Genomic DNA, 57,354 nt, shown 5'->3' on the forward strand with positions numbered 1-57,354 from the left:
GGAAAACCCGGCGCGGTTCAGTAATTGAGTGCGACAGGCTCTAGTGGGCAGCCACAGGAGTTGGCGGGTACGCCCGGCCGACTTGGCTTAGTCCCCAACGCAATATTCCCGAAAGCTCTTGAAGACCATTGCGCGAGCGAGGATGGTAGGTAGCGTGCTAGAAAAGTCCTGCGCTCATGCTCTTCTGAAATCTGATTTCGACCTACGGCGCGTCGCTGGCGAACAAGTCCGCGCCGCACAATGACCTACGTGTCACATCCCGCGTGATTGTAGACGCGTTTTCTGAACGGCTCTGGCGTTTGGCGCTGCCAGTCCTTGAGGGCATCGACAGGTGTTCGGCCCTTGAGGACTGATTGCGGGAGCTGGCTGTTGTAGAGGTGGACGTAGCGCAGGATGGTGTGTTTGAGGTCCTCGCCGCTTCGGAAGCGGTGGCCCTGCAGGACATACTCGATCCGGCCGTTGGAGCGTTCGACCGTGCCGTTCGTCTGCGGCCGCATCGGGGGTGCGAGGTGGTGCTCGATGCCGAGGTCGGCGCAGAGCAGGTCGAACTCGTGCTGTCCTGTGGGGCTGCGCTTGCGCAGGCCGAACAGTCGGTCGGTGAAGGCCTTGCCATTGTCGGTCAGAACCCGGGTGATCTTCATCGGGGCGGCACGTTCGAGATCGCGCAGGAACCGCCGCGCGTTGGCCGCAGTCTGCGCCGGATAGATGCGGACGAAGACCCACCGTGTGGCGCGGTCGATGGCCACGAAGAGGTAGCGCCGCCGCTCCTCGTCCGCCATCTGCGGCAGGTACTTCACGTCGACATGCAGGTAGCCGGGCTCGTAGGCCTTGAAGGTGCCGTGCGTCGGCTTCGGCTCTTTCGGCTTCAGCGCCCGCAGGTTGCCCAGGCCATGGCGCCGCAGGCAACGGTCGAGGCCGGACCGAGAGACCTGCGGGTTGAGGAACTCGCGCACCACGGCCAGCAGGTCGTCGAGCGGCAGCAGAAGCGCCTTGCGCAACGCCACCGCAACGGCCTCCTGAGGCGGCGTCAGCGTCGTCTGCAACCGGTGCGGCGTGTGGCTCCGGTCGTGAACGTCCTCGCGGTTGCGCCACTTCCACACCGTCTGCTCCGAGATGCCGTAGCGCTCGGCCACCATCCATGCCGGTTCGCTGCTCGCCTGGATTGCGGCCCGGATCTTCGGTGTCGTCGTCGCCTGCTTGTGCAGAGAGATCAGCATACTCTCACCCCGTCCAGAATCTCGCGCAGGACCGACCTTGCCATGAACAGGGCGGATCGGCGAGGGACCATGTGATCATCCGGGATGGAACAGCTAGTCTGGCATCTCGGGAAAACCGACGAACTGCTGAACTTTCGGGGGGTAGCTCACTGAAGAGCAAATTACGCGGCCAACACGCGGGACGTGAGCCAATCCTCGATCTCCTGATCAAGAAGAATTGGCTCGTGTCGCGGGTTGACAGCCCCGACACATGGACGACCTCAGGGTGGCTGAAAGAGATTACCGACTTGCGCAATGAAATCGTCCACCGGCGGCCATATGGGTCAGTTTACTGCCTGCAATCCGTGCCGGGGCGGCACGGGTCTCGCCAGCAACCGGTCAGCCGAGCATGTCAAAGGACCAAAGGTTGGACAAATAAAAAAATCAGGAGGTCCGCAGGCATCTTTCACCCCAGTTCCGGATCAGTATGGTACATGGCGGCGCCGCCCTTTTTCTAACGGGGATCAAGGCGTTCAGGTCGATTGGTTTCGCCGGCGGTCGAGGACGACGCGAACGGCAGGCAATCTGGCGGCACGTCTAACAAAAGGGATGCGGTGCAGGGTTCAATGTGCCCAGCGGCAGGTGGCGGAGCCGCGCCGAGCCCAGATGCAGCATCCCGAAGCCGCAGGATAGTGGCAGCAGGTCGGTCACCAGGGCACGCACGACACGAATCGACGCAGCCGCCACATCGCGAGGTGTGAGGTCGGCGAGCAGAACCGTCAGCCCCTGTTCGTCGAGCCGTTCAACCAGATCATCCAGCCCCGTGATCGGCAGCGAGGGATCGACAACCGACGGGTGGTACGCGGCATGACGCAAGAAGGCGACGTGCTGCGATGGCGGCCCAAGATAGTAGCAGGCGTGATCGATGAATTGCCCCCGCCGCACCTCCTGGGGCAGGCATGGGCGTGGACCGCTTTCCTCGTGCAGCATTCTCGCAAGTCCAAGCCCGGATGAGGCCTGTTCCAGCACCGCTTTCGCCGCCGCGCGCCGGATATCGGGATCGGCTGCAGAGGTTGCCGTCAGCCCGGGCCAGCGGATGCCATCACCCGTCGCCATGCACATGATCACCGGCACGCCGCCCGCGCCATCCAGCAGATGCAGCGCGACAGAGGCACCGGCCTGTCGCAGCCGCGCGATGATGCCCCGCGTTTCGGTGTTGCACAGATCCTGCGGCAGCAGGCGCCCGGCGTCGCGTCGCAGCCAGGCGGTCAGGACCGCGTCGCGCTCGATCACTTCGAGGATCGCGCGCATTGCCGCGCTTTGCTGATCCGCGCCCGCCGCCAGGCCGTTCGAGGTCATCTGCTGAAGATGGTTCGAATATCCGGCCGGAAGCCGGTAATAGACCTGCTCGGCCAGCACCCAGGTCCGCGCCCCGCTGCACGGATTGACGGCGGTGGTCCAGAAAGCCTGCGCCTCGGGGTCGAAGGGCCGGAAGGGAAAATCCGGTTCGGCATATTGACTGCGGCCGTAAAGACCGATCTGGCGGGGGTCCAGAACCGGGCCGTCCAGATCGCGCATCCGTGCCCGGACCAGCGTCCGCGGGTCGCAGCGGGATGCGGCATAACGCTCGAAGGCTTCCCCGATCGCGCTGATCATCGCCTCGTCTTCCGTCAGGCCCTTGCCGCAGGCGGGTTCGGCCGCGATGGGATCGTCGCGGAAGCCGCAAAAAGGCGCCACCTCGGCCACGGCGATGAAAGTTCCCGGCAAAGGGCGCGGTCGATCGCGCAAAACCGGCCCGACGAACACCCCGGTCTCGAGGTCCAGCCAGTCGCGGAACCTTTGCCGCGGACCCGTGCACGGCCCGGCGGATCTGCACTGGGTCGCAACCGGATCCTTCCCGCAGGTGCTGCAAAACGGCATGGGGATGAAGCCATGCAGGCTTGATGTCTGGGCTGCGAGATCGAGGATCCGGATTTTCCCTTCCAGAGCCCCCGCCGCATCCGCAGCCAGATGCCGGCAGATCTCGGCAGAAAGCGATCGGGCGAAGGATCGCGACACTTCCGGACCGGGTCGGGAATGATGCACCCGGGCCAGCCCGTCGGCACGCGCCCAGGCTGTGGGGTCGGGCGCGTGCGCACGGCGACGCTGCCGGGCACAGAGCCAGCATCCGGCCAGACCGGCCCGCGAGACGGGGCCGGCGAAGCCCTTCGCGCCAATGATCTCGGCGCCCAGAAACGGGATTCCCGCACGGCGGCATGATTGCTCCAGCTCGACTTGCAGGACCGGCCTTCGCGGAGCAAACGCGCCGACAACCAGATCCAGATCCGGCGAAAGCGGCGGGTCGCCGCGGTTCGGGGCGTCCCGGCCGGCGTCACGTCCCGCAACGGGAGCCCACACCGACAGGTGCGCAATGCCGCAGGAGACGAGTTCCTCAGCCAGCGGGGAAACCCAATCGGCGTCGCCCGCCAGCAGGACATGCCCTGATCGCGCCGGTGCCGGGGCCAGCGTTTCGTCTGCCAGCCCGGTCAGACCCGCAGTCTCGAGAAAGTCGATCAGCTCGCGGAACGAGGCCGTTGAGTCGCCCCTCGCGGCATCGATTCCGTCCGACAGCAGCGTTTCGACCATTTCCCGGATCGCCCCGCCGTGCAGCATGACGGGGCCGGCGCCGGTCAGGGTCAACACACCGTCCGGCTGAAGGTGAATCCGGTCCCGCAGCAGGCGCATGATCGCCGCGCCCCGGTCTCAGGCCACAGCGGGCAGGGACGGATCACCGGCGGCCCTGTCCATTCGCTCGAAGGCAGCGGCCAGAAGCAATCTCTGGGCGATGTTCCGTTTCGAGCTGGGGCAGGGCGCCCGGCCCTCGATCCATTCCTTCGGGCAGGCGCCGCCGCAGACGGGCAGCAGGGGACAGCGGCTGCATCCGAAGGCGCCGGCCTCGACCTGATCGTTGAAACTGCCGAGAATGTCGCGCACCTCGGCCTGCCGCTCGCCCGTGGTCAGATCGCCGATGGCAAAGCGGTTCGGCGTGCCATAGCTGGGCACGTAAGAGACCTCGGTGCAGTTGAACAGCGTGCCATGCGCATCGACCAGCGCCGCGTCGGGCTGCACCGCAAGACAGACCACGGGCTGCCGTTTGGGAACCAGTGGCACGGAAAAGCCCATCCGCTTCATCTCGACAAACCAGGATAATTCCCGTTCGGCGTAGTCTGCGGGCTCCAGGCTGCGGCGCTGTGCGTCATTGCCCCAGGAATGGATGGGGGCGGTGTAGAACTGAACCGCGCGCTCCAGTCCCTCGTCGCGCAGTCGTCGCAGCAGCGGCACCACGTCCGAGGCGTTTTCCCGATCGACATTGCAGCGCACCTTGATCTCGATCGGCGCATCCTGGGTCGTCGCCACAAGCTGAACCAGATTGGCGAGGATCCGATCGAAGGTCGGCTTGCCGGATTTCGTGTGGCGCCGCCGGTCGTGATGCGGGGCTGTCCCGTCCAGCGAGACAGTGACCGAGACGACCCCGAGCGGCCCGACCAGATCGGCACCGATCTTCCGCGACATGGCCAGCCCGTTCGTGATGATGCTGGCGCGATATTCGACGCCACGTTCCTGACACAGGCTGCGCAACTGCGGCGTCAGCGAACGCATCTGCTGAATGCCCGACAAGGGCTCTGCGCCGAACCAGCACAGGTTGAGCTCGGCGAAAGGACCGCGGTCCAGCCGCGCCTCGACATCGCGCAGGATATCGGCCTCGTTCGCGCGGCTCAGATTTGTGCGCTCGTGGGTCTGACCGCAATAACCGCAGCCCAACTGACAATGTGCCGTCGGCTGAATGACATAATTCAGATGCGGATTGACCCGGATCCCGTCCCGGTTCCGGTCCAGAATGGTGGATAATTCTGCCTCGGCCTCGGGCACCAGGATTTCGGCCTCGGAAAGCTGGGTCAGGACATCGCTGTTCAGCTTGTCGAATCCGCCTTCGCGCAAGACCGTCCATATGGCCTGCGGCACTTCGAAGATCTGCCCCGTCCGGGTCGAGAAGAGGACATGACGATTTTCCTCTCCTTCCGCGAAAACCGGCGACGCAATGACATATCTGGAGAGTTTCTGCATGATCCCATGCCTCTGGAAAATGAGTTTCGGGGCAGCCAGCGCGTGATGACATCGGATGGCCGGCGGATCGCAAGCGTATCCGCCGACGCAAGACCGCAATGGTCTTATTTCGCGATGCCCGACTTGTCGCGAAGGGCCGCTTCGGCACCGCCGCAGCCGCTGTTCTGGCAGCCGGTGTTCTGGTCGGACAGCGCCTTCAGCCGGCTGAGCTGCGAATCGGACAGTTTCGAGGCAGCCGCGCCACTGGTCATGCCTTCTACAGCGGTATTCAGATTGAGCCTTGCCTGGGCAAGGGCTTCGACGATGGAATCGAGTTCTTGAGCCATTCTACGCACCTTTGATACGAGTGAAGAACCGCGCCCAGCATCCTTTGAATATCCGTGGCGCGAGACTTTTTCTTTTGCTTTCCAGCCTGATTTTTAAGCAGGCTTCAATGATTATCTATATTATTATCTGTTCGTCAATACATATTAAATTAGCCAGGAATTTATATATTGACAGGACGCAAATAATAAATTGCATTGGATAATTGAATAATTTTCGGAATGCCAATGGTGTTCACTATCTGCTTGCCAGGAATCACGCAATCGCCGAAGCCACGGGTCACCTTCGGTCGGGTTGATTCCGCAGCGCGACAGGATAAACCGCCCCGATCGCAAGGTTGCTTCCGGTGGTGGCAGCAGCCGCGCCGCCGTGACAGGGGCCGGAATTTCCAGCTTGCGGCGATCCGGGAATCGGCAGGCAGGGCGGTGGGCGTGGATTTCCCGCAAATCCGGAGGGTGTCGGGGCTCTGGCCAAGACCGAGATCGACGCCGCCCTCATACCGGCACATCGGCCGCCGGGCGGGCTGGTGAGCCGCCCCTCAAAAACCAGGGAAAGCTATCCTACCCAGGTTCGTGTAGGAACCTCACGAGACCATCGGAAGCCAAGGAACTTGTAAACATCCCAGGCCTTTTCTATCTGATCGTAACCGAATTTCCGGCAAAGCCGCCATGACGGTTCGTTCCGGGAAGAAATAGTGGTAATTGCCGCCGACAATCCTTTATTCTCGAAGTAATCGTACATTCCTTGTAATATGAAAAGTGAAACAATAGACCCGCGGCTGCCGGGCGAAACATATCCCGCGAAGTGAAAAAACTCTCCGGGCTTGACGTGAACCGTATTTTTCCAAAGATGTCGATCGTAGAAATCATCTTCGGTGGCAAATATGTAACCAAGAACTGAATTATCTTTCGTGGCGAAGAAGGCTATTATATCTTTCTCGATATATTCTCGAAAAAAATCAGCCCTTTTAGGAAAGGTCTTGATCATCGGAGCTATTTCGGGTTGCGTTTTCGCAATATGAAGTTTGATGCCTTTCGGGTTCATTTTCTTGTACTTGTTATCACGTTCGACCGGCTTTCTGAACGTCAGGATGTGGTCGATGTCGAAGATCTTGTCCTTGAAGACTTTCTTCATCCGGTACTTTGAAAGGTTTTTAACTGGAGATTTGGGCATATTACGCGCTCCCTTGTAGAATCCGCAAAACTTCTACGCTACACTCTGCCTCGGTCGGCAGCGTAAAATTTTACACACGGGGGATCTTCGTGAAGGTTCATTTTTCTCAGGACGTTGCGGCTCCGATCGTTCAGAGTGCCAACACTCTTGTCCAGACATGGCCTTCCGCGTCCATCATGCAGAACGCTGTCTGGCCCAAGATCGCCGCACCCTCGCAGATTCAATCCTATCGTTATTTCGTTTGCTCCGACAAGGTTGGGGATGTCGTTTCCGCAGGATGGGTTCGCCTGACCAGGCTTTATCGCGGACGATTCTCCGCATCGCTCAAGAGGGGGCCGTGCACCCGGACGCCGGAGGATCTGGCACGGATCATGCCGGCGCTTGAAGATGCTCTTTATCGCATGGGCGCCATTTCGGTGGCGGTGAATCCGCATTGGCAGGATGAGGATGCCGAGACCTGCGAAGACGTCTTGATGCGCGGCGGCTATGCCAGGGTGCCATCGGACGAGCAGACGTTGCCGAGCGCGACGGCATTGATCGACCTGGATGGATCCGAGGACGCGCTTTTGGGCAGCTTTTCGCAGCGACGGCGGCGGGACCTGCGCAGTTCCGGAGGCACGGAGGTCGAGGTGCGCCCCGTGGCGTCGTTGGCCGAATCGTCACGGCTGAGCGAGATCATGCGGGAAATGGCCCGGACGACCGGGTTGGAGATCGATGGGCAGCATGATTTTTCTGCCCATTTCCGCGTGCTTCAAGCCCATCCGGGCTTGGGAACGATGAATGCTGCGCTGGTCGATGGAAAGATTATCGGCGGTTCGGTCAGCTATCGCGAGGCGCAGCGCAGCTATGCGCTGCTTGTTGCCACGTCACCGGGTATGCGCGGCGGCCGCAGCACGTCGCTGTACTGGCAGAATATCCTGGATGCCAAGCGGCAGGGCAGCAATGTGCTTGATCTGGTGGGCTATCCTGACCCGCGTCTGTCGGGATCCGGCGAGGCTGCGGGACGTCAGGAATTCAAAGACAGCTTCCGTCCCCGGATCGTGACGCTGCCGCCGATCATGAAGAAGGTGCTGCGCCCCGTCGAGGCAAGGGCCTATCGCGAGTTGAGGCGTCTCTATCGCCGCTCTCGCTGGAAGACGCAGATAAAGGCGATCATCCACCGATCAGCATGACGGCCCCAGAAGGTCCGAGAATGCGGATTCGTAGGCTTCCACCGCGGCCGTGACGGTGAAGTCGCCGGCGACTTGCCGGCCGGCCGCCACATAGGACCGACGAAGCTCTGCATCCGCCGTCACCTCGATCAGTGCTCGGCCGAAATCTGCCGCCGTGTGACGTCGCACCAGCCTTCCGGCCTTGCCGTCACGCAAAAGCACCTTCGGCCCGACCGGGCAATCGACGCTGATCACCGGCACCCCCGCCGCCATGGCTTCGACGATCGCGTTTCCGAAGCCTTCCCGGCGCGAGGTGCACAAGAAGAGATGGGCGTTTCCGAGCCGCTGGGGAACATCGCTCGCAAAGCCCGGCAGCGAGACGGAATTTCTCAGGTCATGACTGTCGACGACGCTTTCCAGGCGGGCGCGATCGGGCCCTTCACCGATGATCTCCAGGGTTGCCCCCGGCCTCTGCTTGCGCAGCACGGCAAAGGCCTCGATCATCAGGTCAAAGCGCTTCACTTCGGCCAGTCGCCCGACGCTGACAAGTTTCGTGGCATTTTCCGGAATATTGCCGGGCGGCTGGATTTCCTCGACAACCGGATTGCGCAGACATCGGAATGGCGGGCATCGATTGCCCAGAATATCTTTCAGCTCATCCCCGATTTCGGCCAGCGGCGCCACGGCGAGATCGGCCAGCGGATAGGTTCCGCGCAGACCCAGAAGCCGCAACTGCCGCCATTTGGATTCAGCCAGATTTCCGGAAAGGGGCGTATGTTCGCTGATTACCGATCTGCATCTGGCGAGTTTTGCCGCGGCAGCGGCATAAATGTTGGTGGCGGTCGTGGCGGTATAAACTGCGTGCACCCGCTGGCGCCGCAGATGCCATGCAATTTCCGCTATACACGACGGCGCACGCCGATTGCGAAGCACAATGACAGGCGTGTCCTTCAGCAGATCCAGAAACTCGCCTTCCTGGCGCTGCAGGATGACCAACGGTTCGAAGACGTCGCGGCGCAGGCTGCGAATCAGGGTGACGCAAAGCCGTTCGACGCCACCGTGCCGGAGGTGCGGCAGGAAGAACGCCACCCGTTTGGGATCAACGCCCTTCATGAGCACAAATACGCGATCTGGACCAGGAAATTCGTCGCCGCGGGTCCGATGTGCATGTTCCTCAACCACAATTCATCCACACAAGGTCCACTTTCCGCTTCGTTCAGGCAAGCGAAATCGTGCCGCCATCTTGCTGCATCTGGCAAGAATCGGCCTTTTCAGCCAGCATCCGCCGGCGCCCGGTTGCACCGCGACCGCAGTTTTGTCAGGCGCTAACTCGGTTTCCGAGTGCTGTGGTTGATCGAAAGCCAGACTGTGCTGCCGACGACCGTGTCACCGGCGCCGCAGGCGAGAAAGGATCGCTCGTCGTTTCCGACCTCGTGCAGTCGACTATGGCGAGAGCGTGCCTGGGCGCATCTCGTCCGTAAAGCTGTCTTGCGCCTGCGCAGCCAGAATTTTGTTTCCCACAGTTTCAGGTTTGTTTTTGGACGACACCAAGAGAATGGCAGATGCCATATCACGAAATGACAAGGAACTACAATGCCGCAATACGACAATATTATCGAGAACGTCACCTACAACAGCACCCTGCGCCTGACCGGCAGTGAATGGGATAACACGCTGGTGCGCAACGTCGTGATCGAGAATGTCAATGGAAACGGTGCGCTGCTTCGGGACGTCGATAATGTCACCTTCGAAAACGTCACCATCAGAAATGTCAGCGGAGATGGAATCAAACTGAGCACCCAGGGTTCGACATCGAACGTCGTCATCTCGAACAGTGACATATCCCGGGTTGGAGAAGACGGGATCAACGCCGGACAGCGATACGAGCAGGGGGTATCGCATCCGGGACTTCAGATCATCGGCAACACCATCGACCAGACCGGCCTGAACGGTGGCAATGACGGCCTGCGGCACGGTATCTATGTCCAGAGTCGCGATGTCCTGATCCAAGACAATCGCGTGACCAATTCAGAGGATGGAAACGGCATCTCTGTGCGCAGTTCCGGCATCGTCAAGGACAATTATGTCGAAGGCTCGAATGACAGCGGGATTGCGTATTTCGCGGATCACATGGGCAGCGACGGCACCCTTCGGATCGAAGGCAACACGGTGGTCGACAGCGGCTATGGCAACGGCCGTTCGGATATCGACCTTCTGTCGGTTCCGAACCAGAACTATCGCGTCGATTCCTTCATCATCAACTCCAACAATCTGGAGAGGGGCGCCGCGGGCGTGCGCATCGGAAATGGCTATAACGACGCCGTTGTCGACATCAACGGAAACGTTACCGGAACCGGAACCATCAGCAGTGACAGCGGCAGCGAAAGGCCCGTTTCGGCGCCGGCCGTCGATGACGGCCTGTCGTCCTCGACGATCCAGGGAGATAACGGCAGCAATATCCTTCGCGGAACCTCGAACGACGACAGCTTCTACGGACTGGCCGGTGCCGATGTCTTTGTCATGGCAAAAGGCGGCGGGACCGATACGATCGAGGATTTCCAGCCGGGCGTTGACCGGGTTTTCGTCTACGGGTTCAACAACGCAAACTCGGTCGGCGATCTGCTTTCGCTCGTAAGCGAACGGGACGGCGACACGGTGCTCTCCTTCGGAAATGGCGACAATCTCGTCTTCGCCGACACCAACCTGAACGAATTTTCGTCGGGCGATTTCCTTTTTGGCTAAGTCCTGACCCCGCGTCCCGTCGGTTTCCCGGCGGGGCGCATCCCCCCTGCGACGCTGATCGCCATATGGTCATCCCGCCCTGTTCTGCGCGTGCGGACGAGTGAAGGCTTGACTTGCAGCATGGCTGCACGTCACGCTCTGTTACGGTTTGTGCGGTAGCTTGGTGGGTGGAAAACCTGATGTTCAGAGTCTCGCGTTGGGCCATTCTGCCTGTCGTCGCACTGGGTCCGATCCTTCTGACGCCGCCCGCCCTGGCCGACGAATATCTCATCAGTCCCGGCGATGAGCTTGATCTGTCGGTCTTTGCCCGCCCCGATCTGTCGCGCATCTATCGGGTTCGATCGGACGGGACGATCTCGATGCATATTGTCGGCACGATTCCCGCCGCCGGACGCACGCCGGCGAAGCTCGAGCAGGAAGTCGAGGCACTTCTGGCGACCGCGTTCTCGGATTCGGAATCGGTGACGCTGGAAGTGGCGTCCTACGTGCCGATCATCGTATCGGGCGACGTTGAAAACCCGGGCAATGTCCCGTTTCAAGCCGGGATCGACGTGCGCTCTGCCGTGGCGATCAGTGGCGGAATGGCCGATCCGGCAAATCTTGACAATACCAGCAGCCGGATGCGCGTATCTGACGAGTTGGCCAATGCCGAGGTTCTGTCCAAGCGGCTGGCCGCGCTGCAGGTGACGCGTGCGCGCCTGATCGCCGCGCGCGACGGCGATACGACGATGGAAATCAGCGACGAGGTCCAGAAGCAGCTGGATGAAAACCAGGCCGAGCCACTGGTGACTGCGGCAGCCACGCTGCTTGCCGCGCTTGGCGAGGTTCAGGACGCGCGCCGCCAGGCACAGGGCGACCAGCTCCGGCTGGCGCGGGAAGAGGCCGAGGCCTTCGCCGAGCGTCGCACATTGTTGAACAACCAGCTCGACACGCTTCTCAAGGCTCTGGCCGATCAGCAAAATCTGCGCGACCGCGGCCTTGCGCGGTCGGATCGCGTGGTCCAGTTGACCCTGGACACGTCCCGCCTGCGCGTTGACATCCTCGAATCGATCGGCCTGGAAGCGGCCGCGCGACAGAAACTTGAACGCGCGGCTTCGGCGCCGGCCACGGATGAGACACAGTTGCGGGCAGACCTCTCGGGGCTTCTTGCCGAGACCGAGGCCGCGATCCTGGAAACGTCCACCCGGCTTGAGCGATCCCGTGCCTTCGTGCGCGAATTCGCAAGCAGCGCCGACATCGCCGAAGAGTTCGATGTAAGCGTGACCTATCGCATCTATCGCCGGAACGGCGAGGCCACCGAGGTGGTCGAGGCAGGGCCCGATACCCGGCTTCACCCCGGCGACGGTCTGGAGGTGGTGCGCATGGTCGATATCCCTGGGGCGCCGTGATGTGGGGCGGGGTTTTCGCGGGTTGCGCCGCTTTCTTGGCGATCGTGGCTTCACCGGTCATGGCCGATGTTGATCTGGCGAAACTGAGTGTCACACCAAACCCACGGCTGGGTCTGGCCTTTCCCGGTTCGCAAACCCGCTATTACAGAGCCATCGCCGAGGCCGGGATCGGCGTGACCCGTCTGTCGGCTTCCTGGAGCCGGATCGAGCCGCGCCAGGGTCGTTTCGACTTCGTCGGCCTGGACCAACGTGTAAAGGCGCTTCAGGATCTTGGCATTCAGCCGTTCCTCACCTTTGAATCCGACGCCGATTGGGCAACCGACAAGGCCACGCAAAAGGTCAAGAACGCAATGCCCACCGACCTGGGATTGTGGCAAAGGTTTATCCGGACCGTCGTGGACCGCTATGATGGTGACGGGACGGGCGACATGCCGGGTCTGCGGTTTCCGGTCCGCTATTATCAGGCCGCGAACGAATGGATCAGCGACAGCAACCGCTCGGGTGGCTGGGCCGCCTCGCCGGACGATCTGATCTCTTACGTCAATGTCGCGCAGGCGGCGGTCAAAGCCGAAGACCCGGACGCGATCTTCGTGATGGGCGGCATCGCCTCGTTCAATTCCGATGTGCTGGTGGTGCAGCAGGAGCGCAAGAATATCGAGGTTCGCCAAAGCTGGAGCAAGACGTCCGAGACCGTTCTTTCGCAAGCGCAGATGCTTGGCCCCGAGATCCGCGCCATCATCGTCGACAAGGTTCTGCCCGTTCTGAAACGCAGCAGGTACGATATCGCGTCGGTGCATCTCTACGGTCCCGAATCGCGTGACATCGACCGGCTGACGCTGGTGCGAAGGCTTTCGGGACGTCCTGTCCTTTCGACCGAATGCGGCGGCCCGACGCTTGATTACGGCGGGACCTATACACCCGAAGCGCATTTTAGGGCGGTCATCCAGCGCAACCTGAATGTCTTGTCGACCGGCGCGCCATTCTGTTTGTGGTTCCGTCTGGGAGAAGGTCCCGGCGCGACATACGGCAATACCCGCACCGCGCTGTATGAAGGGCCCGGGCGACCGAAGCCCGGCGTTTTCGCCTATCGCCTGCTGTCGCGCCTGATCGATCCCCAGGCTCAGGTCCGCCGCGAGGCTGACGGGCTTTTTGTCATACGGCGTGGCGACGCGACGCAGATTTCGGTCGCCTGGGGTCCGGCTGCGCGCACCTTGCGCGATCAGGCACGCGGTCAGGGGGCCGATATCCTGTGCCTCGCCGAACCCGGTCGTGGCCTTCTGGCCGCTGACCCCGGACGCTGCAAGGCCGATGCGATGACCCTCTCCGGTTCCGGACTGAACGCGATCCTCTCTCCTTAGGCGGTTTTCATTTCATGCTCGATCACTACAGAGAATTGCTGCGCCATTTCTGGAAGACCATCGTGATCGGCGCGCTGGTCGCGGGTGGCCTGACCCTGGCCCTGTCGATGCTGCTTCTGCGAGCGGCGCCGATCTACGAGGCTTCGGTGACGCTGAACATGCAGCCTTCCACGGAAGAGCTTCGCTTCAACAGCAGCTTTCTCGGCGTCAGCCAGTTCAACCCGGCCACGATCATCGCGCAGACCCATATCGAACGGCTGCTGTCGCGCAAGGTCGCCGGCCGCGCCATCGACATTCTGACAGAGGAAGCCGGCGGCACGCTGCAAATCGAGCCTCCTACCGCCTTCAGGCGATTCAAGGCTGCGGTCTGGCGCTGGTACAACATTCTCAACTTCGGCTACTTCCAGCCTCAACCCGTCAGAGAAACCTATATCAGCGACCTCCTCGGCGCCACCAAGGTCGAGACCGTCGAGGGTTCGTATATTCTTCTGGTGTCGGTATCTCACAGCGATCCCGCCCTGGCCGCCCGCGCAGCCAACGCGCTGGCGCAGGCCTATGTGGACCAAACCCGCGATGAGTTTCGCACCGATGCGGCCCAGGTCGACGAAACCCTTCAGAACGTGATCGCCGCGCGCGAGAAGGATCTGGCCAGATACGCGGCAGAATACCAGAACACGGCCAGCAATTTCGGCATCACCAACCTTGATCAGGAACGATCCATCATGCTTGACACGCGCGCGGCCGCCCGCGCCGCGTTGCAGAATGCCGAGGTCGAACTGGCCCTTCTGGATACGACGATCGCCTCGCTCGAGGCTTCGATCACGCGCGCCTCGGATGCCGAAACGGTGCGCCAGTTGCGACAGACCCTGGCGGAAACACAGGCTTCCCGCGCCGGGAACGAGGCCCGGCTGCAATTCCGCAGCCAGCGGGTCTCGGATGCTGATCAGGCTCTGCGAGAACTGAAAACGGCCGGCGAGGCGCTGGCACAGATCGAACAGCGCATCACCGAGACCGAGGCCGATCTCACCGAACTGCAAAATCGTCAGGTGGCCGCAGGGGTCGCGCGCGAGGCGCAGTTGTCGCAGATCCGGACCATCGATTCTGCAAGCGTTCCCGTCTATCCGAAATTTCCCAAGGTTCTGATAAACACGATCGTGGCCACCATCCTCGGCAGCATCCTGGTGCTGGTTCCGATTGTCGCGATGGACGTGCTGGGCGATCGTGCCCGAACATCAGAGGATCTGCGCAGGACCCTTGGCACCCGCGTCCTGCCGCCGGTCACGCGAAGGCTTCTGCGCCAGGCCCGGCGCTATCTCGATGGCGGCAAGCCGGGCACGGCACTGCAGCGCTATGCCCATGCAGTCGGGCGGCGCTTCGTTTCGGACAGCCCCCACCGCTGGCCGTCCAAGGCGCTTCTTGTCACCGCATTCGGCACGCAGGCCGATGTCACGGCCCTGCATGACCTTTTCAAGGCGGTGCTGAAGATCGCCGCACCGACTGCTGCCGATGGCGGTGTTCCCGAGGCGGTCGAATTGCCGCCGATCGCGCGGATCGCGGATTGGAGCGTCTACAAGGATCGCCAGGTGGTGGTCGGCCTGCGCTCTGGCGTCGTGGATCGCGACGAACTGAACGCCCTTGGCCGCAGCGATGCGGTCGCGTCAGGGCCGGTATCCTATGCGACCTTGCTGCCATGAACCCGGTCCCGCATTCGCCGGCCGACCGCCGGACCTGCCGCAAGAAAGCCTTTCGTCGCGCGGCACTGATCGCCCTCTGCGGCCTTGTCGCGGGCGCCGTGGGAGTTACGCTTGGTCTGCCTGCCCTGGGTCTGGTTCTTGCCCTTGCGGGTTTTCTTCTGGCGTGGCGCGCGCTGCGCAAGCCCGGTGGCGTGCCGATTCTCGTCTATCACAGCGTTTCACCCGATGCGGGCTGGCTGCCCTGGGCCAGAAACATATCGGTCCGTCCGGAAGTGCTGGATATCCACCTTCGCACCCTGCGACGCGACGGCTGGAACATCGTCTCGACCGAGGATCTGGTCGCGGCGCGCGCGAACGGTGCTTCTCTGCCCCCGCAGGCGGTGGTGCTGCAATTCGACGACGCCTATCTTGACAACTATCTTTTCGCCGCGCCGATCCTGCGCCGCCACAACGCCCCGGCGACGATCTTTGCCTCGGTGGATTTCGTCGAACCGGGCGAGGTCCCGCGGGGGGCCGACCGCTCCTGCGGACCGGAGGCCTGGCAAGGCTATATGAATGTCGCCGAGTTGCGGCATCTTGATGCCGATCCGCTTTTCGCGGTCGAGGCGCATGGCACCAACCATGCCCGCATCCCGGTTTCGGATCGGACGTCCGGGCTGGTCGGTCCTGACTGGAAACGCCATGCCCCGCTGACCTGGGCGACCGATCCGGAAAACAAGTCGCGCTGGTTCGAGGCCGTGACACCGCCGCCTTCGCTCCGGCCCGACGCATCTCTGCCCGAAACCGACTCGGCGCTGGCAGGCCGATGGTGGCGTGACGGCTCGGCCGAGGACGAGGCCGCGTTCCGGGCCCGCGTGTCGCAGATGCTGAGCCAGGCATACCGGGAACTGGCGGCACTTCTGGATCGTGCGCCGCGCGTCATGGCCTGGCCCTTCGATCGCTTCGATCCCGTTTCGGTCGATGCCGCGCAAGAGGCGGGTTTCGTGGCGGTCACTGGCGGTCGCCAAGACAACCGGCGCGAAGACCACGTCCCCGGCAATGGTCCCGTGATCCTCAGCCGCGTTCATCTTCAGGACCGGGCCTTCGGCGGCGGGCCGCTGTGGCTCGAGGCGCTGGCGCTGCGGGCCCGGGTCAACACCGCCGCAGGCTGGCTTGTCTGGCATCCGGTGACGGCACTTGCCAACCGGCTGCGCCGCCGCCGGCTGGGGCCATCGGGCTATGACAGGGTGGCGTCGTGACAGGGTTCCTGCGCTTCATGCCATTGACGCTGGGCCTTGCGGTTCTTGCGGCGCTGATCGTGATCGTTGCCGGGACCATAACCAACCCGGTGGCCGCGCTTGCCCTTCCGGTCGGGCTGTTCTCGGGCCTCTTGCTGTTTGCGCAGCCGTTTCTGGGAGTGCTGGCGCTGACGGTGTTCTCACATCTCGACGCCATCCAGAAACTGTTCTTCGGCTTTCTGCCGGTCTCGGCCTTCAAGCTGATCGCCGCAGGCACCTCGCTGGTGGTGCTGGCCCGAGCGATCGACATGCGAAACAGCATTCGGACAGCCGCCCGCGATCCGGTGGCCATGTTTGCCTTTCTGACGACGGGCATGGCCGTCGTCAGCATCGTGGTCGCCGAAGATCGAGGCCTCGCCATCGATACCGTCAGCACCATGGTCAGCCTTTTCCTGTTGTTCACGCTGGTGGTCACGCTGGCTGACACCCGAAAGAAGGTCGAGATCCTGATCTGGATGCTGGCGATTACTTCGCTTGTATCGTCGCTGATCCTTCTGGCCGAAATCGCAACGGGCACCACCCTCGTGGCCCAGTCCGATGCGGCCACCACCGCGCGCACGGCCGAGGGGTTCCAGCGATCCTCGGGGGGGTCGGATTACAATCCGACCACCGCCGCCTCGATGCTTCTGGCCGGGGTGGTTTTCGCGCTTGCACACATGCTGGCGACGCCGCGGCTGCGCGGCTACATGCTGATGATCGTCGGCCTCGGGACGGCGGCGATTGTTCTGTCCTTTGCCCGGTCGGCCTTTCTTGCCTATGGCATCGTCGTGATCTTGCTGGCCTGGCGCTATCGGCGGGCGCGGTTCATGCCGCTTTCCATGATGATCGCCCTGTTCTGCCTGATCGCGGCCATTCCATTCATTCCGGTAGAATATTTCGAACGTCTGGGTTCGATTTTCGGCGGCGGGTCCGGGCGCGACTGGACGCTGGGGCGGCGCATGACCTATAATCTGATCGGGTTGGATCTGCTTGTCCAGCGCCCGTTCCTGGGCGTCGGACCCGGCAATTTCTACTACCATTTCACTGATAATGCTTATCGCTACCTGCCCGGCCGGACTTTGCTGGGGCGCGAATTGCACAACATGTATCTTTCCGTCCTGGTTCAATACGGCATTCTGGGCGCCCTGCCGTTTTTCGGTATGATCGGCTATGCCTTCAGCCGCATCAGGGCCGTATGCCGAAACCCGGCGGATGAACGGCTAGGGGTCATGGCGCAGGCGCTTGCCTACGGGTTCGGCGCCTATCTGATCGCCAGCCTGTTCCTGCCGAATGAATACACCAAATATACCTGGCTGCTGCCGGCTTTGTGCACTGCGCTTTATCGTGTGAATGTTCAGGAGCTTGCGCGGAAATGAGAATCCTTGTCGTTGTCAGCGAATTTCCGAAACTCACCGAGACCTTCGCCTATCGCAATGTGGTCGAATATGGCCGGCTTGGCCATGATGCCCGGATCTTTCACATAAAACCCTTCCGAAAGGCAGAGATCGTGCACGGCTTCATCAACGAACTGCTGCCGCGGGCCTTCACTTTTCCCTTTCTCGGCGGCCGGACCCTCGCGGCGCTTCTGGCCGAAACCTTGCGCAGGCCCGGCCTCATGACGCGGCTTGTCGCACAGATAGCCGTGGCACACAGGCGCGAGCCCCGGCGCGGGCTTGCGGTGGCGGCTCTGTTTCCCAAGGCGGTCGCGCTTGGCCGATGGTGCCGAACGAACGGAGTCCAGCATATTCACGCGGAATTTGCCGGCCACCCCGCGAATGCCGCACTGATCGCATCCCGGCTTGCGGGAACAGAATTCAGCTTTTCGGCCCATGCCAACGACATTTTCGTATCGCAGGCGCTTTTGCCCGAAAAGGCGCGAAAAGCCGCGTTCGTCCGGTCCATAAGCGCCTATAACATTCGCTGGCTGACCAGACTGGCCGGGTTTCCGGCCGACAAGTTGCGTCTGATCCGCTGCGGCGTCGTTCGCGAGACGCTGGATGCGCCAGCGCCGAACCCGCCTGCAACCGACGGGTTGCGAATTCTTTATGTAGGATCGCTGATCAGGAAAAAGGGCGTCGCGCATCTTCTGGACGCCCTCGCGCTGCTTCCGGCAGATATGCGCTGGCAGGCCCGCATCGTCGGTGGCGGCGATCTGGCCAAGGCACTGCAAACCCAGGCCGCGGATCTTGGGCTGTCCGAAAAGGTTCGGTTCGACGGCCCGCAACCCGCCGAGATCGTGGCAGAGGCCTATCGCGATTCCCATGTGCTCGTGGTGCCGTCGATCCCCGGAGAGAATGGCAGGGTAGAGGGGATTCCGGTTGTCCTGATGGAGGCGATGGCGCATGGCCGGGCGGTCGTTGCCAGCAACCTTTCGGGCATTCCCGAACTTGTCGAACCCGGCCGGACCGGTTGGCTTACCCCACCGGGCGATGCGCCGGCGATCGCCGCGGCGCTGGGCGAGATTGCCCGGAACTGGGATGATGCCGCCGCCATCGCCCATGCCGGGCGTGGCCGAATCGCGGACGAATATCTGATCGAGGAAAACGCCGCGGCCCTTGCGCGGGAAATGGAGCGTTCTTGCCGATGACAGTCTTGTTCTGGGCTTCTGCGATTGCGTTGTTTTACAGTCTCTTCGGCTATGGGATGCTTCTTCTGGCCCTGTCGCGGCTTCGCCCAAGACGAACCCCGCCCGCCGGTCCTGGGGACCCGCCGAATGTCAGCTTCCTGGTGGCCGCCTATAACGAGGCGCCGGTGATTGCCGACAAGGTCGAGAATACTCTTGCGCTGAACACAGGCGGGGCGGACATCGAGTTGATCGTCGTCTCTGATGGTTCGGCGGACGAAACCGCCGAGATCGTGCGCAAGGTGGACGACCCCCGAATCACGGTGCTTGAACCCGGTCGTGTGGGCAAGGCGCAGGCGCTTGCCCAAGGACTGAAATGCTGCACCGGCGACATCGTCGTCTTTTCGGATGCCAACGCAATTCTTGAAAAGAATTCCCTGACCGCGATGCTGCGCCACTACGCAGACCCCGAGGTCGGCGGCGTGTGCGGACAGATCACGGTCGAGGGCAAATCGGGCGGTATCGGTTTTGCCGAAAGCCTTTTCTGGCGCTATGATCAACAGCTCAAACACGCTGAGTCGCGCCTGGGCGGGGCCATCTCGGCGCAGGGCTCGGTCTATTCGCTGCGTCGCGCACTTGTCCGTCCGCCGGCGCCGGGATGCACCGACGATTTCGTCATATCGGTCGGCGCCGTCGCGCAGGGCTATCGCCTGGTTTTCGAACCCGATGCCAGCACCGTCGAGAACGTCACCGAGAATGTCGGCAACGAGATGCGTCGGCGCATCCGTTCCAGCGAACGGGGCTGGCGCAGCCTGCTGCAAAACGCCGGCCTGATGAATCCACTGCGCCACGGCTGGTATGCATGGCAGCTTTTCTCGCACAAGCTGATGCGAAGGCTGAACCCTTTTTTCCTGATCCTGCTGTTCGTTTCGAACCTGGCTCTGATGGGTCAAAACCTCTTTTATCTTGCGACCGGACTTTTTCAGATCGCCTTTTACGGGGTCGCGGCAGCCGGACTTGTCTGGCCGCATCTTCGCCGCAACAAGCTGGTGGCTTTGCCTGCCTTCTTCACCTTCGCTCACATCGCGTTGCTGATAGGAATCCTGCGCTGTCTTTTCGGCAGGCAAAGCGTCTTGTGGACGCCATCGCGCGATGCCGGCTGACCCCGCCTCGGGAAAGCGCGCCGTTTTCGTGCTGGGGCTTCAGCGCTCGGGCACGACCTGGGTGGCCAACATGCTGCACGGTTCGGGATCTGTCGCGGCCGTTGCGGCCGAGGATCATCGCGGCGTTCATGAAAGCCTTTTCTTTTCCCATTTTGCCCGCGTCTTCACGCCGCTTTCGGATCGCGATACATGCGCGGCCTTCCGCGCGGCCTTTGTGTCATCCGATTACTGGCTGCTGGGCGGGCTGCCCGATGAAACCCTTGATGACATCATGTCATCGGCCAAGGACCACGCTGCGGTATTCGAGGCGATGATGGATGCCGTTGCCGATCGTCAGCAGGCGCCGCTGTGGCTGGAAAAGTCGCCCCATCACACCCTGCTCGCGCGGGCCCTTGCGCAACGTTTTCCCGCCGCGCGGTTTGTCTGCGTCATCCGGGACAGCCGCACCCTGATCGCGTCACGGCTTTCGGCTTATGGGCGCAGTCCACGGAGGGGACCAGGGCGGTTGGTCGATATCGTGCGAGGCGCACTCGCCAATGCACTTCATACCCGCTATCTGCGCCGCTTTGCGGCTGATGACCCGCGCGCGCATCTGGTCCAATACGATGCGCTCGCCGCCGATCCCGACGGGGGGCGGGCGGCGCTGGTCCGGGCGCTCGATCTTCCGGTGTCACCTGACGCGCTTGTCAGCCGTTTTGCGGCCAATACCAGCCATGATCGCGACCCTTCGACCCGACGTCTGTCCCGCACCGACCGCGCCGCCGTGGCGCTTGGGGACGCATTGGGCCGAATTCTGCCCATTGCCCTTCTTGGCGGGATCGAACGCAAGCGGCGGCAGGCCCGCGGCGCCGACTGGCCGGATTGGGTCTGGAAGCGCAGTGGGTTCAGACCCTGATGGCGTCAACGCAGCCGGACGCGAAACGCCGTGACCGCGACGCCAAGCACCGCCGATCCCGCCAGACCCGAAACCAGCAAGCCGGACAGGGCCGCGCTTTTGCCGTCCAGGGCAGTCCATTGCGACAATAGGGGGCCAAGCCATGCGCCGGCCGCGATCGCCAGGCTTGCCGTCAGCGAGGTGGCCATCAACGGGCGACTGATGCTGGCCGGACGCAGGTCAAGGAACACGTTTTGCCGCCTCAGCCACAGCGCGATTATCAGGACGGGCCCGATCGGGGTGATCACCAGCGACAGCGGAATTCCGGTCAGTCCCAGCCAAGGCACCAGGATCCGGAAAAGCACGGCGCGGATCACCATATCCGCGATCGTGGCGACCAGCGCGATGCGCACGACGGGAAGCGTGTCGTCTGCCAGCACCCGGACATACAACATCCGCACGACCAGCGCGCCGAGGGGCGCAACCGCCATCCAGCGTGTCAGTGTCACGACTTCGGCCCGGATTTCGGCGGCTTCGAACGCGCCGTAGCCCAGCACCAGTTCAATGATACCGGGGGCGTTCACCACCACACCCACCGTCACCGGCAACATCAGCGAGATGCCTGCCCAGACCGCAATGTTGAACCGCGCATCCAGTTCCCGGGTCTCTCCTGCGGCGCTGCGCCGCGACAGATCGGCGAAGACGACCAAGGTCAGCGCCATGGCCAGTGTATTGCCCAACAGCGCGCCCAGACGTTGCGAATATTCCAGCATGGCAACCCCGCCGGGGCCGGTCCACGCGGCGAACGCCGTTTCCAGCCACAGCACCACCATTGCGCCGCCCGCAAGCACGACGGCGGCGGCGGCACGCCGTGAGACCGAACCGGAACGGCGGATGCCGGTCTGTATGGGCGCTGTGCGGCTTAGCCGCAGAGCCATCAGAAGAAGCATTCCGGTAACCAGGACCGCCCCGAACGTATAGGCGCCTGCCGCCAGCTCCGCGAGACCGCCTGTGCCCAGAAGAAGGGCCGCCGCCACGGCGGCACGGGGCAATTGCCGCGACGCCGCAGCGCCTCCGAACTGCTCGCGGACATTGCAATAGGCGGCCAGCGCGACAGTAGCGACGGTCGCCGGCAATGCCAGTGACAGAATTCGCATGACGCGCGTCGCCAGTGCCGCGGTTTGGGCATCGAATTGTGGCGCGACCGATGCGACGATCCATGGCGCCCCGGCAATGAAGATCGCAGCCAGTGCCGTGCCCGCCAGCAAGGCACCGCCCCCCGATCGCATGATGATATGCCAGATCCCGGCGCCGGCGGCGGCCTGCGCCGCGATCAGCGGAATGAAAACGGCCACGACGATCTGGTTGAGCGCCTCGGTCACGGCGGTGATCAGGCGCCGCCCCAGAAGGAAGGCGTCGGCCTGCGGACCGACGCCCATGCGGCGCGCAATCAGGTGAGACACCAGAATCGCCAGCAACAATCCCAGAAACTGGCCGGCAAACTGCGCGCTGCCCGAACCCAAGAGAGACTTGCGCCGGGCCTGCGTCATCGCTGTCATCGGATTTATATGCCTGCTTCCTGTCCGGCCAGTTCGGGCTGCCTCGACTCGATTGACCAGGCCACGCGAGGCGGAATGATCACCCTGCCCAGAGCATACCGTTCAATGACAAATGCGTCGACTTCGTTGACGGGCTTGTAGTTGAAAATTCCCGGCGCTCCGGACTGTGTCAACTTTACGCGCGCCCGGCGCAAGGCGCCGGAATGCAGGCGGATCGCCAAATGCCCATCCGATGGCAGGTCAACCCCCCTCACCGACAATGACGACATATCGATGCGATGAACGAGCGACGGCTTGTTCTGCACGATATCAGAAAGATAGATGTCCTTGAACGCCGAGGTCTTCCCGGTGGAAAATCTTTTCGCGAATTTCACCGATTTCTTCCCGATCCGATGCAGGATGGAGCTTCCGATCCGGACCAGCAGCGAAAGCTCGGCTGCAATATTCACCGGACGATTGACAGCCAGATTGTTCATTCGCGCGCGTATCCGCTTGCTGGCGCCGTGACCGAAGCACGCCTGGGTCGGACCGATCAGCCCGGGCCGAACGTCGAACCGCTTCTCGTATCCCTTGATGCGCCGACTCTCGATCGCCGCGATCTCGGGGCGCACGGGGCGCGGTCCGCAGATATTCATGTCGCCACGAATGATATTCACAAGCTGCGGAAGCTCGTCCAGCCGGACCTCGCGCAGAATCTTTCCAAGTCGAGTTTCGATATTCGCATCGGCGGGCAGGGTGCGATCTGCGGTGATCGCCCGCGCGCGCTTCGGGCACAGGGTCCGGAACTTGATGATCTGGAACGGGCGTTGATTCTTTCCCATCCGCGGCCCGAAATAAAGGATATTCGGACCCTGGGTTATCAAGAGCAGGAAGGCCAGAAGTAGAATTGTCGGGCTGAGTGCAACCAGAAGGAGGGTCGCAACGGCAACATTATAGAGGCGATAACCAAACGGCCACGTATCGCGAAAGCCAATGACGGAACTCATAATAACCTCGATACCGCTAAATTTTTATCTTTCTGATCTTGCAGGCTGGGAGGGCGCTAAGTCAACTCCACGTGAACGGCTGAAACCCGCTTTCTTGCTACCCGAGGACCGCGAAAAAGCGCCGATCAGCGCAGGCCTCTCCTCTTCCAGAAAGAGATGGACAAGGATTTCGGAAATTAAAATATTCATTCAGTTAGGGATAGGTGAAATTCAGGCAACGGTCTTGGGTGGACGGCGCCAGTAGCGTCGTCCATTTCGTGGCAGAAAAGTTTCTGGCAAGGCAAGTGCCGGAGGCTCTTCTTTAAGATTAATTTAAAAACATATTTCCTCCGTGGGTTGAGGTAATCCCAAGCAAATGCAGTTGCTGATTCGCTCGACCCTGGGCCACGACCGGCATCACCCCCGGGATTGTCGATTCTGCCAACCGCAAGTTGAAGCCGTGACCCGGGCGTTTCGAAAAAGTTGGTCACGCCGTTCATCGGTTCCCAAGACGTCGCTGCGCCCTGTGCGCCAATCTGCGAGTTGGTGACGTTGACCGAGCCTGTCGCATCTTCTGGATTTCGCTATGAAAGGGCAAACAGGAGGGCGCAGCATGAACCGCAAGAAGGTCACATTGGCCGAGGTCGCGCGGGTGGCGGGCGTTTCACGGGCGACGGTCTCGCTGGTGGTGCGGAAATCGCCGCTGGTCGCCGATCATACGCGCGAAAAGGTCGAGAAGGTCATGGCCGATCTCGACTATGTCCGCGATATCGGGGCCGCAAGGCTGCGCAACAACAGCAGCCGCACCGTGGGTGTCATCGTGCCGAACCTCGTCAATTCCTTCTTCACCGAATTCCTGTCGGGGGTCGAACAGGTCATGGGCGAGGATGACAGGGTCGTTCTTCTGGCCAACAGCCAGGACGATCCGGTGCGTCAGAACGACATCCTGCAGAGGTTTCGGGGTCATGGCGTCGATGGCGTGATCCTGTGTCCGGCCGAAGGCACCGATCCGGATCTGCCTTTGCGCCTGCGGCATCGCGGCGTGCCCGTGGTGCAGGCCTTGCGGGAGGTCGGCGAAGGGATCACGGATTATGCCGGCGCGGACTACCTCGAGGGCGTGCGCCTGGCGATCCGGCACCTGGTCGGCGGGGGACATCACCGGATAGCCTTTCTGTCGGTGGCCGCGCAGACATCGGCGCGAGAAGAGCGTCTGCGCGGTTTTACGGCCGCGCTTGGCGAAACCGGGGCCTCGTCGGCGGGGATCGTCGAAGCCGAACTGACCTGGGAAGGGGCCGCGCAATCGGCGGCGGCGATGCTGGCGCTGAAGACCAGGCCGACGGCAGTGCTGTGTTTCAACGACGTGCTGGCGGCGGGTCTGATGCTGGGCCTGCGCCGCGCGGGGTGCGAACCGGGCCGCGATCTCGCGGTGGTGGGGCTGGACGATCTGCCTCTGGCCCGGTTGACCTATCCACCCTTGACCAGCGTTGCCATGCAGCCGGACTGCATTGGTGTCAGGGCCGGCCACTTGCTGGCCCGCCGCCTGGCCCAGGCGGATGCGCCGGTTCAGCGGTCCGTGATTCTGCCGAGGCTGATGATAAGAGGAAGCAGCCATCGTGATTGACTTTCCTCCGCACGGATTTTAGATCGTTCTAAACAATGGGAAGCGGCACATCGGCAGGGGAGAGCAGATGTATCAGTTCAACTTCCAGCCCGTCTTCGAGAACCTCGACCTGCTGCTTTACGGGGCGCTGCTGACGGTGCGTTTGTCGCTGGCGGCGATGGTGCTGGGGCTGGCCGTGTCGGTGATGGGTGCGGTTGGCAAGACATCCGGCATCCGGCCGCTGCGCTGGCTCATCGACGTCTATGTCGAGGTCATTCGCAACACGCCCTTCCTTGTCCAGATCTTCTTCATCTTCTTCGGCCTGCCGGCCATCGGCATCAGCATGTCGCCCAACACCGCGGCGCTGGTCGCCCTGGTCATCAATGTCGGTGCCTACGGGACCGAGATCATTCGCGCCGGCATCGAATCGATCCCGCGCGGCCAGATCGAGGCGGGCCGGGCCCTGGGCCTGACCCCGGTGCAGATCTTCAGGTATGTGGTGGTAAAGCCGGCGCTGCGGAACATTTATCCCTCTCTGACCAGCCAATTCATCTACCTGATGCTGACCTCCAGCGTGGTCTCGGTCATCTCGGCCAATGATCTGGCCTCGGCGGGGGCCGATCTGAACGCGCGGACCTTCGCAAGTTTCGAGATCTATCTGGTTCTGACGGTCATGTATTTTCTGCTGGCCCTTGGCTTTTCGACGCTGTTTGCCACGATCCGCCGCGTGTTCTTCACCTATCCTGCGAGCCGCTGATGATCCGCGAATTCTCGGCCTCTGACATCCTGTTCATCGCCTCGGCGGCACGCTGGACCCTGATCCTTTCGGCCATTGCGTTTCTTGGCGGCGCCATCGGCGGGCTGGGCATCGCGCTGGCCCGGACATCGGGCGGCACGCTGCTTCGGCGCGTCGCTGCCGGATTCATCCAGATCTTCCAGGGCACACCGTTGCTGATGCAGTTGTTTCTGGTCTATTTCGGGCTGGCCGTCGTGGGGCTGCCGATCAATCCGCTGCTGGCAGCCGCTGTCGCGCTGACCTTTCACGCCAGTGCCTATCTGGGCGAGATCTGGCGCGGCGCCATCGAGGCCGTGCCCTCGGGTCAGACCGAGGCATCGATGGCGCTGTCGCTGTCCTACACCGACAGGATGCGCCATGTCGTGCTGCCGCAGGCGATGCGGCTGGCGGTGGCGCCGACGGTCGGCTTTCTGGTGCAGCTGATCAAGGGAACCTCGCTGGCCTCGATCATCGGCTTTACCGAACTGACCCGCGCCGGTCAGATCATCAACAACGCCACCTTCAAGCCATTTCTGGTGTTTGGCACGGTGGCCGCGCTTTATTTCATCCTGTGCTGGCCGCTGTCGCTGCTGGCGCGCAGGCTCGAGGCGCGGATGCGCCGTGCCGTCACCCGCTAAACCCATCTCGTCACGGAGGAGAAACTTATGAAACTGACCCGTCGTCTGTTCACGACCCTTGCCGCCTCGGCGCTGGCTGCCGGGCTGGCGCTGCCCGCAACTGCCGCCGATCTGGCCGCCATCGAGAAGGCCGGCACCATCAAGATCGGCATGCTGGTCGATTTTCCGCCCTTCGGCATCCAGGACGCCTCGGGCAATCCCGATGGCTATGATGCCGATGTCGCCAAGGCGCTGGCAAGATATCTGGGCGTCGCGCCACAGATCGTGCCGGTGACGGGGCCGAACCGCATCCCCTACCTGCTGTCGGGGCAGGTCGATGTGCTGGTCGCCTCGCTCGGCATTACCGAAGAACGCGCGCGGAAAGTCGATTTCTCCAAGCCCTATGCCGGGATCAGCATCGCGGTCTATGGTGATAGCGGGCTTGAGGTCAGCGACGCGTCCGGTCTGGCAGGCCAGTCGATCGCCGTCGCCCGCGCCTCGACCCAGGACAGCGGCGTGACCGCCATCGCGCCCGATGGCACGGATATCCGCCGCTTCGACGACGACGCGACAGCGGTCCAGGCGCTGATGTCGGGTCAGGTCAAGTTGATCGGCGTGTCGAACGTGGTCATGTCGCAGATCGGCAAGGCCACCGGCGATCGGTTCAACAAGAAGTTCGACCTGTCCAGTCAGGTGCAGGGGATCGCCGTGGCGCCCGGATCGGACGCGCTGTTGGAAAAGGTGAATGCCTTCGTCGATCAGGCGACGACCGACGGCACGCTGGACAAGATCCACGAGAAATGGCTGGGCGAGCCGCTGCCCGACTTCGTGAAGCAAGCCCAGTAAGTCAGGCGCCGCCCGGCCGGATGCGGCCGGGCGTTCCGCGAAGGGAAAAGGATCATGACCGAAAACGCCATCACCATGCGGGGCGTCAACAAGTATTACGGCGGATTTCACGCCCTTGTCGATGTAGACCTGACGGTCAGGCGGGGCGAGCGGATTGTCATATGCGGCCCGTCCGGGTCGGGCAAATCCACGCTGATCCGAACGATCAATCAATTGGAGCCGATCGAATCCGGTTCGATCGTCGTGGACGGGGTGGAACTGAAAGCGGGCGGCGACAACGTCGCGAAGATCCGGCGCGATGTCGGCATGGTCTTCCAGTCCTTCAACCTGTTCCCGCACATGACGGTCCTGGAAAACTGCATGCTGGCGCCGATGAAGACGCGCAAGGTGACCCGCGCCGAAGCCGAGGCGACGGCGCGGCAATATCTGGATCGGGTGAAAATCCCCGAACAGGCCGAGAAATATCCCGCCCAGTTGTCCGGCGGGCAGCAGCAGCGCGTGGCGATCGCGCGGGCATTGTGCATGAAACCGCGGATCATGCTGTTTGACGAACCGACCAGCGCGCTGGATCCGGAAATGGTCAATGAGGTGCTGGAGACGATGATCGACCTGGCGCGGGACGGGATGACCATGCTGTGTGTCACGCATGAGATGGAATTCGCTCGCGCCGTCGCCGACCGGGTGATCTTCATGGACAAGGGCGTCATCGTCGAGGAAAACGCGCCCAATGAATTCTTCGGCAATCCACAGAACGAACGCTTGCAGACCTTCCTGGGCCAGATCGCATGAGCCGCCCCCCCGTTCTGGCGCTGGCCGATCTGAAGCCGCAGGACATGGCCGAAAGGCTGCGCGCGGATTACGATGTCGTGCACGACATCGACGTGGCGGGCGATGCCGAAATCGTCCTGACGGCAGGCAATATCGGGCTGTCGGCCACGCAGATGGCGAAATTGCCCCGTCTGCGCCTGATCGCGGTGAACGGGGTCGGAGTCGATGCTGTCGATCTGACCGAGGCGCAGCGCCGCGGCATTGCCGTGACGACCACGCCCGACGTGCTGTCGCTGGCCGTGGCCGAGATGGCGCTGGCGCTGGCGTTGGCCTGCGGTCGGCGCATCGCCGAGGGCGATCGCTTCCTGCGCGCCGGAACCTGGGCTGCGGGTGCCAAGCTTGCGCTTGGCAGCTCCGTGCTGGAACGCCGGGCCGGGATCCTGGGCTATGGGCGGATCGGGCGCAGGCTGGCCGATCTGCTGCGCGGAATGGGGATGCAGGTTTTCTATACCGCACGCGCGGAAAAGCCCGGCGCGCCCGATACCTTTCGCCCTGACGCGCGGCAGTTGGCGCGCGATTGCGATGTCCTGTTCGTGACGGCGGCGGGGGGCGCCGGGACGCGCGGTCTGGTCGATGCCGACGTGCTGGCGGCGCTTGGATCCGAAGGGATCGTCGTCAATGTCGCGCGCGGCCCGGTCGTGGATGCCGAGACGCTGGCGCGGGCATTGTCCGAAAGGGTCATTGCCGGGGCGGGACTGGATGTCTTCGACGACGAGCCATGCGTGCCGCGGGCGCTGCTGGACGCGCCGAATTGTGTGCTGACGCCGCATGTCGGCTCGGCCACCGCCGAGGCGCGGCGCGCGATGGCGCAACTGGTGCTGGACAACATCCCGCCCATGTCGCCGGCCGGCCGCTGCCGACGCCATACGCGACATGACCATGCGCTCTCTCTGCATCGGAGGGCCGCTGGTCGAATACTCGGCGTGTCCGGATGCGCCCTCGACCTTCGACCCGCGCGCGGGCGGAGACACGTTGAACACCGCGATCCATCTTGCGCGGCCAAGCGCGCGGGATCAGGTCCGCTATCCGTCCTGCCTGGGCGCCCTTTTCCCGGAACAGAGGGCAACAGCATGACGGTATCCGCTTTCGACGTGGCCTCGGCCGCCGAACTTCTTCTGAAGGCACGCGGGCAGGGGTCACCCGTTGCCGTCACGGCGCCCGAACCGGCCGATCGCACGGCGGCCCGCCAGGTGCAAGAGGCGGTGATGGCAGGGCTTTGCGATCCCGGCGGCGTCTGGAAGATGGCGCTGCTTGGCGGCGTCACCCGCGAGGCCGCGATTCTGCCGCGCGCCTTGTTGCACGAAACCGGGACCAGGCCGATCCTGCCCGGCCATGCCGCGATCGAGGTCGAAACGGCGCTGATCCTCGACCGTGATCCCGGCCCAAGGCCGACGCTCGACGCCATTGCCGAAATTCGTCTGGCGTTCGAGTTCGTCGCCTCGCGTCTCCGGGGGAACTGCGCACCTCTCTGGAAGATGGCCGACAGTTTCAGCTCGGCCGGCATCGTGATGGGTGAACCGATCGGCGGCTGGCGCGACGGGCTGCCCGATCGGCTTGGCATTGCGCTGACGATTGACGGCCTTCCGGCTGCCGCAACCGAGACGCCGGCCCCGATTTCGGATGCGCTGGATTTTCTGGGCTGGCTATCAAGACACGCCGCAGCGCAGGGACGAAGGTTGAAACAGGGCGACGTGATCATCACGGGCGCCCGCATCGGGCCCGTTCCATTGGCCGGAGCATCGCGGGCACGCGCCGTTGCGCTGGGCGCTTCGGTAAGTCTTGGTTGACGAGGTCAGCAGGGACAAGGCCAGCGGAAAGTCCGGCTGCGCCATCCGGTCACTTCTCGCGATGCAAATGACGATTCGGCGCCTGCGATAGGGGGATTCCACGTAAAAAATATTCATAAATCAATTATTTTAATGGTTTGGGAGAAGGAAGGCCGCTTCATCCCACGCCCTGTCCGCCGCGCGCCCTCGGTCTGTTCCGATGAAACGGGCCGGGAACGGTCGCGCCGCCGACCGCTATTGGTCCTGCGGCATGAGGCCGATGCATTCCTGCGTCGCGGCGTCCACCGCGTCGCGGGAATACGGCATGGGGACATAGTTCCCGGCGGCCCAGAGCGGGGCCAGGTCGTCGTAGTGGCTCTGGCCCGGCACGCCGGATTGCCCCGGTGCGTTGATCCAGACGCTGTTGTCCCATTGTCCCACATCCAGAACCATACGCACCGACGCACCATTGCTGACCCGGAAATCGGATGCCTCGTAGTGACCCATCATGACGGTTGTGCTGCTGCCGCCGGTGGCGAGTGGGCCGACATCATGTGTGGCGCCCAGGGGTGTCAGCGCGTGGTCGAAATAGCCGTTGTGCAAGTCGCCCCAACGCCATTGTGTCACATCCCTGCCAAAGATTGACCGCGTGTCGTCCCATGCCGCAGCAAGAGTATCCGAAAGGATCTGGCCATGCCCGGGATCGTCTTGCAGCATCCGCGCAAGCGTGGGGATATTGCCGGGCGCCAGATATTTGCGCAGTTCCGGATCGGGGGCGAACTTTTCCAGCATCGCGGGACGAAGATGGCGGGAAAGCCAGATCTCGTAGAGCAGGGCAGCGGCACTGTCCGCCGTCGCGTGGCCGTCCCAGCCACGCAGAAGATCGGCAGCCGGGCCGTCGGGCAGCAGCGCGATCAGCGCCATCGCGATGGCCGAGAAAGTGTCGGTCTGCAATGCGCAATTGCCCGCGATGTCCCGTGCGCGGTCCGCAGAGATCACCTCGGCGATACGATCCGCGCGGCCGTCCTCGAACCACTCGAAGCCGATCGGATGCGCGTCATGGTCCCAACTCGCCGGCAGGTTCATCTCATTGGCGGAATGGACGAAGCCGCTGACAGGATTCTCGACTGCGGGAAGATCGGCGGCGGTCATGTAGCCCTGCCATTCATGCGCGCCATCGCCGGAAACGGGCATCAAGCCACGCCAGCCGGTGCGCCTTGGCACATAGGCGGCGGGCTGCCAGCAGATGTCGCCCGCACAATCGGCATAGATCATGTTGACCGACGGCGCACCCCAGGTGGTCAGCGCCTCGCGGAAGGCCGGCATCGTCGTCGCACGCATGGATTTGAGGCTTGCCATGTAGGGCGCGGTGCCGGGATCGGTGAACACCGTCCGGATGGCGACGGCGGTGCCGCCCTCGTTGAAGACGACCGGCCCGTGCCGGGTGAAAAGAAGTGGCAGCGTCTGGTCCGCACAGCCCTTGACCGCGAAGATTTCGTCGACGCGTGACATCTTCTCGGTCCCCTCGCCGTATCGGTAGGCGGTTCCCGCATCGTCGGTCCGGTATATCATCACATCCTCCTGGTCGGCGCAGAAGATCGTGAGGCTGAAGGCGGCGCTGCCGTTGTGGCCGGCCATGATGCCCGGGGATGAGGGTTCGCCCGCCCCGATGAGGTCGAGGTCCGGCGCGCTCAGATGCACCATGTAGCGCAGCGACGGCGCGGCATGAAGTCTGTGCGGATCGCTTGCCATGATGGCGCGGCCCGTATCGGTCCGTGCTGGGGCGATGGCCCAGTTGTTCGATCCCTCCATTGACGGTGCGCGCCTGACGGCCCTGCGAGCATCGACGGAGGACCACAGGGGCGCGTCCTGCAGCGGGGCGTTCAAGCGGTCTTCGCTGAACGTGACGGGGGCGGTGGCCAGTTCATAGACGGCAAGCGCATCGGCGGGCAGGGCCGCGTCATCGGCCTTGTCCCATTCCTCCCGGGGCACGGACGGGGACAGTGGCACACGCAGAAGGTCGGTCGCGGGGTCGGCCAGTCCGTGCACCTGCATCCGCGCCAGTTCCGACGCGGCGTTGCGCATGAGGCAATGGGTGCGGATGCGCACCACATCCTCGGGCGCCCAATAGGCGGGCCTGGTGCCGAGGCGTTCGAACTCGGGCGGAAGGGGCAGGGTGCCGTCGTCCACCAGATCGACGGCAGCATTGATGCCTTGCGCGAAGGCGGTGCAAATCCGTTCCGCGTCATCGCCATATGCGGCCCATTCCGGCGCCATGTCGCCGCGATACAGGAACAGGCGCGCCGCCCGGTCCTGCATCAGATAGCCGGGGCCAAAGTCGGCGGCCAGCAGACCCAGCCCGCGCTTGCGCCACAGGTCGATCTGCCACAAGCGGTCCCGCGCGGCATTGAAGCCCTGCACGAAGAAGGCGTCGCGCGTGCTTCGCGCGCGAATATGCGCCAGGCCCCAGCGGTCGATGGAGATGCTGGCAGGGGCCGAAAGGCCGGGGAGGGTGAGGTCCAATCGTCTTCTCCTTCAGAAGCGGCTGATGGCGCGGGCGGCCTGCTGGCCGGGGGGGACGACACGCTGCACGAAATCGGCGGGCGTCCATTCCGCCAGCGAGCCCGCGATGTGTATCGCCGCGACCGGATCGCCATTTGCGTCCATGATGGGAAAGCCGGCGGCGATTTCGCCCGACAGGATCTGGCTGATGGCCAGCGCATATCCGTCCGCGCGGGTCTGGGCGATCCGGGCCATGATCTCGTCCACGTCCGTGATCGTATGGGGCGTGAAGGGACGCCGGTCCGACGCCTCGACGATGGCCCGCGCACGATCCGGCGACAGGCGCGACAGCATGGCCCACCCGCCCGAGGTGCAGAAACTCGGCACGCTGTGGCCCACCAGCGTGGCGTTCAGGGTCTGGCGTTTGGTTTGCAGACGGATGGCGTAGATCACGCGGGCATTGTCGAACAGCGACAGGTCCACCCGTTCGCGCACCGCTGTGCGCAGTTCCTGCAAGACCGGCGTCGCCAGCCGCACCAGCGGGTCGAGCCGCAGATAGTCCAGCGTATGATCCAGCAGGCGTATTCCCGGCAGGAATCCGTTTCCGTCCGAATCGCGGCGAATGTAGCCCAGCACGCGAAGGGTATGGATCATGCGCTGCGCCGCCGAGCGGTCGATCCCGGCGCGCTCGGCGACCTGGGTCAGCGTCAGCGGGCCATCCGCGTGGTGAAAGGCCGACAGCACCGTCATCGCCTTTTCCACCGACTGCACGAACAGCGCGCTGGCCCGCGCCGCGTCGGTCAGGTCGCGCCGTCCGGGTTCTGCCCGCGTCGTATTTCTGGGCATGTGCTATCCTTCGTGACGGCGCTGTTGACTTGACGTAAGGCCAGCTTCTACAATTTCTATACGATGCAGTTGTATTGCTTGGCAATACTTAGGTCCTTGCGGACCGATCGCGGGGAATCGAAGGGATTGGGCATGTCGAGGCGCGTGGCGCTGGCCGGTTTTCTTCATGAAACCAACACGTTCGCACCGACGAAGGCGCGGATGTCGGATTTCGTGCAGGGCGGTGGATACATGCCGATGGCGCGCGGGCAGGCGGTGATCGACCAGTCGCGCGGTATCAATCTGGGGATTGGTGGCGCGGTCGAATTCGGCGAATCGGCGGGCTGGGACATGGTGCCCGTGCTGTGGGCCGGAGCGATCCCGTCGGCGCATGTTTCGCGCGACGCCTATGAAAGCATCACCGAAGAGATCATTTCGGGCATCCATGCCGCCGGGCCGCTGGACGGCATCTTTCTTGACCTGCACGGCGCGATGGTGGCCGAGCACGAGGACGATGGCGAGGGACGGCTGCTGGCCCGGCTGCGTGCGGCGGTGGGTGACGTGCCCATCGCCGCCGCGCTGGATCTGCATGGCAACATCACCGCTCGGATGGTCGAGGCGGCGGATATGCTGGTGGGCTTTCGCACCTATCCGCATGTGGACATGGCCCGGACCGGGCATCGGGCGGCGGCGCAACTGGATCGCCTGATGGCCGGCACGAGACCTGCGAAGGCATTCCGCCGCCTGCCTTTCCTGGTGCCTATCGCCTGGCAAAGCACGCGCGGCCAGCCCGGAAGGGATATCTACGATCTGGTCGCAAAGACCGAATGCAGCGACGTCACCAGCACCTCCTTCTTCTTCGGTTTTCCCGCCGCGGATTTCCCGGGCTGCGGCCCGACGGTGATCTGCTATGGCGAAACACAGGCCCCGGCCGATGCTGCGGCCGACCGGATCGAACGGGCGGTGCGCGACGCCGAGCCGGCGCTGGCCGGGCAGACATTCGACCCCGACGAAGGTGTGATCGAGGCCATGCGGATCGCGGCGGACGCGCGCCGCCCCGTGATCATTGCCGACACGCAGGACAATCCCGGCGCCGGGGGCGACAGCAACACGACGGGAATGCTGCGCGCGCTTGTCCGGCAGGGGGCAAAGCGCGCCGCCCTTGGCCTTCTGGTAGATCCAGGGGCGGCCGCCGCCGCCCATGCGGCTGGCGAAGGGACAGAAATCGACCTCGCGCTTGGCGGCTTTTCCGGGATCCAGGGCGATGCGCCCTATGAAGCGCGTTTCGCCGTGGAAAAGCTGTCGGAGGGCAAGCTGATCGCATCCGGCCCCTTCTATGGCGGCGCACCGCTGGATCTCGGCCCCTCTGCCTGCCTGCGCGTTGACGATGTTCGCGTGGTCGTCACCAGCCACAAGGCCCAGATGGCGGATCGCGAGATGTACCGCTTCGTCGGGATCGAACCCGAGACACAGGCGATCCTGGTGAACAAGAGCTCGGTCCATTTTCGCGCCGATTTCGACCATATCGCCGAGACGATCCTGACCTGCACCGCCCCCGGACCGATGCCGCTGAGCCCGGCAAGCCTGCCCTTCCGGCGACTGGCGCCCGGAATGCGGCTGGAACCGCTGGGCGAGGCGTTCAGGCCGCAGGATTCACCATGAACCGACAACCGCGTCACACAAGGCAATAAAGCCGGGCGCATTTTCATCAACCACGGGAGGTTACGGATGAAGCACTTCAATCTGAAAGGGACGCGGGCGCTGCTGCTCAGTGTCACGCTGGCGGGATCGGCCCTGTTGGCGGGCGGCGTGGACGCGCAGACGCTGCGGGCGGTCATGCATTCGGACCTGCGGGTGCTGGACCCGATCCTGACCACGGCCTACATGAGCCGCAACCACGGTTACATGATCTTCGACACGCTTTTCGCGCTTGACGCCAATCTGGAACCGCAGCCTCAGATGGTGAAGGATTACGAGGTCTCCGAGGACGAGCTGACCTATACCTTCACCCTGCGCGACGGGCTGAAATTTCATGATGGCGCGGATGTGACGGGCGCGGACGTCGCAGCCTCGATCAAGCGTTGGGGCGAGCGCGACGGAATGGGCCAGGTGCTGATGTCCTTCGTGGACAGCATGGAACAGGGCGCAGAGCCAAACCAGTTCGTCCTCACGCTGAAAGAGCCTTACGGGCTGGTGATCGAAAGCCTTGCCAAGCCTTCGTCGAACGTGCCCTTCATCATGCCCGCGCGGCTGGCCGAGACGCCGTCGACCGAACCGATCCCGGAACAGATCGGATCCGGCCCCTTCAAATGGGTGGCGGACGAATACCAGCCCGGCGTGCGCGCGGTCTATGAGAAGAACGAGGATTATGTCCCGCGCGACGAGCCGCCAAGCGCCGCCGCGGGGGGCAAGGTGGTCAAGGTGGACCGCGTCGAATGGGTGGTGATGGCCGACGACCAGACGGCGCTCAACGCGCTGCAGGCGGGCGAGATCGACTTCTGGGAACAGCCCCCCTCCGACCTGTTGCCGATCCTTGAGGCCAATCCGGATCTGACGGTCAAGAACCTCAATGCGCTGGGATTCCAGACGATCATGCGGCCCAACACGCTGAATCCGCCGATGGACGATCCTCGGATCCGCCGGGCCGCCATTGCGGCGGTGAACCAGAAAGACGTCCTGGATGCGCTGGTCGGGACGCCTGACCTCTACAAGATCTGCGGTGCCATGTTCGTCTGCGACACGCCGCTGGCCACCGACGTGGGGTCCGAAACGCTTGTGCAGGGCAATGGCATGGACAAGGCCAAGGCGCTGCTGAAAGAGGCCGGATATGACGGCACGCCAATTGTCATCATGCAGCCGACGGACGTCGCATCGCTACGCTCGCAGCCCATCGTCGTCGCACAGGCGATGCGGGATGCGGGATTCACCGTCGATCTGCAGGCGATGGACTGGCAGACCCTGGTGGGCAAGCGCGCAAGCCAGGCGCCCATCTCTGAAGGCGGGTGGCACATGTTCATGACCAACTGGGTGGGCGCCGACGTGTTCAATCCGCTGGTCAACAACATGGTCAATGGCAAGGGCAAGGACGGCGGCTGGTTCGGCTGGCCGGACGTGCCCAAGCTTGAAGAGTTGCGTACAGCCTATGCGACCGCACCCACGCTGGAGGAACAGCAGAAGCTGGCCGCGGAGATCCAGAAAATCGCCTATGACGAAGGCATCTACGCCCCGATCGGCCAGTATTTCGTGCCTACGGCCTGGTCCAACAGCCTCGACGGCGTCCTGGACGCGCCCGCGCCGCTGTTCTGGAATATTACCAAGAACTGACGCCGCGCGCGGCCCCCGCTGGCGGGGCCGCGCTTCCGTTCGAAAGGCACCGCCGCCATGATCTTCTACATTCTCCGGCGTATTCTGGCTGCAATCCCGGTGATGGGATTCGTCGCGCTGTTCGTGTTTTTGCTGCTGCGCCTGACGCCGGGCGATCCCGCGGCGATCATCGCCGGAGACACCGCCACCCCCGCGCAGCTGGAGGCGATCCGCGAATCGCTGGGATTGAACGAGCCTGTTCTGGTGCAGTTCTTCGCCTGGATCGGGCAGCTTCTGCGGGGCGATTTCGGCACCTCGATCCTGTCGGGCAAGCCGGTGATCCAGCTGATTGCGGACCGGATGGAACCGACCATCAGCCTGGCGCTGACCACGATCATCCTGTCTGTGATCATTGCCGTCCCGCTGGGCGTCATTGCCGCATGGAAACAGGGCACGCTGATCGACCGCTTCGTGATGCTGCTGTCGGTGCTGGGTTTCTCGGTTCCGGTCTTCGTGATCGGCTATCTGATGATCTCGCTTTTCTCTATTCAGCTGGGCTGGTTCCCGGTGCAGGGATTCAAGCCGATCGGGGACGGTGTCGGGGCCTTCTTTCATCGCATTGCCCTGCCGACCTTCACCCTGACGCTGCTCTATATCGCGCTGATCGCGCGGATCACGCGGACCTCGATGCTGGAAATCCTCGGCGACGATTATGTCCGCACCGCCCGCGCCAAGGGCCTGCCGGAGCGCAAGGTGCTGATGCGCCATGCGCTGCGCAACTGCTCGGTTCCGATCATCACCGTCATCGGGATCGGTTTCGCTCTGATCATCTCGGGCGTGGTGGTGACGGAATCGGTGTTCAACCTGCCCGGGCTGGGCCGGCTCACCGTGGATGCGGTCCTGAGCCGAGATTATCCGGTGATCCAGGCGGTGATCCTGCTCGCCTCGCTGGTCTATGTCGTCATCAACCTGCTGATCGACATCGCCTATGTGCTGCTTGACCCAAGGATCCGCTACGCATGACCGATCACTCCGCCGCCGCCCTCGTTCCGGTCCGCGTCTCTCCGCTGGGCCGCGCGCGAGAGATCGTGTTCTCCAGTCCGATGGTGATGCTTGCCACGGTGATCCTGGTGCTGATCGTTCTGTCCGCGATCCTCGCGCCCTGGATCGTGCCGCATGATCCGGTGCGCCTTGCGCCCGCCGCCCGGCTGAAGCCGCCGGGCGGAGAATTCTGGCTGGGCACCGACGCCTTCGGGCGCGATCTGTTCTCGCGCATCATCTATGGGGGGCGGATTTCGCTGGTGGTGGGCGTCGCGGCGGCGATCATCGCGGTGGCGCTGGGGCTGTTGCTGGGTCTGCTCGCGGGCTATCTGCGCTGGATCGACGCGGTGCTGATGCGGATGGTGGACGGACTGATGGCGATCCCATCCATTCTTCTGGCCATCGCCATCGTCTCGCTGTGGGGGGCGGGTATCTGGACGGTTCTGGTGGCGATCACCATCCCCGAAGTGCCGCGCGTGGTGCGGCTGGTGCGCTCCATCGTGCTGTCTGCGCGCGAGGAACCCTATGTCGAGGCCGCCATCGCCGCTGGATCTTCGACCGGGCTGATCATGCGCCGGCATCTGGTGCCGAACACCATCGCGCCGCTGATCATCCAGGGCACCTATATCTGCGCCAGTGCGATCCTGACCGAAGCGATCCTCAGCTTCCTGGGGGCGGGGATCAACCCCGAGACGCCAAGCTGGGGAAACATCATGGCGGAAGGGCGGATCTATTTCCAGATCAACCCCGGTATCGTCCTGTGGCCCGGACTGGCGGTTTCGGTGGCGATCCTGTCGATCAATCTTCTGGGCGATGCGGTGCGCGACGCGCTTGACCCGCGAATGGCCAAGCGGGGGATCGAACGATGAGCCTTCTGGAAATCTCGGGCCTCAGGATCGCGCTGAACGGCGATGCGGATCAACAGGTGGTCAAGGGCCTCGATCTCAGCATCGAGCCGGGACAGACGATGTGCCTCGTCGGCGAATCCGGGTCGGGCAAGTCGCTGACGGCGCTGGCCACGATGGGCCTGCTGCCGTCCGCGCTGAAGATCATCGACGGGTCGATCAGGCTGCAAGGCGAGGAATTGACCACCGCCCGGCCGTCGCGGATGCGCAATCTGCGCGCCACGGTGATGTCGATGATCTTTCAGGAACCGATGACCGCGCTTAACCCGGTGGCCCGCGTCGGCCAGCAGATCGAGGAGGTGCTGGAATTCCATTCGGACCTGTCGCAATCGCGCCGCAAGTCCCGCGTCAAGGAGATGATGGAGGCGGTGCACCTGCCCGATGTCGACAAGATGTATCGCAGCTTTCCCCATCAGCTTTCCGGCGGGCAGCGTCAGCGGATCATGATCGCGATGGCGCTGGTGATGCGGCCGCAACTGCTGATCGCGGATGAGCCGACGACGGCGCTGGACGTGACGACGCAGGCGCAGATCCTCAGCCTGATCGGCGAATTGCGCGAAAAGCAGGGATCATCGGTCCTGTTCATCACCCATGACATGGGCGTCGTATCGGAAATCGCCGATGACGTGACGGTCCTGAAACTTGGCGAGGTGATGGAGACCCAAAGCGTCGAGAACCTGCTGCGCCATCCGCAGACGGATTACAGCCGCGATCTGTTGCGCTCGGTCCCCAGCCAGGTGCCGCGCCCGGCGCGTGATGCGGTGTCGGACCGGGTGGTGCTGGAGACGCGCGACCTGAGCAAGACCTATGGCGGCGCTGGCTGGTTCGGCCGTGGCCGCGAGGTGAAGGCGGTGCAGGACGTGTCCATCAGCGTCACGAAGGGCCGGACCCTGGGGATCGTGGGCGAGAGCGGGTCGGGAAAATCGACCGTGGCACGCTGCATCATGCGGCTGATCGACCCGAGTTCGGGCGCGATCATGGTGGGCGGGCGCGACATTGCCACGCTGTCGCAGAAAGAGCTGAAACCGCAGCGCAAGAAAATCCAGATCGTGTTCCAGGATCCCATGCGGTCGCTGAATCCGCGGATCGAGATCGGACACTCGATCATCGAGGGCCCGCTGAATTTCGGCATGCCGCGCGACAAGGCGATCCAGCGCGCGCGCGAATTGCTGACGCTCGTGGGTCTGCCCGCCAGCGCCGTGGACCGCTTTCCGCATCAGTTCTCGGGCGGCCAGCGTCAGCGGATCGCCATCGCCCGCGCGCTTGCGATGGATCCGGATGTGCTGGTGGCTGACGAGGCGGTGTCGGCGCTGGACGTGTCCGTGCAGGCGCAGGTGCTGGACCTGCTGGCCGAACTGCAGCAGCGGCTGGGTCTGGGTATCCTTTTCATCACCCATGACCTCGGTGTGGCGGCCCAGATCTGCGATGACGTGCTGGTCATGCAACATGGCCGCGCGGTCGAATACGGTCCCGCAGCCGAGGTGCTGGGCAATCCGAAACAGGACTACACCAAGGCGCTGATCCAGGCCGCGCCGGGCCGCCATTGGGATTTCGCCAATTTCCGCCCCTTCGCCGAGGCGGCCGAATAAGGAGACGATATCATGACCATCCTGCCCATCATCGAGGACAGCGCGAGCGAGCTGACCGCGATCTTCAAGGACCTGCACGCCCACCCCGAGATCGGGTTCACAGAACATCGCACGGCCGGTGTCGTGGCGGACAAGCTGCGCGAATACGGCGTGGACGAAATCCATACCGGCATCGCCGGCACCGGCGTCGTGGGTATCGTCAAGGGCAGCCGCGAGGGCCAGCGCCGCATCGGCCTGCGCGCCGACATGGACGCGCTGCCGATTCACGAATTGACGAACCTGCCCTATGCGTCCCGGACTGCCGGCGTCATGCATGCCTGCGGCCATGACAGCCACACCACGATGCTGCTGGGCGCGGCCAAGCACCTTGCGGCCACGCGCGATTTCGCGGGCACCGCGGTGCTGATCTTCCAGCCCGCCGAAGAGGGTCTCGGCGGTGCGCGGGGGATGCTGGCGGATGGCCTTTTCGAGCGTTTTCCCTGCGACGAAATCTACGGAATGCACAACATGCCCAATGGCCAACCCGGCAAGGTCGGCATCTGCAAGGGCGCGGCGATGGCGGGGGCGTCCTTCTTCGACATCACCGTGCAGGGCCAGGGAAGCCATGCCGCCATGCCGCAGCAATCGCGCGACCCGCTGGTGATCGCAAGCGCGCTTGTGAACAGTCTGCAAACCATCGTCGCGCGAAACGTGGCCCCGCTGGATACCTGCGTGCTGTCGGTGACGCAGATGCATTCCGGATCGGCCTATAACATCGTGCCGGACACCGCCACGCTGGCGGGCACGATCCGCTATTTCAAGGATGAGGTCCGCGAATTGACCGAAACCCGGATGAAGGAGCTTTGCGCGGGCTTCGCGAGGGGCTACGGGGTCGAGATCGACATCGACCTGCGCAACATCTTCGACGTGCTGATGAACGACGGCGATCTGTCGGATGCCTATCTGGAAGCCGCCGCCGATATCGTCGGGGCTGAAAACATCTGTGGCGACGAAGAGCCCGCCACGGGATCCGAGGATTTCGCGGACATGCTGAAGGTGGTTCCCGGAGCCTATTGCCGGATCAGCCATTCCGGCACGGTCGGGTTGCACAATCCCGGCTTCTTCCTTGACCCGCAGGTGCTGCCTGTCGGCGCCTCGATCATGGCGCGCATCGTCGAACGCCGCCTTGCCGCCTGAAAGGACATCGCATGAACCCGCTGGAACTGCCCTTCGACACCGACGACATGCTGAAGGGCCTGGCCCCCTGGATCGAGTGTGAAAGCCCCACCTGGGACGCCGTCGCCGTCAACCGGATGATGGATCTTGCGGCCTATGACATGGCCACGATGGGCGCCGAGGTCGAGCGTATTCCCGGCCGCATGGGCTTTGGCGGATCGGTGCGCGCGCGTTTTCCGCATCCCGACAGGGGAAAGCCCGGGATCATGATTTCGGGGCATATGGACACCGTTCATCCGATCGGCACGCTGGATGTGCTGCCCTTCCGGCGCGAGGGCGATATTTGCTATGGGCCGGGGCTCATGGACATGAAGGGCGGCAACTACATCGCGCTGGAGGCGATCCGCCAGCTTGCCAGGGCGGGGATGCAGACGCCGCTGCCGGTGACGGTGCTGTTCACGCCCGACGAGGAGGTCGGCACACCCTCGACCCGCGATCTCATCGAGGCGGAGGCGGCGCGCAATGCCTATGTTCTGGTCCCCGAGCCGGGCCATGACGATGGCGGGGTGACGATCGGACGCTATGCCATCGCGCGGTTCAATCTGAAGACGAAGGGCCGGCCCAGCCATGCCGGTGCGCGGCTCTCGGACGGCAAATCCGCCATCGCCGCGATGGCGCGTCGCATCATCGAGATCGAGGACATGACCGGACCGGATTGCACGTTTTCCGTCGGGGTGATCCGAGCGGGGCAATGGGTCAATTGCGTGTCGTCAAGCTGCGAGGCCGAGGCGCTGAGCATGGCGAAGCGCCAGAATGATCTGGACAGCGGCGTCCAGCGGATGCTGGCCCTGCAAGGAAGCGAAAACGGCGTGGAGTTCATCGTCGAACGTGGCGTCACCCGGCCCGTCTGGGAACCCGACACGCCTGGAACGGCAAGGATCTTTGACATTGCCAGGGACATCGCGAAGGAACTTGGCTTCGAGATGAAGGGCCGCAGTCAGGGTGGCGGATCCGACGGCAATTTTACCGGCGCGATGGGGATCCCCACTCTGGATTCGCTTGGCGTGCTGGGCGACGGGCTGCATACGCTCGGTGAACACATTCGCGTGGACAGCCTGACCACGCGGGCGAAACTGATGGCGGCCTTGCTGATGCGGCTGGAACGAGCCTGACATTCCGTTGCGCCCAGTGGCGTGACCCCATGCGACAGGTCCCGTGGATGGTCCTGTCCCGCCGGTGCGGATCGCCCGTGGGGTTGGCGATGGCGCCGTGGCAACGACCTTGCCCGCGGTCATTTTCCCCCGGGCCTTTGCCCTCTGGCGCAGTTTCTCCGATCCATCGCTGTCGCCGCCGCAACCCGGATCAGCGCGGGGCCACCGCGGCCGGACGCGCAGGCTGGACAAGGCGCAGCCCCTCGCTGCTCCAGGCCGCGCTGACATGTTGCGCCTCTGTTCGCAGGAGGTCAGCGAAACGGGCGGCAAGGTTGCTCATCGGGCGACGGATGGGTTCGATCAGCATCAGGTCGATATGCATCTCTGGCCCGATGATCGGGTTCACGCTCAGGGCGCGATGCCCGCCGTCTTCTGCCATCATGACGGCGGGCAGGATGGTCACCCAATCGCTGTTGGCCACGAAATCCAGCGTGCCGAGCATCGTGTCCAGCTCAAGCAACTGGCCGATCCGGATGGCATTGGTCGTGCAATAGCTTTCTATCGTGTGCCGGCGGATGTTGTTGCCCCCCGGAACGACCAGCTTGAGCGGAGCCAGATCGCGCAGGCAGACGGGTGTCAGCGGCCCGACATCGCCGCCTGCGCGCGACACCAGAACCTCGGGCGTGCGCACGAAGAAGCTGCCGCGCAATCCGGTGGCGGAACTGTCCGAGGGCACGATGGCGAAATCCAGTTCGCCGGCCTGCACCGTTTGCGTCAGGCTGGCGCTGTAGCTTTCGGTGATGCGGACGTTCACGTTCGGTGATTCCCTCAGGAACCTGTCGAGAACGGGCGAGAGAACGCGGCTGGTGATGGTCGGCATCAGGCCGACATGGATCTCGCCCGTCTCGCTCTTGGCGAAACGCGTCACATCGCGGCGCGCCGAGGCATGAACACGCAGCACCTCGAGGCAGTTGCGGTAGAAACTGTCGGCTGCCGGAGTGGGCGTCACACCGCCGCGTTCGCGCAGGAAAAGTTGCACGCCAAGCATGTATTCCAGATTCCGCATATGCTGCGACACGCCCGATTGCGTGGCGTTCTCGCGCTCGGCCGCGGCGGTGAAGGATCGTTCCTCATAGGCCGCGACGAAGATCGATATGTCCCTCAGGCTGCATCGCGTATCCATTCTTCATCTCCTCCTCTTGTGGTGCTTGCGGACCGGAACGGCCCCCTCTCACTTGCCATCAGGTTTTCAGATTGTCTCCAGTGAGCATTGTGATGTCTCACGCAAGTGAAGCACGTTAGAAATATCTAAAGGTCCGGGATTCGTTCGGCAAGTCTGATGGTGTTTCATGCTGCTCCACTTGATGAAATCAGAGGTGAAAGCCCGTTCTAGCCGCCAGCTTGACAGGATGAGGACGCCATTTGATATTTCAGGTGCGCGACGAAAATGCGTTTCCGCGCAAGATCGGGCCCCGCGGAATGTCGGAATGCGGGCGATCCAGGGCCGCAGGGAACCGAAGGGTGAGGGGAGGCAACCGTGCCGCACAGGATCGGTTTCATAGGGCTTGGCGTGCTGGGCAACGCCATCGCACGCAACATCGTCGCGAGCGGATCAGATGTGCTGGCTCATGACATGTCGATGGCGGCCCGGAAAACGGCGCTGGCCGACGGCCTGGCGCTGGCCACGGATCTCGCCGAGGTCGGCGGGCGGTGCGATCTCGTCTTCACCTGTCTGCCGAATGGCGCCGCGATGCATGCGGTTTGCACCGAACTTGCCGAAACCGGCGGGGTCGGCGGCCAACTGGTTGTCGATCTGAGCACGCTTTCCATCGCCGACAAGGAGACGGCGCGCGACATTCTGATGCGCGCGGGACGGCGCCTTCTGGATTGTCCGATCAGCGGCAACCGGATCATGGCGCTGGACAGGAAGCTGACGGCATTTTGCAGTGGTGAGCGCGACGATTATGACACGGTGCGCGGGACGCTGCTGACCTTCTGCCGAAAAGAACATTATGTCGGCGCCTTCGGCAACGGCTCGAAGATGAAGTTCTGCGGCAATATCCTCAACCTGGTTCACAATACCGTCGCAGCCGAGGCGATGGTGCTGGCGATCAAGTCCGGCCTGGACCCGCAATTGTTCCACGAGGTCATCAGCGGCAGCGGATCCAGCTCGGCCATGTTCGAGGTGCGTGGCAAGCTGATGGCCGAGAACGACTATGCCCGGGAAGGCATGAATTTCTCGGTGCCGCTGAAGGATTCGCGCATCATTTCCGATCACGCGGTCAGCGTCGGAATGCCGATTCCGCTGTATCAGGCCGCCTTGCAGTTCTACCACGCCGCCGCCGCGCAGGGATTGGCGCATCTGGACGCCGCGGCGGTCTGCCGCGTGATGGAACGCAACGCCAATTGCGAGCGCCCGGCATGAATGCGGCGCAACCTGCCTATCGAGTGATGGAGATGCCACGCCTTGCTTCCTGCGATCCTGGCGGTCACCGCGCCGCTCTTCGTCATCATCGGCCTTGGCTATCTCTGGGCGCGCTTCAAGATGCCCTTCGACGCGCGGACGATCGGCGCACTGGTGCTGCAGGTCGGCACGCCCTGCCTGATCTTCTCTACCCTGACCGGGACCGGGGCGGCCTTGTCGGAGATGGGCAAGATGGTGCTGGCGGCGATTCTGGTCATCGCGGCATCGAGTGCGTTGGGGGCCCTGGCGCTTCGCATCGCTGGGCAACCGCTCAACACCTATCTGCTGGTGGCGATGCATGGCAATTCGGGCAACATGGGCCTGCCGCTTGCTTCCATGGCCTTCGGCGCCGAAGGGCTGACGCTGGGCATCGTGTATTTCACCGTCGTGGCAATCTCTCAGAACACGCTTGGACATGTCGTCAGCGCCGGCCGCTTCGACCCGAGGGCGTTTCTGCGCCAGCCGGTGGTCCATGCCAGCGCGATCACCGTCTTCGTTCTGCTCAGCGGTGTCACGGTGCCGGGCTGGATTGCCAGGACCACGGAACTGCTGGCCGGAATCGTCATTCCGACCATGCTGATCCTGCTCGGTGTCTCGCTGTCGCGGCTGACGGTCGCGGATCTGAAGCTGGCCGCGGCAATGGCAGTGATGCGTTTCGGCGTGGGGGCGGTTGCCGGCGTCGGGCTGATCCTTGCGCTGGATCTCGGCGGAGCCGAGGCCGGGGTGGTCTGGATCATGGCCACCATGCCGGCGGCGGTGGTCAGCGTGATCTTTGCCGAACGCTACGGCCATTCCCCCGAAAAGGTGGCCGGCACGATCGTCGTCTCGACGGTGGGAACGCTGGCGGGCCTGCCGCTGATCGTCTGGATCGCGATGGTGCTGGCAGCATGACGCAAGGAGGAAGGACAACCGGATGGAACGCGAACTAGCGCGGACGGGCGGCGTTATGGCGCGGCTCAATTTCAACTCCGCGGTGGCGCTTGCGGTCGTGGCGCTTGGAATCCTGATATGGGTTCTGGTGCCGTATCAGGTCGCCGAACCGCCAAGCTTCTTCGGACGCAGCAGCGTCGGGATCAGTCCCAAGCTGTTTCCGCAACTGATCGCCATCGGCATGATCTTCATCGGCGCATGCTATTTCTATGCCAGCCTGTCGATGCAGCAGATCAACGGGTTCAGCGGCCTTCCCGTCTCGGCCTATGTCAACCTCGCGGTGGTGCTGGCGGCTATGCTGGCCTATGTCGCGCTTCTGCGTCCGCTGGGCTACGTCGCCACCAGCATGGGCGTGGCAACGGCCATCTCGTTCTATTACGGCTCGCGCAATCTGGTCGGCATCGGATTGACCGGGATCGCCGCACCTCTGGCCATCTATTATCTCTTTACCCGGTTTCTCAGCGTCTCGCTGCCACCATTTCCCTGGGGATGACGATGTTCGACATGCTGACCGAAGCGACGCTGATGCTGATGCGTCTCGATGTGCTTTTCATGATCTCCGGCGGCCTCGTCCTGGGAATGCTGGTCGGCGCGCTGCCCGGGTTCACCACGGTCATGGCGATGGCGATCGTTCTGCCGATCTCGTTCTTTCTGGAGCCGATCCTGGGCATTCCGTTTCTCATCGGCGTCTACAAGGGCGGCATCTTCGGCGGCAGCATTCCTGCGATCCTGGTGAACATTCCGGGCACCGGTGCCTCGATGGCGACCACGCTGGACGGGCCGGCCATGACCCGCAAGGGACAGTCCCGCAAGGCGCTGGAAATCGCGCTGGTCGCCTCTGCCGTGGGTGATTTCCTGTCGTCTTTCGGCACCATCCTGGTGATCGGCCTGATCGCGATGATCGCCCTGATGATCGGCCCGCCCGAAATCTCGGCGATTCTTCTGCTGAGTCTGCTGATCATCGTGGTTTCCAGCACGGGCAGTTTTCTCAAGGGCATGGTCATGCTGCTGATCGGCATGTTCCTGGCCACGATCGGCCAGGACCCGGTGGGCGCGATGGCGCGCTTCGATTTCGGCTTCTATCCGCTGCAGGCCGGCATCGACCTGCTACCCCTGATCATCGGCCTGTTCGCCATCCCCGAGATCCTTTTCGCCATCGAACATCGCCGCGCCAGCGTCGTCGATCCAAGCCATACCAAGGCCCAGGGAGAGCCTTTGCGCTGGCACGAACTGATGACATGCCGACGCACGATCCTGCGCTCTACCGCGATTGGCGGTTTCATCGGCATGGTTCCGGGCGTCGGCCAGGTGGTGGCGGCCTTCATGGGCTATTCGGCCGCCCAGAGCGCGTCGTCGCATCCCGAAACCTTCGGCAAGGGCGATATCGAGGGTGTGGCCGCCCCGGAAGCCGCGAACAACGCGGTGAACGGCCCGACCATGGTGCCGCTGCTGACGCTGGGCATCCCGGGCGACAACATTACCGCCATCCTGCTGGGTGCCTTCGTGGCACAGGGGCTGCGGCCCGGTCCGCAATTGTTTCAGGAACAGGGCGTGCTGGTCTATGCGATCCTGTTCTCGATGCTGCTGGCCTGCGTGCTGCTGCTTGTCATCGGCTATCTGCTGACGCCGATCTTTGCCCGCGTGGTCAGTATCAACAAGGCCTATCTGGTGCCGCTGATGCTGATCTTCGCGGTGGGCGGAACCTATGTCTATCGGTCGAATCCGATGGACCTTTATTTCATGATCGGCTTTGGCCTGTTCGGATATGTGGCGCGCAAACTGCGTTTCGACGTCACGCCCCTGGTCATGGGCTTCATCCTGACGCCGCCGCTGGAATACGCGCTGGCACAATCCATGATGCTGTCTCGGGGCGATCTGCCGGGCTACCTGATCGGCACGCGACCGATCGCGCTTGCGATCCTGTTGCTGACCCCCGTGCTGATCATCTGGCTTGGCTACCGGCAGAGCAAGCAGAGGCGCGCGCTTCGATAGGGTCGCGCGATGCAAGTGACGAACCATTCACAGGAGGAGGACCCACGATGGGAATGATAAGAAATGCGATCCTTGCGATCGCCGTGACAATGGGACTGGCAGGAACGGCGGCAACCGCCCAGACCTATCCCGACCGACCGATCACCATGATCATCCCGCTTGGTGCGGGCGGTTCGCATGATCTGAACGCGCGGGTAATCACCTCGGTACTGCCGCAGATCCTGGGCCAGCCGGTGGTGGTGCAACTCATGCCGGGGGCGGGCGGACAGACCGGCACCGCCGCGGCGGCTTCGGCGCCCGCCGATGGCTATACGTTGCTGTTCACACATAACTTCATCGACGAATTGCAGCAATTCGTCACCAAGCTGCCCTATACCCCGAACGAGGATTTCGTGGCGGTTTCCCGCACCAACACCGCACAGCCCGTGCTGGTGGTGCGCAACGACAGCCCCTTCCAGACATTCGAGGAGTTGATCGAATATGCCCGGGCCAATCCCGGCGAATTGCGGTTCGGTCACAGCGGGAACTGGGGGGCCTTCATGGTGCCGGGGCTTGCGCTCATGCAAGAGGCGGGCGCCGATGTCACGCTGATCCCGTATCAGGGCGGCGGCCCGGTGATCCAGGCGCTGCTGGCGGGCGACATCGACTTCACCTTTGCATTCTCCTCGGTTCTGGCGGGGCAGGACCTGCGCCCGCTGCTGGTCGTCGGCGAAGAGCCACTTCTCGACGGCGTGCCGACAACTTCCGATCTGGGCTACGACATGGTGTCAGACATCGGCGTCATGCAGCGCGTCGTTCTGGCACCGGCGGGCGTTCCCGAAGACCGTCTCAAGATCCTGCGTGACGCTTTTGCCAAGTTGAACGAGGATCCGACCTATCGGCAGCTTCTTGGCCGGCTGGGCGAGAACGCCTCGATGATGGACGGGGCCGAGTACGACCAGGTTCGTCAGCAGCAGGCCGAACGCTACAAGGCGCTGGTGGATTCGTTCGGCGGATAGTAGCAGGACGCCTTTTGACGCATGACCGGCGGTCCTGGCGGGGCCGCCGGTCTTCCCTTGCGATCAGCCGTTTCTCCAGCATTGGACCAGCGCGTCATAGGCTGGATAAAGCCGGGTGAAATCCTGACCGAGCAGACCTTCCTGCCCGGCTTGTGCCAGCAGGTCCGCGGTCAGGCCGACATAGGCCGACGGTTGTTCCAGATCGTCGAAAAGCGTCCTGGCCATGGCAAGATCCTTGGCCAGGTTGCCCGCCTCCGAGCGTCCGTCGAAGCCGCCGCTGACGATATGGTCGGGAAAGCGCCGTTCGCTGACGAAGCTGCGGGCATTGCCGGCATTCAGCACCTCGACCGCGCGATTCAGCGGAATGCCCGCACGTTCGGCGGCGCGGCAGCCCTCGGACGTGGCCAGAAAGATGGTGTGGCAGATCATGTTGTGGATGAGCTTCATCGTATGCCCGGCGCCCGAGGGGCCGAGGTGAAAGATCTGCGTGGCGATCAGGTCGAGGACCGGGCGGACGCGCGCCAGTGCCGTGGGCGCGCCGCCGATCATCAGCGTCAGTCGCCCCGTCGCGGCACCAGCGGCGCCGCCGCTCATGCCCGCGTCCAGATACTCGACCCCGGCGACCGCGGCACGGTCCGCCAGAAGCTTCGTGGCCCCGGGATCCGAGGTGGTCAGGTCGATCATCACGCGCCCGTCCGGACCGTCCAGCAGACCCGCCTCGAACAAGGCCGCGATCTGGGCGCTGCCGGGCACTGCCAGCAGAACGATTTCGCAGCCGGCCGCCGCCGCGATTCCGGATTGCGCACCGGGAAAGCGCGCATGGGCAGAGGCGTTCGTATCCCAGACGGCGTGCAACAGCCTTGCCGCGTCGAGATTGGCTGCGATCCCGCAGCCCATGTTGCCCAGACCGATGACGCCGCATCGCGGCGGGGTCATTCCGCCGCCCGTTTGTCGGCTTCGGCCATGTCGGCAAGTTGCGCGATCGAGCTGTTCGACAGCGGCAGATCGACGGGCGCGCCAATCTCGGCCGACAGGTCTGCCGCGCGATAGGTCTCCATGACCATGCGGGCATGGTCCGGCTGAACCATCACCGGGCGGTCCAGCAGCACGCTTTCCAGGAAATGCAGCGTCTCGGGACCCATCTGGCCGGCAAAGACATGGTCCACCTGTTCGCCCGGCATCGTCGACATGGGATAGCGGGTGCCGTCGGACACGGTGTTCAGCCATTTGTCGCGGTGGGTATCGTCAAGGAACAACGCGCCTTCGGTTCCCGTGATCTCGATCCAGGTCGCGCAGAAATTGGGATAGCTGGGTGGCAGGTTCCAGCCGCCGCCGATCACGACCAGCATCCCGTTATCCATGGTGACGGTCGTCCACATCGTGTCGTAGGAACCGTTGAGTTCCTTCATGTAGCCGTAAGCCCCCTGCGAATAGACCCGCACGGGTTTCGCCGGTTCCAGCATCCAGAACACGAAATCCAGATCATGCGTGGATTCCATGGCTGCGGGCGACAACCGCACGCGCGAAGCGATCTTCTTGCCCAGCGACCGCGAAAGGTGTCGGCTGACCATCACGTTGACCACCTTGCCAAGCGTGCCATCGGCGATCTTCTTCTTCGCGTAGGCAACCTTGGTGTTGAATCGCTGCGAATAGCCGATCGTGAATTTCAGATTGTTGTCCCGCGACAGCTGGATCAGTTCGTCCGCCTCCCAGAATTCCATCGAAATGGGCTTTTCCAGCAGCACATGCTTGCCGGCCTTCAGGCAGTCGCGCGCGATGGGATAATGGGTCTGCTCGGGGGTGGTCGAGATATAGACCACCGAGATGTCCGGATTGGCGATGATTGCCTTGTAGTCCGTGGTTGCCGTGGCCGGATGGGTCAGGGTGCGCACTTCTTCCAGGCGATCGGGGCGGATCTCGCAGATATGCAGCTTGTCCACCAGGGCCGAGTTGGCAAGCGTTTCCGCGCGAATGCCGCCGCACCAACCGGCGCCGATGACGGCGACCTCAACCTGTTTCATGTCGTTCCTCCCGTTTGCGCTTTTCCGGTGCAAGCCCGGCTGTGTGGTTCTAGCAATCGCTGACAGCGAAGGTCATGATTTGTCTGGAGAGCGATGATCAGCTTTTCTGATGCGGCTTAGACCAGCGGGGGCGCGGTCGTGTCGGGCGCCGCGGTCTGCGCGCCGTTCATGACCACCGATAGCAGCGTGTAATAGCCGATGACCCCGAACAGATCGATCACGCCCTGCTCGCCGAACAGCCGCAGGGCCTGTGCATGACTTGCGTCCGACAGCCGTCTGGTGCGCAGAAGTTCATCGACCGTTGCGTGGACGACGCGCTCGTCCTCGCGCCGGAAATCGGGCGTCCGGGCCGCCGCCAGCGCCGCGATGATTGCCGGGTCTATGCCCTCTTGCCGGGCGATGGGCGCGTGGATCGCCCATTCGACCGGCTGATCCCAGAAACGCGCCGTGCACAGGATCGCCAATTCCGTCAATCGACGCCCGATCACGCTGTCATAGCGCAGATATTCGCCCACGCGCTGCACGCGGTCCATCAGTTGGGGGCTACGCATGAGCGGCACGAAGGGGCTGACGATGGCCTTGCGCGGCCCCTCCAGCATGGGCTCTACATGTCTGCGCTGCGCGTCGGTCCAGTCGACTTCGGGGATCGGGGGGTAGCGGTCGGGGCCAGGCGGTTTCAACCAAGACCCTCCCACATGGCGGCAAGGTCGCTGCTGGCGTCGATATTGGGCAGGCGTGCCGCCACCGCATAACGCCCGCTGCTGAACAGTAGCGGGCTGGCGGCATCGTCGAAAGAGGCGCGCACCACGCGGCCCAGCAGGATCACGTGATCGCCGGCCGGGATGCTGCGATCGAGATCGCATTCGAACAAGGCCAGCGCGCCCTTCAGCACAGGGCACCCGCCATGCCCGTCGGCACAGGCGATGCCGGCGAACTTGTCTGCCCGGGGGGTGGCGAAATGGTGCGACAGATCCGCCTGCTCCTGGGTCAGGATGTTCACGGCGAACACCCCGGCGTCAAGGAATGCGCGCAGGGACGGCGCCTCGTTGCGCACGCTCCACAGGATCAGCGGCGGATCCAGCGACACGGCCGAGAAGGAATTGGCCGTCACCCCGATGCGGCTACCGCCTGGCGCGCGGGTGGTGATGACGGTGACGCCGGTCGAGAACCGGCCCAGAGCCTGCCGGAACAGGCGGGAATCCGGCGGCGCCGCTTTGTCGAAAGACAGGACGTGTCGGGTCATGATGTCCTCGCAGACAGGAAGTCGCCGCCATCCTTTCAGGTTCGGCTTCGGGGGGGAAACAAGAAAATCTGCTGGCCCGCATCAACCGTGCTTCAACCTGATGAGAGCCAGAAGAAAACATGATTTCAACTGCGTCGGCATTCTTCATAATCTTTCCCGAACGGAGGTCGTGATGCAGGCAGCACAGGCAGCGGGCCGCGCTAGGTCAGCACCGGGGGATCCGGCGTGACGCGGCATGTTACGGCGGAACGATTGCAGACCCTTGCCGCCGGGGTGCTTGGGGCCGAGGGCTTGCCGCCTCAGGAGGCGGCGATCGTTGCCGAGATGATGATCGAGGCCGATCTTCTGGGGGCCGATGGTCACGGCATCTTTCGCCTGCCGCGTTATCTGGAGCGCCTGCGCGCCGGCGGCTTCAACGCCCGGCCCAATATCCGGATCGCGCGCGAGCGGGGCGCGATGGCGCTGGTGGATGGCGACAACGGGTTCGGTCATCTGGTGATGAAGTTTTGCGCCGATGAAGCCGTCAGGCGCGCGCGCAGCCACGGCATCGGCTGGGTCGGGGCGCATCACTCGAATCACGCGGGCGCGGCGGGTGTCTATGCCCTGATCCCGCTGGCCCACGACATGATCGGATTCTATGTCGCCGTGGGCAGCGCCAATCACATGGCGCCCTGGGGCGGTCTGGAAATGCTGCTCAGTACGAATCCGATCGCGGTGGCCATCCCTGCGGCGGGGCGCAGGCCGGTGTTGCTGGACATGGCGACGACGGTTGCGGCCTATGGCAAGGTCAAGCTTGCCGCGCAGCGAGGCGAGACCATGCCGCCCGACTGGATGATCGATGCCCAGGGCAACCCGCTGACGGATCCCGCGCGTGCGGGCGAGGGAACGCTCATGCCCATCGGCGGGCCCAAGGGATACGGCCTGGCGCTGATCTTCGGGCTGCTGGCCGGCACGTTGAACGGGGCCGCCTTCGGGCGCGATGTGATCGACTACAACCACGACGATTCGAGCGTCGCCAATACCGGGCATTTCGTCGTGGCCATCGATATCGCCAGCTTTGGCGATCTTGAACATTTCAAGGCCGAGGTGGCGCGCATCGGCGACGAAATTGCGGGCTCGGTGCGCCGGCCCGGTTTTGATGCGATCCGCCTGCCGGGCGAACGCGCCCTGTCCGTGCGCGAGAAACGCCTGGCCCATGGGATCCCGGTTCCTCCGGCCCTGCTGGAGAAGCTTGACGCTATCGCCGCGGCTTGCGGCCTGCCAAGCTTGCAGGATCAGCCGGAATGACGCGCCGGACCGCCATGATCCGGCACCTTGAGGCGATCGACGAATTTGACCGGGGCAACGGTGTCGTCACGCGCCTGTTTTGCAACGCGGACATTTGCGGTGCTCAGGTGACGACCGGGACCACGGTGCTGCCCGTCGGCAAGAGCGTGGCCATGCATTATCACAACTGCGATGAACAGATCGTCATTCTCGCGGGCCGCGCCGAAGCCGAGTTCCAGGGGCATCGGCGTCCCATCGGCCCGATGGAAGTCGCCTATATTCCCAGGGGCGAGGTGCATTGCTTTCACAATGTCGGCGACCAGCCGGTGCTGATGCTGTTCATCTATGACGCCGGCGAGGTGACGCGGACCTTCGAGGCCACCGGAGAAACGGTCGTTCATCTGGGTGCGGGCGATCGCGCGCAGCCGAAGGGATAAGGCGACGGACCCGACCGCTGCAAGCCGCGCAGGCCGGCGCGACTGGTCATGTCCATCTGTTCCGGCGCGGCTTGAAGGCGCGCTTGTCCTGCCCGGATCGCGCTTTTTGCAATTCGGGCGGCCGGGCGGGGCCGGTGTGACCATCGCGGCGGTGTTTCTCTTCGGTGATAGGTCCGGCCATACCCTGCGCTGATAGACATCAGCGATTCTTTTAATTTCTGCAGGTTCATACGCCTCCTTATCCTTTCGCCAAATGCGAGGGGAGGAAACCGCATGGCGGTAAGGAATGAAGTCGGTCTCGCCATCATAGGCTGTGGCACCATCGGGCGGATCCGCGCGATCATCGCGCGGGATTATCCGGGTATCGGCTGGCTGGGCCTTTGCGACACCAACCGCGGGCTTGGTAAAAAGCTTTCGGCCGACAGCGAGGCGGATTTCTTCACGACAGATTTCCACGAATTGCTTGACCGCCCCGAGGTCTCGGCAGTCATCATCGCCACTGACGAGAACAACCACGCAGCGCCGACGCTGGCTGCGGCCGAACGCAAGCAATCGCTGTTCATCGAAAAGCCGATCGCCACCGACGCGCGAGAATCGCTGGCCATCCTGCGCGCGATCGAAGAGGCCGGGGTGGATGCGGTCATGGGCTATACACAGCGTTTCCGCCGCCGGTTCCTGACCGTCAAGGAACGTCTGGTCACCGGTCAGATCGGTGAGGTGCATTCCGTGGTGACGCGCGCGTTCATGAACAGGATGGTCCCCATCGCCACCGTCTCGCGCACGCAGAACCGGCGGCACCTGACGCCGATGGTGGTTTCGGGCACGCATTCGCTGGACATGTCGATGTGGCTGATGGAGGCCAAGACGCCGGTGTCGGTCTATGCGAAATCGACCGACAAGGTCATGTCGCGGTGGGGAACAAAGGATTCCACCTTCGGCATCTTCGAGATGGACGATGGTGCGATCTTTTCCATGAACATCTGCTGGGGCCTGCCCGAGGTCTGGCCGGGATCCGTCTACGGGCTGGAGATCGGCATCGTCGGGGCCGAGGGCGTGATCGATATCGAGGATACGCATCGCGACCTGGTTCTGGCGACGAATGTCGCGCAAGGCGGCGGCTATGTTCCCGACGGCTACGAACCGCCCGCAAGGCATGTCGATTTCCTGACCAGCTATCCGCCGGGCGACCTGCACATGAACCAGCTTTGGGGCCCCATGCGGGAAGAAACGGTCAATTGGTATCAGCGTCTGTGCATGGGCGTGCCCACGCCCCATGCCACCGCGCAGGACGGCCACCGCAACCTGATTTTGACCATGGCGATGGATCTCTCGGCGCGGCGTGGTCGTGAGGTGCGCCTGCCGGTCGATCCGGACGAATTGATGGCCGAGGACTGACCCCAGCACGCACCCCGCCATGCCGAAACCGGATGGCGTTCATCAAACCTTCTCGTTTCTCTTGCTGCGCGGCGCGTCGGTAAGATCGGGCAAACACAGTGGAGACAATCATGCAGCTTGGGTTTTTCACCATGCCTATCCACCCCCTCGAAAAGGATTGGCGCCAGAGCCTGCGCGAGGATCAGGAGGCATTCGTCCTGGCCGACGAACTGGGCTTTGCAGAGGGATATGTCGGCGAGCATGTCACCGACGTGGCAGAAAACATCACTTCGTGCATGGTTTTCATTGCCTCGCTGGCCGGCCGCGTGCGGCAGATGCGGCTCGGGACCGGCACGGTCAACCTGCCCAACAACCACCCGGCACAGGTCGCCGCGCAGATCGCCATGCTGGATCATCTGCTCGATGGCCGTCTGAACTTCGGCATCAGTCCGGGCGGATTGCTGTCGGATTCCGAGATCTTCGGCAACCTCGACCACGACCGCAATGCGATGTTTCTCGAAGCGATCGACATGATCCTGGCACTTTGGTCCAAGGACGCGCCCTATGATCTGCGCGGCAATTTCTGGAACATCTCGACCGAACGCACGCTGATGGCCGAGATCGGCCAGGGAATCGTCGGCAAGCCTTTGCAACGCCCGCATCCGCCCATCATCGTGACGGCCGTCGCGCCTTTTTCCAAGGGCGTCACCGCCGCCGCTGCACGTGGCTGGGATCCGATCTCGGCGAATTTCCTGATGCCGAAATGGGTCGCTTCGCACCGCGGCTGCTATCTGGACGGATGCAAGCAGGGCGGAAGGCCGGGCGATCTGGCCAACTGGCGGGTCGCCAAAAGCATCTTCGTGGCCGACGACATGGCCACCGCGCGCGATTATGTCACGCGACCGGACAGCCCCTATCAGTATTACTACCGGTCGCTTCTGACCAAGCTCAAGAAGAATGGCCGGGCGAACCTGTTCAAGGAAGACCAGAGCATGTCAGACGACGAAGTGACGCTGGATTACGTCATGGAACGCCTGGTGACCTACGGCACCCCCGACAAGGTCGCCGAAGAATTGCTGGCGTTCCGCGAACTGACCGGGCAATTCGGCACCCTTCTTTATGCGGGCCATGACTGGGCCGACCCGGAACTGGCGCGACGTTCGAAGATCCTGATGGCGGAGAAGGTCCTTCCGCTCGTCAACAAGGCCGAGAAAGATCAGCTGAAGGCCGCGATATGACCCGTGCCATCGTGAAATCGGGTGAGGCGAGGCTTTCGGTCAAGGTCGAGGGCCCGGTCGGCAAGCCCTGGATCCTGCTGTCGAATTCTCTGGCGACCGACCTGCACATGTGGGACGGCCAGATCGGCTTTCTGGCCGAAACGCATCGCGTGGTTCGCTATGACACGCGCGGACATGGGCAAAGCACGGCGCCGCAGGGGCCCTATGATCTCGACATGCTGGTGGAAGACATGCTGGCGGTTCTTGACCATGTCGGCGCCGACCGCGCCGACGTGATGGGATTGTCGCTGGGCGGGATGACGGCCCTGGGACTGGGCCTGGCGCATCCGGATCGGGTGCGGCGCATGGTGGTTTGCGACGCACGCGCCGACAATCCGCCGCCTTTCGTGGCCAGTTGGGACGATCGGATCGCCGCAATCGAAAGGGGCGGCATGGCTGCCATCGTGTCGGGCACGCTGGAACGCTGGTTCACCGGCAGGGCCTCTGCCGATCTGCGGGTGCGGGCCGAGGCCATGATCCTCGCCACCGCGGTGCCGGGTTTTGCCGGTTGCGCCCGCGCATTGCAGGGGCTGAACTATCTGCATCGGCTTGGTGAGCTGACCGTGCCGGTGCGATATGTGGTTGGCAGCGAGGACATGGCCGCGCCGGTGGCCGCGATGCAGGCCATGGCGGATGCCACCCCGGGCGCGCGCCTGACGGTTCTGCCCGGCCTGGCCCATATCCCCGCCATGGAGGATCCGGCTGCCTTTCAGGATGCCGTGATGAACTGGCTTCGCGCATGAGGAGAAGAAGGGGATGCTGAACATCGCGATTGCGGGCTTTGGCTGGTGGGGACGTCACATCCTGACCCGCCTGCAAGGCCATGACAGACTGAGCGTCCTGGCCGTCGCCGAGCCCGATCAGTCGCTTCATGCCGATATCCGCGCCATGGGGGCCGAGGCCGTGAGCGGCTTTGACGGAGTGCTGTCCGATCCGCGC

49 protein-coding genes are annotated in these 57,354 nt (G+C 63.4%); 34 read left to right on the top strand and 15 right to left on the bottom strand.

What is annotated here, in order from left to right:
• Positions 1 to 245 precede the first annotated feature (245 nt).
• The 5 genes from B4L36_RS11500 to B4L36_RS11520 form a co-directional block, all read right to left on the bottom strand.
• The gene (locus B4L36_RS11500) at positions 246 to 1,217 is read right to left on the bottom strand and encodes an IS481 family transposase (protein ID WP_292957146.1); all 972 of its coding nucleotides are present in this window, start codon (positions 1,215 to 1,217) and stop codon (positions 246 to 248) included.
• Between the two features lie 576 nt (positions 1,218 to 1,793).
• The gene (locus B4L36_RS11505; protein ID WP_292957149.1) at positions 1,794 to 3,920 is read right to left on the bottom strand and encodes a TOMM precursor leader peptide-binding protein; all 2,127 of its coding nucleotides are present in this window, start codon (positions 3,918 to 3,920) and stop codon (positions 1,794 to 1,796) included.
• An 18-nt stretch (positions 3,921 to 3,938) separates the two neighbouring features.
• Complete coding sequence (locus tag B4L36_RS11510; RefSeq protein WP_292957152.1) at positions 3,939 to 5,300, bottom strand: radical SAM/SPASM domain-containing protein; 1,362 nt, start codon at positions 5,298 to 5,300, stop codon at positions 3,939 to 3,941.
• Positions 5,301 to 5,404: 104 nt separating this feature from the next.
• The gene (locus tag B4L36_RS11515) at positions 5,405 to 5,626 is read right to left on the bottom strand and encodes a hypothetical protein (RefSeq protein WP_292957155.1); all 222 of its coding nucleotides are present in this window, start codon (positions 5,624 to 5,626) and stop codon (positions 5,405 to 5,407) included.
• Between the two features lie 553 nt (positions 5,627 to 6,179).
• Entirely contained in the window at positions 6,180 to 6,758 is a 579-nt protein-coding gene (locus tag B4L36_RS11520) for a GNAT family N-acetyltransferase (protein ID WP_292957158.1), read from the bottom strand.
• A 128-nt stretch (positions 6,759 to 6,886) separates the two neighbouring features.
• On the opposite strand from B4L36_RS11520, the gene B4L36_RS11525 reads away from it, so the two are divergent.
• Positions 6,887 to 7,969: a GNAT family N-acetyltransferase gene (locus tag B4L36_RS11525; RefSeq protein WP_292957161.1), complete on the top strand. Its 1,083-nt coding sequence runs from the start codon at positions 6,887 to 6,889 to the stop codon at positions 7,967 to 7,969.
• On the opposite strand, the gene B4L36_RS11530 is transcribed toward B4L36_RS11525, so the two are convergent.
• A complete protein-coding gene (locus B4L36_RS11530) occupies positions 7,961 to 9,061 on the bottom strand; it encodes a glycosyltransferase (protein WP_292957164.1) in 1,101 nt (366 codons plus the stop codon). The genes B4L36_RS11525 and B4L36_RS11530 overlap by 9 nt on opposite strands.
• A 480-nt stretch (positions 9,062 to 9,541) precedes the next feature.
• On the opposite strand from B4L36_RS11530, the gene B4L36_RS11535 reads away from it, so the two are divergent.
• The 9 genes from B4L36_RS11535 to B4L36_RS11575 all read left to right on the top strand — a co-directional run bounded on the left by B4L36_RS11535 (position 9,542) and on the right by B4L36_RS11575 (position 21,007).
• Positions 9,542 to 10,690 carry a right-handed parallel beta-helix repeat-containing protein gene (locus tag B4L36_RS11535; RefSeq protein ID WP_292957167.1) on the top strand — a complete coding sequence of 383 codons (1,149 nt, stop codon included), beginning with the start codon at positions 9,542 to 9,544 and terminating at the stop codon, positions 10,688 to 10,690.
• Between the two features lie 179 nt (positions 10,691 to 10,869).
• Positions 10,870 to 12,078, top strand: a complete 1,209-nt coding sequence (locus tag B4L36_RS11540; protein ID WP_292957170.1) for a polysaccharide biosynthesis/export family protein — start codon at positions 10,870 to 10,872, stop codon at positions 12,076 to 12,078.
• A 59-nt stretch (positions 12,079 to 12,137) separates the two neighbouring features.
• Positions 12,138 to 13,436, top strand: coding sequence for a beta-galactosidase (locus tag B4L36_RS11545; RefSeq protein ID WP_292957173.1), 1,299 nt, complete (start codon positions 12,138 to 12,140; stop codon positions 13,434 to 13,436).
• A gap of 14 nt (positions 13,437 to 13,450) precedes the next feature.
• A complete protein-coding gene (locus B4L36_RS11550) occupies positions 13,451 to 15,130 on the top strand; it encodes a hypothetical protein (protein WP_292957176.1) in 1,680 nt (559 codons plus the stop codon).
• Positions 15,127 to 16,368, top strand: a complete 1,242-nt coding sequence (locus B4L36_RS11555; protein ID WP_292957179.1) for a polysaccharide deacetylase family protein — start codon at positions 15,127 to 15,129, stop codon at positions 16,366 to 16,368. The genes B4L36_RS11550 and B4L36_RS11555 overlap by 4 nt, the downstream gene beginning before the upstream one ends.
• Positions 16,365 to 17,762, top strand: coding sequence for an O-antigen ligase family protein (locus B4L36_RS11560; RefSeq protein ID WP_292957182.1), 1,398 nt, complete (start codon positions 16,365 to 16,367; stop codon positions 17,760 to 17,762). The genes B4L36_RS11555 and B4L36_RS11560 overlap by 4 nt, the downstream gene beginning before the upstream one ends.
• Positions 17,759 to 18,973, top strand: coding sequence for a glycosyltransferase (locus tag B4L36_RS11565; RefSeq protein WP_292957185.1), 1,215 nt, complete (start codon positions 17,759 to 17,761; stop codon positions 18,971 to 18,973). The genes B4L36_RS11560 and B4L36_RS11565 overlap by 4 nt, the downstream gene beginning before the upstream one ends.
• Complete coding sequence (locus tag B4L36_RS11570; protein WP_292957188.1) at positions 18,970 to 20,112, top strand: glycosyltransferase family 2 protein; 1,143 nt, start codon at positions 18,970 to 18,972, stop codon at positions 20,110 to 20,112. Before B4L36_RS11565 ends, B4L36_RS11570 begins: the two co-directional genes overlap by 4 nt.
• On the top strand, positions 20,102 to 21,007 hold the full coding sequence (locus tag B4L36_RS11575; RefSeq protein ID WP_292957191.1) for a sulfotransferase family protein: 906 nt from the start codon (positions 20,102 to 20,104) through the stop codon (positions 21,005 to 21,007). Before B4L36_RS11570 ends, B4L36_RS11575 begins: the two co-directional genes overlap by 11 nt.
• A 5-nt stretch (positions 21,008 to 21,012) precedes the next feature.
• Here the strand turns inward: B4L36_RS11575 and B4L36_RS11580 are convergent, their stop codons facing one another.
• Both B4L36_RS11580 and B4L36_RS11585 read right to left on the bottom strand, forming a co-directional pair.
• Positions 21,013 to 22,545, bottom strand: coding sequence for a lipid II flippase MurJ (locus tag B4L36_RS11580; protein ID WP_292957193.1), 1,533 nt, complete (start codon positions 22,543 to 22,545; stop codon positions 21,013 to 21,015).
• A 5-nt stretch (positions 22,546 to 22,550) separates the two neighbouring features.
• A complete protein-coding gene (locus B4L36_RS11585; protein WP_292957196.1) occupies positions 22,551 to 23,531 on the bottom strand; it encodes a sugar transferase in 981 nt (326 codons plus the stop codon).
• 592 nt (positions 23,532 to 24,123) lie between these two features.
• On the opposite strand from B4L36_RS11585, the gene B4L36_RS11590 reads away from it, so the two are divergent.
• From B4L36_RS11590 to B4L36_RS11615, 6 genes are all read left to right on the top strand, one after another.
• Complete coding sequence (locus tag B4L36_RS11590; protein ID WP_292957199.1) at positions 24,124 to 25,131, top strand: LacI family DNA-binding transcriptional regulator; 1,008 nt, start codon at positions 24,124 to 24,126, stop codon at positions 25,129 to 25,131.
• 67 nt (positions 25,132 to 25,198) lie between these two features.
• Entirely contained in the window at positions 25,199 to 25,867 is a 669-nt protein-coding gene (locus B4L36_RS11595) for an amino acid ABC transporter permease (protein WP_292957201.1), read from the top strand.
• A 2-nt stretch (positions 25,868 to 25,869) separates the two neighbouring features.
• Positions 25,870 to 26,523, top strand: a complete 654-nt coding sequence (locus B4L36_RS11600; RefSeq protein ID WP_348670817.1) for an amino acid ABC transporter permease — start codon at positions 25,870 to 25,872, stop codon at positions 26,521 to 26,523.
• 27 nt (positions 26,524 to 26,550) lie between these two features.
• Positions 26,551 to 27,348 (top strand): transporter substrate-binding domain-containing protein, encoded by a 798-nt coding sequence (locus B4L36_RS11605; protein ID WP_292957207.1) that lies wholly within the window; start codon positions 26,551 to 26,553, stop codon positions 27,346 to 27,348.
• 54 nt (positions 27,349 to 27,402) lie between these two features.
• Positions 27,403 to 28,137, top strand: a complete 735-nt coding sequence (locus tag B4L36_RS11610; RefSeq protein ID WP_292957210.1) for an amino acid ABC transporter ATP-binding protein — start codon at positions 27,403 to 27,405, stop codon at positions 28,135 to 28,137.
• Positions 28,134 to 29,963 (top strand): NAD(P)-dependent oxidoreductase, encoded by a 1,830-nt coding sequence (locus B4L36_RS11615; RefSeq protein WP_292957213.1) that lies wholly within the window; start codon positions 28,134 to 28,136, stop codon positions 29,961 to 29,963. Before B4L36_RS11610 ends, B4L36_RS11615 begins: the two co-directional genes overlap by 4 nt.
• A 234-nt stretch (positions 29,964 to 30,197) precedes the next feature.
• Here the strand turns inward: B4L36_RS11615 and B4L36_RS11620 are convergent, their stop codons facing one another.
• The gene (locus tag B4L36_RS11620) at positions 30,198 to 32,465 is read right to left on the bottom strand and encodes a penicillin acylase family protein (protein ID WP_292957216.1); all 2,268 of its coding nucleotides are present in this window, start codon (positions 32,463 to 32,465) and stop codon (positions 30,198 to 30,200) included.
• Positions 32,466 to 32,477: 12 nt separating this feature from the next.
• Entirely contained in the window at positions 32,478 to 33,290 is an 813-nt protein-coding gene (locus B4L36_RS11625; protein ID WP_292957219.1) for an IclR family transcriptional regulator, read from the bottom strand.
• A 132-nt stretch (positions 33,291 to 33,422) separates the two neighbouring features.
• Here B4L36_RS11625 and B4L36_RS11630 point away from each other — a divergent pair, with 132 nt between their 5' ends.
• The 7 genes from B4L36_RS11630 (at position 33,423) to B4L36_RS11660 (ending at position 42,434) form a co-directional block, all read left to right on the top strand.
• On the top strand, positions 33,423 to 34,931 hold the full coding sequence (locus B4L36_RS11630; RefSeq protein WP_292957221.1) for a M81 family metallopeptidase: 1,509 nt from the start codon (positions 33,423 to 33,425) through the stop codon (positions 34,929 to 34,931).
• Positions 34,932 to 34,997: 66 nt separating this feature from the next.
• Positions 34,998 to 36,593 (top strand): ABC transporter substrate-binding protein, encoded by a 1,596-nt coding sequence (locus tag B4L36_RS11635; RefSeq protein WP_292957224.1) that lies wholly within the window; start codon positions 34,998 to 35,000, stop codon positions 36,591 to 36,593.
• A 57-nt stretch (positions 36,594 to 36,650) separates the two neighbouring features.
• Positions 36,651 to 37,595: an ABC transporter permease gene (locus B4L36_RS11640; RefSeq protein WP_292957227.1), complete on the top strand. Its 945-nt coding sequence runs from the start codon at positions 36,651 to 36,653 to the stop codon at positions 37,593 to 37,595.
• On the top strand, positions 37,592 to 38,482 hold the full coding sequence (locus B4L36_RS11645) for an ABC transporter permease (RefSeq protein ID WP_292957230.1): 891 nt from the start codon (positions 37,592 to 37,594) through the stop codon (positions 38,480 to 38,482). The genes B4L36_RS11640 and B4L36_RS11645 overlap by 4 nt, the downstream gene beginning before the upstream one ends.
• The gene (locus B4L36_RS11650) at positions 38,479 to 40,107 is read left to right on the top strand and encodes an ABC transporter ATP-binding protein (RefSeq protein ID WP_292957233.1); all 1,629 of its coding nucleotides are present in this window, start codon (positions 38,479 to 38,481) and stop codon (positions 40,105 to 40,107) included. Before B4L36_RS11645 ends, B4L36_RS11650 begins: the two co-directional genes overlap by 4 nt.
• Before the next feature lie 12 nt (positions 40,108 to 40,119).
• On the top strand, positions 40,120 to 41,283 hold the full coding sequence (locus B4L36_RS11655) for a M20 aminoacylase family protein (RefSeq protein WP_292957236.1): 1,164 nt from the start codon (positions 40,120 to 40,122) through the stop codon (positions 41,281 to 41,283).
• Positions 41,284 to 41,294: 11 nt separating this feature from the next.
• Positions 41,295 to 42,434, top strand: a complete 1,140-nt coding sequence (locus B4L36_RS11660; RefSeq protein WP_292957239.1) for a M20/M25/M40 family metallo-hydrolase — start codon at positions 41,295 to 41,297, stop codon at positions 42,432 to 42,434.
• 190 nt (positions 42,435 to 42,624) lie between these two features.
• Here B4L36_RS11660 and B4L36_RS11665 read toward each other — a convergent pair whose 3' ends face one another.
• Positions 42,625 to 43,596: a LysR family transcriptional regulator gene (locus tag B4L36_RS11665; RefSeq protein WP_292957242.1), complete on the bottom strand. Its 972-nt coding sequence runs from the start codon at positions 43,594 to 43,596 to the stop codon at positions 42,625 to 42,627.
• Between the two features lie 354 nt (positions 43,597 to 43,950).
• Here B4L36_RS11665 and B4L36_RS11670 point away from each other — a divergent pair, with 354 nt between their 5' ends.
• The 5 genes from B4L36_RS11670 to B4L36_RS11690 are packed head-to-tail and all read left to right on the top strand — an operon-like array spanning position 43,951 to position 48,797.
• Positions 43,951 to 44,838: an NAD(P)-dependent oxidoreductase gene (locus B4L36_RS11670; protein ID WP_292957245.1), complete on the top strand. Its 888-nt coding sequence runs from the start codon at positions 43,951 to 43,953 to the stop codon at positions 44,836 to 44,838.
• A gap of 42 nt (positions 44,839 to 44,880) precedes the next feature.
• Positions 44,881 to 45,768: an AEC family transporter gene (locus tag B4L36_RS11675; protein WP_292957248.1), complete on the top strand. Its 888-nt coding sequence runs from the start codon at positions 44,881 to 44,883 to the stop codon at positions 45,766 to 45,768.
• Between the two features lie 22 nt (positions 45,769 to 45,790).
• Positions 45,791 to 46,300, top strand: a complete 510-nt coding sequence (locus B4L36_RS11680) for a tripartite tricarboxylate transporter TctB family protein (RefSeq protein WP_292957251.1) — start codon at positions 45,791 to 45,793, stop codon at positions 46,298 to 46,300.
• Positions 46,297 to 47,799: a tripartite tricarboxylate transporter permease gene (locus B4L36_RS11685; RefSeq protein ID WP_292957254.1), complete on the top strand. Its 1,503-nt coding sequence runs from the start codon at positions 46,297 to 46,299 to the stop codon at positions 47,797 to 47,799. Before B4L36_RS11680 ends, B4L36_RS11685 begins: the two co-directional genes overlap by 4 nt.
• A gap of 47 nt (positions 47,800 to 47,846) precedes the next feature.
• The gene (locus B4L36_RS11690) at positions 47,847 to 48,797 is read left to right on the top strand and encodes a Bug family tripartite tricarboxylate transporter substrate binding protein (RefSeq protein ID WP_292957256.1); all 951 of its coding nucleotides are present in this window, start codon (positions 47,847 to 47,849) and stop codon (positions 48,795 to 48,797) included.
• Between the two features lie 63 nt (positions 48,798 to 48,860).
• Here the strand turns inward: B4L36_RS11690 and B4L36_RS11695 are convergent, their stop codons facing one another.
• The 4 genes from B4L36_RS11695 to B4L36_RS11710 form a co-directional block, all read right to left on the bottom strand.
• The gene (locus B4L36_RS11695; protein ID WP_292957258.1) at positions 48,861 to 49,733 is read right to left on the bottom strand and encodes an NAD(P)-dependent oxidoreductase; all 873 of its coding nucleotides are present in this window, start codon (positions 49,731 to 49,733) and stop codon (positions 48,861 to 48,863) included.
• Positions 49,730 to 50,818, bottom strand: a complete 1,089-nt coding sequence (locus tag B4L36_RS11700) for a Gfo/Idh/MocA family protein (protein ID WP_292957261.1) — start codon at positions 50,816 to 50,818, stop codon at positions 49,730 to 49,732. Before B4L36_RS11700 ends, B4L36_RS11695 begins: the two co-directional genes overlap by 4 nt.
• A gap of 116 nt (positions 50,819 to 50,934) precedes the next feature.
• Positions 50,935 to 51,498, bottom strand: coding sequence for a carboxymuconolactone decarboxylase family protein (locus tag B4L36_RS11705; RefSeq protein ID WP_292957264.1), 564 nt, complete (start codon positions 51,496 to 51,498; stop codon positions 50,935 to 50,937).
• A complete protein-coding gene (locus B4L36_RS11710) occupies positions 51,495 to 52,061 on the bottom strand; it encodes a flavin reductase family protein (protein WP_292957267.1) in 567 nt (188 codons plus the stop codon). Before B4L36_RS11710 ends, B4L36_RS11705 begins: the two co-directional genes overlap by 4 nt.
• 225 nt (positions 52,062 to 52,286) lie before the next feature.
• Between B4L36_RS11710 and B4L36_RS11715 the strand changes: the two genes are divergently transcribed.
• The 6 genes from B4L36_RS11715 to B4L36_RS11740 all read left to right on the top strand — a co-directional run.
• Positions 52,287 to 53,348 (top strand): Ldh family oxidoreductase, encoded by a 1,062-nt coding sequence (locus B4L36_RS11715; RefSeq protein ID WP_292957270.1) that lies wholly within the window; start codon positions 52,287 to 52,289, stop codon positions 53,346 to 53,348.
• A 14-nt stretch (positions 53,349 to 53,362) separates the two neighbouring features.
• On the top strand, positions 53,363 to 53,764 hold the full coding sequence (locus tag B4L36_RS11720; protein ID WP_292957273.1) for a cupin domain-containing protein: 402 nt from the start codon (positions 53,363 to 53,365) through the stop codon (positions 53,762 to 53,764).
• A 273-nt stretch (positions 53,765 to 54,037) separates the two neighbouring features.
• Positions 54,038 to 55,159 (top strand): Gfo/Idh/MocA family protein, encoded by a 1,122-nt coding sequence (locus B4L36_RS11725; protein ID WP_292957275.1) that lies wholly within the window; start codon positions 54,038 to 54,040, stop codon positions 55,157 to 55,159.
• Positions 55,160 to 55,269: 110 nt separating this feature from the next.
• The gene (locus B4L36_RS11730; RefSeq protein ID WP_292957278.1) at positions 55,270 to 56,376 is read left to right on the top strand and encodes an LLM class flavin-dependent oxidoreductase; all 1,107 of its coding nucleotides are present in this window, start codon (positions 55,270 to 55,272) and stop codon (positions 56,374 to 56,376) included.
• The gene (locus B4L36_RS11735; protein WP_292957281.1) at positions 56,373 to 57,158 is read left to right on the top strand and encodes an alpha/beta fold hydrolase; all 786 of its coding nucleotides are present in this window, start codon (positions 56,373 to 56,375) and stop codon (positions 57,156 to 57,158) included. The genes B4L36_RS11730 and B4L36_RS11735 overlap by 4 nt, the downstream gene beginning before the upstream one ends.
• Positions 57,159 to 57,171: 13 nt before the next feature.
• On the top strand, positions 57,172 to 57,354 hold a 183-nt coding region (locus B4L36_RS11740), incomplete at its 3' end, for a hypothetical protein (RefSeq protein WP_292957342.1).

This window comes from Paracoccus sp. UBA889 (assembly GCA_002294185.1).
GTDB lineage: Bacteria > Pseudomonadota > Alphaproteobacteria > Rhodobacterales > Rhodobacteraceae > Paracoccus.

What these genes read in the sequence shown, in the direction of transcription:
- B4L36_RS11500 (WP_292957146.1), bottom strand. Translation starts at nt 1,217, where the DNA reads ATGCTGATCTCTCTGCACAAGCAGGCGACGACGACACCGAAGATCCGG.
- B4L36_RS11505 (WP_292957149.1), bottom strand. Translation starts at nt 3,920, where the DNA reads ATGCGCCTGCTGCGGGACCGGATTCACCTTCAGCCGGACGGTGTGTTG.
- B4L36_RS11510 (WP_292957152.1), bottom strand. Translation starts at nt 5,300, where the DNA reads ATGCAGAAACTCTCCAGATATGTCATTGCGTCGCCGGTTTTCGCGGAA.
- B4L36_RS11515 (WP_292957155.1), bottom strand. Translation starts at nt 5,626, where the DNA reads ATGGCTCAAGAACTCGATTCCATCGTCGAAGCCCTTGCCCAGGCAAGG.
- B4L36_RS11520 (WP_292957158.1), bottom strand. Translation starts at nt 6,758, where the DNA reads ATGAAGAAAGTCTTCAAGGACAAGATCTTCGACATCGACCACATCCTG.
- B4L36_RS11530 (WP_292957164.1), bottom strand. Translation starts at nt 9,061, where the DNA reads ATGAAGGGCGTTGATCCCAAACGGGTGGCGTTCTTCCTGCCGCACCTC.
- B4L36_RS11535 (WP_292957167.1), top strand. Translation starts at nt 9,542, where the DNA reads ATGCCGCAATACGACAATATTATCGAGAACGTCACCTACAACAGCACC.
- B4L36_RS11540 (WP_292957170.1), top strand. Translation starts at nt 10,870, where the DNA reads ATGTTCAGAGTCTCGCGTTGGGCCATTCTGCCTGTCGTCGCACTGGGT.
- B4L36_RS11545 (WP_292957173.1), top strand. Translation starts at nt 12,138, where the DNA reads ATGGCCGATGTTGATCTGGCGAAACTGAGTGTCACACCAAACCCACGG.
- B4L36_RS11550 (WP_292957176.1), top strand. Translation starts at nt 13,451, where the DNA reads ATGCTCGATCACTACAGAGAATTGCTGCGCCATTTCTGGAAGACCATC.
- B4L36_RS11555 (WP_292957179.1), top strand. Translation starts at nt 15,127, where the DNA reads ATGAACCCGGTCCCGCATTCGCCGGCCGACCGCCGGACCTGCCGCAAG.
- B4L36_RS11565 (WP_292957185.1), top strand. Translation starts at nt 17,759, where the DNA reads ATGAGAATCCTTGTCGTTGTCAGCGAATTTCCGAAACTCACCGAGACC.
- B4L36_RS11570 (WP_292957188.1), top strand. Translation starts at nt 18,970, where the DNA reads ATGACAGTCTTGTTCTGGGCTTCTGCGATTGCGTTGTTTTACAGTCTC.
- B4L36_RS11575 (WP_292957191.1), top strand. Translation starts at nt 20,102, where the DNA reads ATGCCGGCTGACCCCGCCTCGGGAAAGCGCGCCGTTTTCGTGCTGGGG.
- B4L36_RS11580 (WP_292957193.1), bottom strand. Translation starts at nt 22,545, where the DNA reads ATGACAGCGATGACGCAGGCCCGGCGCAAGTCTCTCTTGGGTTCGGGC.
- B4L36_RS11585 (WP_292957196.1), bottom strand. Translation starts at nt 23,531, where the DNA reads ATGAGTTCCGTCATTGGCTTTCGCGATACGTGGCCGTTTGGTTATCGC.
- B4L36_RS11590 (WP_292957199.1), top strand. Translation starts at nt 24,124, where the DNA reads ATGAACCGCAAGAAGGTCACATTGGCCGAGGTCGCGCGGGTGGCGGGC.
- B4L36_RS11595 (WP_292957201.1), top strand. Translation starts at nt 25,199, where the DNA reads ATGTATCAGTTCAACTTCCAGCCCGTCTTCGAGAACCTCGACCTGCTG.
- B4L36_RS11605 (WP_292957207.1), top strand. Translation starts at nt 26,551, where the DNA reads ATGAAACTGACCCGTCGTCTGTTCACGACCCTTGCCGCCTCGGCGCTG.
- B4L36_RS11610 (WP_292957210.1), top strand. Translation starts at nt 27,403, where the DNA reads ATGACCGAAAACGCCATCACCATGCGGGGCGTCAACAAGTATTACGGC.
- B4L36_RS11615 (WP_292957213.1), top strand. Translation starts at nt 28,134, where the DNA reads ATGAGCCGCCCCCCCGTTCTGGCGCTGGCCGATCTGAAGCCGCAGGAC.
- B4L36_RS11625 (WP_292957219.1), bottom strand. Translation starts at nt 33,290, where the DNA reads ATGCCCAGAAATACGACGCGGGCAGAACCCGGACGGCGCGACCTGACC.
- B4L36_RS11630 (WP_292957221.1), top strand. Translation starts at nt 33,423, where the DNA reads ATGTCGAGGCGCGTGGCGCTGGCCGGTTTTCTTCATGAAACCAACACG.
- B4L36_RS11635 (WP_292957224.1), top strand. Translation starts at nt 34,998, where the DNA reads ATGAAGCACTTCAATCTGAAAGGGACGCGGGCGCTGCTGCTCAGTGTC.
- B4L36_RS11640 (WP_292957227.1), top strand. Translation starts at nt 36,651, where the DNA reads ATGATCTTCTACATTCTCCGGCGTATTCTGGCTGCAATCCCGGTGATG.
- B4L36_RS11645 (WP_292957230.1), top strand. Translation starts at nt 37,592, where the DNA reads ATGACCGATCACTCCGCCGCCGCCCTCGTTCCGGTCCGCGTCTCTCCG.
- B4L36_RS11650 (WP_292957233.1), top strand. Translation starts at nt 38,479, where the DNA reads ATGAGCCTTCTGGAAATCTCGGGCCTCAGGATCGCGCTGAACGGCGAT.
- B4L36_RS11655 (WP_292957236.1), top strand. Translation starts at nt 40,120, where the DNA reads ATGACCATCCTGCCCATCATCGAGGACAGCGCGAGCGAGCTGACCGCG.
- B4L36_RS11660 (WP_292957239.1), top strand. Translation starts at nt 41,295, where the DNA reads ATGAACCCGCTGGAACTGCCCTTCGACACCGACGACATGCTGAAGGGC.
- B4L36_RS11665 (WP_292957242.1), bottom strand. Translation starts at nt 43,596, where the DNA reads ATGGATACGCGATGCAGCCTGAGGGACATATCGATCTTCGTCGCGGCC.
- B4L36_RS11680 (WP_292957251.1), top strand. Translation starts at nt 45,791, where the DNA reads ATGGAACGCGAACTAGCGCGGACGGGCGGCGTTATGGCGCGGCTCAAT.
- B4L36_RS11685 (WP_292957254.1), top strand. Translation starts at nt 46,297, where the DNA reads ATGACGATGTTCGACATGCTGACCGAAGCGACGCTGATGCTGATGCGT.
- B4L36_RS11690 (WP_292957256.1), top strand. Translation starts at nt 47,847, where the DNA reads ATGGGAATGATAAGAAATGCGATCCTTGCGATCGCCGTGACAATGGGA.
- B4L36_RS11695 (WP_292957258.1), bottom strand. Translation starts at nt 49,733, where the DNA reads ATGACCCCGCCGCGATGCGGCGTCATCGGTCTGGGCAACATGGGCTGC.
- B4L36_RS11700 (WP_292957261.1), bottom strand. Translation starts at nt 50,818, where the DNA reads ATGAAACAGGTTGAGGTCGCCGTCATCGGCGCCGGTTGGTGCGGCGGC.
- B4L36_RS11710 (WP_292957267.1), bottom strand. Translation starts at nt 52,061, where the DNA reads ATGACCCGACACGTCCTGTCTTTCGACAAAGCGGCGCCGCCGGATTCC.
- B4L36_RS11720 (WP_292957273.1), top strand. Translation starts at nt 53,363, where the DNA reads ATGATCCGGCACCTTGAGGCGATCGACGAATTTGACCGGGGCAACGGT.
- B4L36_RS11725 (WP_292957275.1), top strand. Translation starts at nt 54,038, where the DNA reads ATGGCGGTAAGGAATGAAGTCGGTCTCGCCATCATAGGCTGTGGCACC.
- B4L36_RS11730 (WP_292957278.1), top strand. Translation starts at nt 55,270, where the DNA reads ATGCAGCTTGGGTTTTTCACCATGCCTATCCACCCCCTCGAAAAGGAT.
- B4L36_RS11735 (WP_292957281.1), top strand. Translation starts at nt 56,373, where the DNA reads ATGACCCGTGCCATCGTGAAATCGGGTGAGGCGAGGCTTTCGGTCAAG.